This window comes from Enterobacter sp. 01-M-02-SI-ECC, from assembly GCF_047530595.1.
Lineage (GTDB): Bacteria > Pseudomonadota > Gammaproteobacteria > Enterobacterales > Enterobacteriaceae > Enterobacter > Enterobacter cloacae_M.
In genome coordinates, this window is the sequence record NZ_JBLKCZ010000001.1 from 419,668 (window position 1) to 476,593 (window position 56,926).

General features: G+C 55.0%; 58 protein-coding genes (2 of these 58 running past the window's edge). 36 read left to right on the forward strand and 22 right to left on the reverse strand.

Going from position 1 to position 56,926, the window contains the following annotated elements:
• The 19 genes from ACMWLG_RS02060 to ACMWLG_RS02150 all read left to right on the forward strand — a co-directional run.
• On the forward strand, nt 1-440 hold the final stretch of the coding sequence (locus ACMWLG_RS02060) for a beta-ketoacyl-ACP synthase III (RefSeq protein ID WP_414762942.1). 514 nt of this gene lie to the left of the window's left edge; only the last 440 of its 954 coding nucleotides appear in the window; its start codon lies off the left edge, out of view; the stop codon is at nt 438-440.
• 15 nt (nt 441-455) lie between these two features.
• Entirely contained in the window at nt 456-1,385 is a 930-nt protein-coding gene (gene fabD / locus ACMWLG_RS02065; protein ID WP_045401883.1) for an ACP S-malonyltransferase, read from the forward strand.
• Between the two features lie 12 nt (nt 1,386-1,397).
• The gene (gene fabG, locus ACMWLG_RS02070; RefSeq protein WP_008500795.1) at nt 1,398-2,132 is read left to right on the forward strand and encodes a 3-oxoacyl-ACP reductase FabG; all 735 of its coding nucleotides are present in this window, start codon (nt 1,398-1,400) and stop codon (nt 2,130-2,132) included.
• Nucleotides 2,133-2,286: 154 nt separating this feature from the next.
• A complete protein-coding gene (gene acpP / locus ACMWLG_RS02075; protein WP_003857954.1) occupies nt 2,287-2,523 on the forward strand; it encodes an acyl carrier protein in 237 nt (78 codons plus the stop codon).
• A gap of 93 nt (nt 2,524-2,616) precedes the next feature.
• Nucleotides 2,617-3,858: a beta-ketoacyl-ACP synthase II gene (fabF, locus tag ACMWLG_RS02080; RefSeq protein ID WP_023311152.1), complete on the forward strand. Its 1,242-nt coding sequence runs from the start codon at nt 2,617-2,619 to the stop codon at nt 3,856-3,858.
• Nucleotides 3,859-3,978: 120 nt separating this feature from the next.
• Nucleotides 3,979-4,788 carry an aminodeoxychorismate lyase gene (gene pabC / locus ACMWLG_RS02085; RefSeq protein ID WP_045401885.1) on the forward strand — a complete coding sequence of 270 codons (810 nt, stop codon included), beginning with the start codon at nt 3,979-3,981 and terminating at the stop codon, nt 4,786-4,788.
• 2 nt (nt 4,789-4,790) lie between these two features.
• The gene (gene yceG / locus ACMWLG_RS02090; RefSeq protein ID WP_045357060.1) at nt 4,791-5,813 is read left to right on the forward strand and encodes a cell division protein YceG; all 1,023 of its coding nucleotides are present in this window, start codon (nt 4,791-4,793) and stop codon (nt 5,811-5,813) included.
• Nucleotides 5,803-6,444, forward strand: coding sequence for a dTMP kinase (tmk, locus tag ACMWLG_RS02095; protein ID WP_045401887.1), 642 nt, complete (start codon nt 5,803-5,805; stop codon nt 6,442-6,444). The genes yceG and tmk overlap by 11 nt, the downstream gene beginning before the upstream one ends.
• Nucleotides 6,441-7,445 (forward strand): DNA polymerase III subunit delta', encoded by a 1,005-nt coding sequence (gene holB, locus ACMWLG_RS02100; protein WP_023311156.1) that lies wholly within the window; start codon nt 6,441-6,443, stop codon nt 7,443-7,445. Before tmk ends, holB begins: the two co-directional genes overlap by 4 nt.
• A 10-nt stretch (nt 7,446-7,455) precedes the next feature.
• Entirely contained in the window at nt 7,456-8,250 is a 795-nt protein-coding gene (locus ACMWLG_RS02105; protein ID WP_045401890.1) for a metal-dependent hydrolase, read from the forward strand.
• Between the two features lie 297 nt (nt 8,251-8,547).
• Nucleotides 8,548-9,981: a PTS glucose transporter subunit IIBC gene (ptsG, locus tag ACMWLG_RS02110; protein WP_023311158.1), complete on the forward strand. Its 1,434-nt coding sequence runs from the start codon at nt 8,548-8,550 to the stop codon at nt 9,979-9,981.
• A gap of 247 nt (nt 9,982-10,228) precedes the next feature.
• Nucleotides 10,229-10,588 (forward strand): purine nucleoside phosphoramidase, encoded by a 360-nt coding sequence (hinT, locus tag ACMWLG_RS02115; protein ID WP_006809243.1) that lies wholly within the window; start codon nt 10,229-10,231, stop codon nt 10,586-10,588.
• A gap of 1 nt (nt 10,589) precedes the next feature.
• On the forward strand, nt 10,590-10,964 hold the full coding sequence (locus ACMWLG_RS02120) for a YcfL family protein (RefSeq protein WP_023311159.1): 375 nt from the start codon (nt 10,590-10,592) through the stop codon (nt 10,962-10,964).
• A gap of 10 nt (nt 10,965-10,974) precedes the next feature.
• Nucleotides 10,975-11,622, forward strand: a complete 648-nt coding sequence (gene lpoB, locus ACMWLG_RS02125) for a penicillin-binding protein activator LpoB (protein WP_023311160.1) — start codon at nt 10,975-10,977, stop codon at nt 11,620-11,622.
• Nucleotides 11,603-12,427: a thiamine kinase gene (thiK, locus tag ACMWLG_RS02130; protein WP_045401893.1), complete on the forward strand. Its 825-nt coding sequence runs from the start codon at nt 11,603-11,605 to the stop codon at nt 12,425-12,427. Before lpoB ends, thiK begins: the two co-directional genes overlap by 20 nt.
• Nucleotides 12,428-12,438: 11 nt before the next feature.
• Nucleotides 12,439-13,464 carry a beta-N-acetylhexosaminidase gene (gene nagZ, locus ACMWLG_RS02135; protein ID WP_023311162.1) on the forward strand — a complete coding sequence of 342 codons (1,026 nt, stop codon included), beginning with the start codon at nt 12,439-12,441 and terminating at the stop codon, nt 13,462-13,464.
• A 34-nt stretch (nt 13,465-13,498) separates the two neighbouring features.
• The gene (gene ycfP, locus ACMWLG_RS02140) at nt 13,499-14,041 is read left to right on the forward strand and encodes an alpha/beta hydrolase YcfP (RefSeq protein ID WP_008500781.1); all 543 of its coding nucleotides are present in this window, start codon (nt 13,499-13,501) and stop codon (nt 14,039-14,041) included.
• Nucleotides 14,042-14,279: 238 nt separating this feature from the next.
• A complete protein-coding gene (locus ACMWLG_RS02145; RefSeq protein ID WP_023311163.1) occupies nt 14,280-15,584 on the forward strand; it encodes an NAD(P)/FAD-dependent oxidoreductase in 1,305 nt (434 codons plus the stop codon).
• Between the two features lie 193 nt (nt 15,585-15,777).
• A complete protein-coding gene (locus tag ACMWLG_RS02150) occupies nt 15,778-16,317 on the forward strand; it encodes a glycine zipper 2TM domain-containing protein (RefSeq protein ID WP_045401896.1) in 540 nt (179 codons plus the stop codon).
• A 59-nt stretch (nt 16,318-16,376) separates the two neighbouring features.
• Here the strand turns inward: ACMWLG_RS02150 and ACMWLG_RS02155 are convergent, their stop codons facing one another.
• A complete protein-coding gene (locus tag ACMWLG_RS02155) occupies nt 16,377-17,012 on the reverse strand; it encodes a TetR/AcrR family transcriptional regulator (RefSeq protein ID WP_023311164.1) in 636 nt (211 codons plus the stop codon).
• 244 nt (nt 17,013-17,256) lie between these two features.
• Between ACMWLG_RS02155 and bhsA the strand changes: the two genes are divergently transcribed.
• A complete protein-coding gene (gene bhsA / locus ACMWLG_RS02160) occupies nt 17,257-17,514 on the forward strand; it encodes a multiple stress resistance protein BhsA (protein ID WP_023616599.1) in 258 nt (85 codons plus the stop codon).
• A gap of 75 nt (nt 17,515-17,589) precedes the next feature.
• Here the strand turns inward: bhsA and ldtC are convergent, their stop codons facing one another.
• The 3 genes from ldtC to ACMWLG_RS02175 all read right to left on the reverse strand — a co-directional run bounded on the left by ldtC (nt 17,590) and on the right by ACMWLG_RS02175 (nt 23,807).
• Nucleotides 17,590-18,555 (reverse strand): L,D-transpeptidase LdtC, encoded by a 966-nt coding sequence (gene ldtC / locus ACMWLG_RS02165; RefSeq protein WP_045401899.1) that lies wholly within the window; start codon nt 18,553-18,555, stop codon nt 17,590-17,592.
• A 582-nt stretch (nt 18,556-19,137) separates the two neighbouring features.
• Entirely contained in the window at nt 19,138-22,584 is a 3,447-nt protein-coding gene (mfd, locus tag ACMWLG_RS02170; RefSeq protein ID WP_023311167.1) for a transcription-repair coupling factor, read from the reverse strand.
• Between the two features lie 149 nt (nt 22,585-22,733).
• A complete protein-coding gene (locus ACMWLG_RS02175) occupies nt 22,734-23,807 on the reverse strand; it encodes an acyltransferase family protein (RefSeq protein WP_045401905.1) in 1,074 nt (357 codons plus the stop codon).
• Between the two features lie 256 nt (nt 23,808-24,063).
• Between ACMWLG_RS02175 and lolC the strand changes: the two genes are divergently transcribed.
• Genes lolC through cobB form a run of 5 tightly spaced genes read left to right on the forward strand, consistent with a single transcriptional unit; the run spans nt 24,064 to nt 29,002 of the window.
• Entirely contained in the window at nt 24,064-25,263 is a 1,200-nt protein-coding gene (gene lolC, locus ACMWLG_RS02180) for a lipoprotein-releasing ABC transporter permease subunit LolC (RefSeq protein WP_032657987.1), read from the forward strand.
• Nucleotides 25,256-25,957 (forward strand): lipoprotein-releasing ABC transporter ATP-binding protein LolD, encoded by a 702-nt coding sequence (gene lolD, locus ACMWLG_RS02185; protein WP_045401908.1) that lies wholly within the window; start codon nt 25,256-25,258, stop codon nt 25,955-25,957. The genes lolC and lolD overlap by 8 nt, the downstream gene beginning before the upstream one ends.
• Nucleotides 25,957-27,201, forward strand: coding sequence for a lipoprotein-releasing ABC transporter permease subunit LolE (gene lolE, locus ACMWLG_RS02190; protein ID WP_045401911.1), 1,245 nt, complete (start codon nt 25,957-25,959; stop codon nt 27,199-27,201). Before lolD ends, lolE begins: the two co-directional genes overlap by 1 nt.
• Before the next feature lie 53 nt (nt 27,202-27,254).
• Nucleotides 27,255-28,166, forward strand: a complete 912-nt coding sequence (gene nagK, locus ACMWLG_RS02195) for an N-acetylglucosamine kinase (RefSeq protein ID WP_045401914.1) — start codon at nt 27,255-27,257, stop codon at nt 28,164-28,166.
• A 14-nt stretch (nt 28,167-28,180) separates the two neighbouring features.
• Nucleotides 28,181-29,002, forward strand: a complete 822-nt coding sequence (gene cobB / locus ACMWLG_RS02200) for a Sir2 family NAD+-dependent deacetylase (protein WP_045401918.1) — start codon at nt 28,181-28,183, stop codon at nt 29,000-29,002.
• Nucleotides 29,003-29,047: 45 nt separating this feature from the next.
• Here cobB and ACMWLG_RS02205 read toward each other — a convergent pair whose 3' ends face one another.
• Nucleotides 29,048-30,979 carry a methyl-accepting chemotaxis protein gene (locus ACMWLG_RS02205; RefSeq protein ID WP_045401921.1) on the reverse strand — a complete coding sequence of 644 codons (1,932 nt, stop codon included), beginning with the start codon at nt 30,977-30,979 and terminating at the stop codon, nt 29,048-29,050.
• Nucleotides 30,980-31,215: 236 nt separating this feature from the next.
• Between ACMWLG_RS02205 and ACMWLG_RS02210 the strand changes: the two genes are divergently transcribed.
• Complete coding sequence (locus ACMWLG_RS02210; RefSeq protein WP_045620266.1) at nt 31,216-32,445, forward strand: EAL and HDOD domain-containing protein; 1,230 nt, start codon at nt 31,216-31,218, stop codon at nt 32,443-32,445.
• 45 nt (nt 32,446-32,490) lie between these two features.
• On the opposite strand, the gene potD is transcribed toward ACMWLG_RS02210, so the two are convergent.
• From potD to potA, 4 genes are read right to left on the reverse strand one after another with little or no spacing between them, the layout of a single operon-like run.
• Nucleotides 32,491-33,525, reverse strand: coding sequence for a spermidine/putrescine ABC transporter substrate-binding protein PotD (potD, locus tag ACMWLG_RS02215; protein WP_023311175.1), 1,035 nt, complete (start codon nt 33,523-33,525; stop codon nt 32,491-32,493).
• Nucleotides 33,522-34,313 carry a spermidine/putrescine ABC transporter permease PotC gene (gene potC / locus ACMWLG_RS02220; protein WP_023311176.1) on the reverse strand — a complete coding sequence of 264 codons (792 nt, stop codon included), beginning with the start codon at nt 34,311-34,313 and terminating at the stop codon, nt 33,522-33,524. Before potC ends, potD begins: the two co-directional genes overlap by 4 nt.
• On the reverse strand, nt 34,310-35,167 hold the full coding sequence (potB, locus tag ACMWLG_RS02225) for a spermidine/putrescine ABC transporter permease PotB (RefSeq protein WP_045401925.1): 858 nt from the start codon (nt 35,165-35,167) through the stop codon (nt 34,310-34,312). The genes potC and potB overlap by 4 nt, the downstream gene beginning before the upstream one ends.
• Nucleotides 35,151-36,299 (reverse strand): spermidine/putrescine ABC transporter ATP-binding protein PotA, encoded by a 1,149-nt coding sequence (gene potA, locus ACMWLG_RS02230; protein ID WP_171843732.1) that lies wholly within the window; start codon nt 36,297-36,299, stop codon nt 35,151-35,153. Before potA ends, potB begins: the two co-directional genes overlap by 17 nt.
• Before the next feature lie 237 nt (nt 36,300-36,536).
• Between potA and pepT the strand changes: the two genes are divergently transcribed.
• On the forward strand, nt 36,537-37,760 hold the full coding sequence (gene pepT, locus ACMWLG_RS02235) for a peptidase T (RefSeq protein WP_045401589.1): 1,224 nt from the start codon (nt 36,537-36,539) through the stop codon (nt 37,758-37,760).
• Nucleotides 37,761-37,849: 89 nt separating this feature from the next.
• Here the strand turns inward: pepT and ACMWLG_RS02240 are convergent, their stop codons facing one another.
• The 8 genes from ACMWLG_RS02240 to rluE form a co-directional block, all read right to left on the reverse strand.
• On the reverse strand, nt 37,850-38,971 hold the full coding sequence (locus ACMWLG_RS02240) for a cupin domain-containing protein (RefSeq protein ID WP_045401586.1): 1,122 nt from the start codon (nt 38,969-38,971) through the stop codon (nt 37,850-37,852).
• A gap of 92 nt (nt 38,972-39,063) precedes the next feature.
• Nucleotides 39,064-40,527 carry a two-component system sensor histidine kinase PhoQ gene (gene phoQ, locus ACMWLG_RS02245; RefSeq protein WP_045401583.1) on the reverse strand — a complete coding sequence of 488 codons (1,464 nt, stop codon included), beginning with the start codon at nt 40,525-40,527 and terminating at the stop codon, nt 39,064-39,066.
• Entirely contained in the window at nt 40,528-41,199 is a 672-nt protein-coding gene (phoP, locus tag ACMWLG_RS02250) for a two-component system response regulator PhoP (protein ID WP_028019015.1), read from the reverse strand.
• A 123-nt stretch (nt 41,200-41,322) separates the two neighbouring features.
• Nucleotides 41,323-42,693 carry an adenylosuccinate lyase gene (gene purB, locus ACMWLG_RS02255; protein ID WP_008500757.1) on the reverse strand — a complete coding sequence of 457 codons (1,371 nt, stop codon included), beginning with the start codon at nt 42,691-42,693 and terminating at the stop codon, nt 41,323-41,325.
• Between the two features lie 19 nt (nt 42,694-42,712).
• Entirely contained in the window at nt 42,713-43,342 is a 630-nt protein-coding gene (hflD, locus tag ACMWLG_RS02260) for a high frequency lysogenization protein HflD (RefSeq protein WP_023311236.1), read from the reverse strand.
• Nucleotides 43,343-43,368: 26 nt separating this feature from the next.
• The gene (gene mnmA / locus ACMWLG_RS02265) at nt 43,369-44,481 is read right to left on the reverse strand and encodes a tRNA 2-thiouridine(34) synthase MnmA (RefSeq protein ID WP_045401579.1); all 1,113 of its coding nucleotides are present in this window, start codon (nt 44,479-44,481) and stop codon (nt 43,369-43,371) included.
• 40 nt (nt 44,482-44,521) lie between these two features.
• Nucleotides 44,522-44,995, reverse strand: a complete 474-nt coding sequence (locus tag ACMWLG_RS02270; protein WP_045358066.1) for an NUDIX hydrolase — start codon at nt 44,993-44,995, stop codon at nt 44,522-44,524.
• Nucleotides 44,996-45,004: 9 nt separating this feature from the next.
• On the reverse strand, nt 45,005-45,658 hold the full coding sequence (rluE, locus tag ACMWLG_RS02275; protein WP_414762943.1) for a 23S rRNA pseudouridine(2457) synthase RluE: 654 nt from the start codon (nt 45,656-45,658) through the stop codon (nt 45,005-45,007).
• Between the two features lie 117 nt (nt 45,659-45,775).
• On the opposite strand from rluE, the gene icd reads away from it, so the two are divergent.
• From icd to ACMWLG_RS02290, 3 genes are all read left to right on the forward strand, one after another.
• Nucleotides 45,776-47,026: an NADP-dependent isocitrate dehydrogenase gene (icd, locus tag ACMWLG_RS02280; RefSeq protein ID WP_008500752.1), complete on the forward strand. Its 1,251-nt coding sequence runs from the start codon at nt 45,776-45,778 to the stop codon at nt 47,024-47,026.
• Between the two features lie 77 nt (nt 47,027-47,103).
• Nucleotides 47,104-47,451 (forward strand): DUF1304 domain-containing protein, encoded by a 348-nt coding sequence (locus ACMWLG_RS02285; protein WP_045401576.1) that lies wholly within the window; start codon nt 47,104-47,106, stop codon nt 47,449-47,451.
• Between the two features lie 74 nt (nt 47,452-47,525).
• On the forward strand, nt 47,526-47,771 hold the full coding sequence (locus tag ACMWLG_RS02290) for a YmjA family protein (protein ID WP_045401572.1): 246 nt from the start codon (nt 47,526-47,528) through the stop codon (nt 47,769-47,771).
• Nucleotides 47,772-48,061: 290 nt separating this feature from the next.
• On the opposite strand, the gene ACMWLG_RS02295 is transcribed toward ACMWLG_RS02290, so the two are convergent.
• Nucleotides 48,062-49,561: an EAL domain-containing protein gene (locus ACMWLG_RS02295; protein WP_414762944.1), complete on the reverse strand. Its 1,500-nt coding sequence runs from the start codon at nt 49,559-49,561 to the stop codon at nt 48,062-48,064.
• Nucleotides 49,562-49,766: 205 nt separating this feature from the next.
• Here ACMWLG_RS02295 and ACMWLG_RS02300 point away from each other — a divergent pair, with 205 nt between their 5' ends.
• The 3 genes from ACMWLG_RS02300 (at nt 49,767) to ACMWLG_RS02310 (ending at nt 53,448) form a co-directional block, all read left to right on the forward strand.
• Nucleotides 49,767-51,317, forward strand: a complete 1,551-nt coding sequence (locus ACMWLG_RS02300; protein WP_196238656.1) for a cyclic diguanylate phosphodiesterase — start codon at nt 49,767-49,769, stop codon at nt 51,315-51,317.
• Nucleotides 51,318-51,430: 113 nt separating this feature from the next.
• The gene (locus ACMWLG_RS02305; protein ID WP_373873235.1) at nt 51,431-52,915 is read left to right on the forward strand and encodes a diguanylate cyclase; all 1,485 of its coding nucleotides are present in this window, start codon (nt 51,431-51,433) and stop codon (nt 52,913-52,915) included.
• Nucleotides 52,916-53,199: 284 nt separating this feature from the next.
• On the forward strand, nt 53,200-53,448 hold the full coding sequence (locus ACMWLG_RS02310) for a GlsB/YeaQ/YmgE family stress response membrane protein (RefSeq protein WP_006174788.1): 249 nt from the start codon (nt 53,200-53,202) through the stop codon (nt 53,446-53,448).
• A 130-nt stretch (nt 53,449-53,578) separates the two neighbouring features.
• Here the strand turns inward: ACMWLG_RS02310 and ACMWLG_RS02315 are convergent, their stop codons facing one another.
• Entirely contained in the window at nt 53,579-53,677 is a 99-nt protein-coding gene (locus ACMWLG_RS02315; RefSeq protein ID WP_029739841.1) for a YoaK family small membrane protein, read from the reverse strand.
• Between the two features lie 45 nt (nt 53,678-53,722).
• Nucleotides 53,723-54,751: a sensor domain-containing diguanylate cyclase gene (locus ACMWLG_RS02320; RefSeq protein ID WP_045401618.1), complete on the reverse strand. Its 1,029-nt coding sequence runs from the start codon at nt 54,749-54,751 to the stop codon at nt 53,723-53,725.
• A gap of 309 nt (nt 54,752-55,060) precedes the next feature.
• Between ACMWLG_RS02320 and ACMWLG_RS02325 the strand changes: the two genes are divergently transcribed.
• Both ACMWLG_RS02325 and ACMWLG_RS02330 read left to right on the forward strand, forming a co-directional pair.
• A complete protein-coding gene (locus ACMWLG_RS02325) occupies nt 55,061-55,315 on the forward strand; it encodes a DUF333 domain-containing protein (protein WP_045401566.1) in 255 nt (84 codons plus the stop codon).
• 80 nt (nt 55,316-55,395) lie between these two features.
• Nucleotides 55,396-55,701 (forward strand): periplasmic protein, encoded by a 306-nt coding sequence (locus tag ACMWLG_RS02330; protein WP_045401563.1) that lies wholly within the window; start codon nt 55,396-55,398, stop codon nt 55,699-55,701.
• Here the strand turns inward: ACMWLG_RS02330 and ACMWLG_RS02335 are convergent, their stop codons facing one another.
• Entirely contained in the window at nt 55,702-56,046 is a 345-nt protein-coding gene (locus tag ACMWLG_RS02335; protein ID WP_023311248.1) for a DUF488 domain-containing protein, read from the reverse strand.
• A 101-nt stretch (nt 56,047-56,147) separates the two neighbouring features.
• Here ACMWLG_RS02335 and ACMWLG_RS02340 point away from each other — a divergent pair, with 101 nt between their 5' ends.
• Nucleotides 56,148-56,855: a CTP synthase gene (locus ACMWLG_RS02340; RefSeq protein WP_045401561.1), complete on the forward strand. Its 708-nt coding sequence runs from the start codon at nt 56,148-56,150 to the stop codon at nt 56,853-56,855.
• Between the two features lie 32 nt (nt 56,856-56,887).
• Here the strand turns inward: ACMWLG_RS02340 and ACMWLG_RS02345 are convergent, their stop codons facing one another.
• Nucleotides 56,888-56,926, reverse strand: partial view of a CynX/NimT family MFS transporter gene (locus ACMWLG_RS02345; protein ID WP_023311250.1) — the 3' portion only. It continues 1,149 nt past the right edge of the window; 39 of the gene's 1,188 nt are visible here — the last part of the coding sequence; the start codon falls outside the window, past its right edge; the stop codon is at nt 56,888-56,890.

Genomic DNA, 56,926 nt, shown 5'->3' on the forward strand with positions numbered 1-56,926 from the left:
CGGGTATCATCTCTACGCATCTGCATGCTGATGGCAGCTACCGCGAACTGTTGACCCTGCCTAACGCCGATCGCGTTAATCCGGACAACTCGATTTACCTGACTATGGCAGGGAACGAGGTGTTCAAGGTGGCGGTAACCGAGCTTGCACATATCGTTGATGAAACGCTGGAAGCGAATAACCTTGAGCGTACCGCGCTCGACTGGCTGGTGCCGCATCAGGCGAACCTGCGTATCATCAGCGCGACCGCGAAAAAGCTGGGCATGTCGATGGATAACGTTGTCGTGACGCTGGATCGTCACGGCAACACCTCTGCGGCGTCGGTACCGTGCGCATTTGATGAAGCGGTACGCGATGGACGAATCAAACGGGGCCAGCTGGTCTTGCTTGAAGCCTTCGGTGGCGGGTTCACCTGGGGTTCCGCGCTGGTTCGTTTCTAGTATAAGGAATAAAAAATGACGCAATTTGCTTTTGTGTTCCCGGGCCAGGGCTCTCAAACCGTTGGGATGTTGTCTGAAATGGCAGCACACTATCCGGTAATTGAAGAGACTTTCCGTGAAGCTTCTGATGCACTGGGTTATGATTTATGGGCGCTGACCCAGCAGGGTCCGGCCGAAGAACTGAACAAAACCTGGCAGACTCAGCCAGCGCTGCTGACCGCGTCCGTTGCGCTGTGGCGCGTCTGGCAGCAGCAGTGCGGTAAAGCGCCAGCGCTGCTCGCGGGTCATAGCCTGGGTGAATACTCTGCGCTAGTGTGTGCCGGCGTGATCGCGTTTGCTGACGCGGTACGTCTGGTGGAACTGCGCGGTAAATTCATGCAGGAAGCGGTGCCGGAAGGTACGGGCGGCATGTCTGCCATCATCGGTCTGGATGATGCTGCAATTGCAAAAGCGTGTGAAGAATCTGCTGAAGGCCAGGTTGTCTCTCCGGTAAACTTCAACTCGCCGGGCCAGGTGGTTATTGCCGGTCATAAAGAAGCGGTTGAACGCGCGGGTGCGGCCTGTAAAGCAGCGGGTGCTAAGCGTGCGCTGCCACTGCCGGTCAGCGTGCCGTCTCACTGTGCTCTGATGAAGCCTGCCGCCGAGAAGCTGGCGGTTGAGCTGGAAAAAATAACGTTTAACACACCGACGATTTCCGTTGTGAACAACGTCGATGTGAAATGCGAAACCGCACCGGAAGCTATCCGCGACGCGCTGGTTCGCCAGCTCTACAGCCCGGTACAGTGGACCAAAACCGTTGAGTTTATGGCCTCTCAGGGCGTTGAGCACCTGTATGAAGTCGGCCCAGGTAAAGTCCTCACCGGTCTGACAAAACGTATTGTTGACACCCTGACAGCCTCGGCGATTAACGAGCCGGAAGCGATGTCAGCGGCACTCTCGCAATAAAAGAGGAATACCATGAGTTTTGAAGGAAAAATCGCCCTGGTCACTGGCGCAAGCCGCGGTATCGGGCGTGCAATTGCTGAAACACTGGTTGCGCGCGGCGCGAAGGTGATTGGTACAGCAACCAGCGAGAATGGCGCTCAGGCCATCAGCGAGTATCTGGGTGCAAACGGTAAAGGTCTGGTACTGAATGTGACTGAACCTGCATCTATTGAATCTGTTCTGGAAAATATTCGCGCAGAGTTTGGTGAAGTGGATATTCTGGTAAACAATGCCGGGATCACTCGCGATAACCTGTTAATGCGAATGAAAGACGACGAGTGGAACGATATCATCGAAACCAACCTGTCATCTGTATTCCGTCTGTCAAAAGCGGTAATGCGCGCTATGATGAAAAAGCGTCATGGTCGTATTATCACTGTCGGTTCTGTGGTTGGTACCATGGGAAATGCTGGTCAGGCTAACTACGCTGCGGCGAAAGCAGGTCTGATTGGTTTCAGTAAGTCGCTGGCGCGTGAAGTTGCGTCCCGCGGTATTACGGTAAACGTTGTTGCTCCGGGCTTTATTGAAACGGACATGACGCGTGCGCTGACTGATGAGCAGCGTGCGGGTACGCTGGCGGCAGTTCCGGCGGGTCGTCTTGGCGACCCTAAAGAAATCGCCAGTGCGGTTGCATTTTTAGCCTCTGACGAAGCGGGTTACATCACTGGTGAGACCCTCCACGTCAACGGCGGGATGTATATGGTTTAACCACGATGAAAAATATTTGCGTTATTAGGGCGAATGGCCTCAAAATAACGTAAAATCGTGGTACGAACTGCCGGGATTTAGTTGCAAATTTTTCAACATTTTATACACTACGAAAACCATCGCGAAAGCGAGTTTTGATAGGAAATTTAAGAGTATGAGCACTATCGAAGAACGCGTTAAGAAAATTATCGGCGAACAGCTGGGCGTTAAGCAGGAAGAAGTTGTGAACTCCGCTTCCTTCGTTGAAGACCTGGGCGCAGATTCTCTTGACACCGTTGAGCTGGTAATGGCTCTGGAAGAAGAGTTTGATACTGAGATTCCGGACGAGGAAGCTGAGAAGATCACCACCGTTCAGGCTGCCATTGATTACATCAACGGTCACCAGGCGTAAGTGAACATCTCCAGGCGGTCATTCGACCGCCTGAGTTTTATCTTTATTTAGTCCCACGAATCTCTTTTTTTTATCCCTCCCTGGAGGACAAACGTGTCTAAGCGTCGTGTAGTTGTGACCGGACTTGGCATGTTGTCTCCTGTCGGCAATACCGTAGAGTCTACCTGGAAAGCTCTCCTTGCCGGTCAGAGCGGCATCAGCCTAATCGACCATTTCGATACTAGCGCCTATGCAACAAAATTTGCTGGCTTAGTAAAGGATTTTAACTGTGAAGATATCATCTCGCGCAAAGAACAGCGCAAGATGGATGCCTTCATTCAATATGGAATTGTCGCTGGCGTTCAGGCCATGCAGGATTCTGGTCTTGAAATTACGGAAGAGAACGCAACCCGTATCGGCGCCGCTATCGGCTCCGGGATTGGCGGTCTTGGTCTGATCGAGGAAAACCATACATCTCTGATGAATGGCGGCCCGCGTAAGATCAGCCCGTTCTTCGTTCCGTCCACGATTGTTAACATGGTGGCGGGTCACCTGACCATCATGTTCGGCCTGCGTGGGCCAAGCATTTCAATCGCGACTGCCTGTACGTCTGGCGTACATAACATCGGCCAGGCCGCGCGCATTATTGCGTACGGCGATGCAGATGCTATGGTTGCGGGCGGTGCTGAAAAAGCCAGTACCCCACTGGGTGTCGGCGGTTTCGGTGCGGCGCGTGCGCTGTCTACCCGTAATGATAATCCGCAGGCGGCGAGCCGTCCGTGGGATAAAGATCGTGACGGCTTCGTGCTGGGCGACGGGGCGGGCATGATCGTACTGGAAGAGTACGAACACGCGAAAAAACGCGGCGCGAAAATTTATGCTGAAATCGTTGGTTTCGGCATGAGCAGCGATGCTTACCACATGACGTCTCCTCCTGAGAACGGCGCGGGTGCTGCGCTGGCGATGGAAAACGCGATTCGTGATGCGGGTATTACCCCAGCACAAATTGGCTACGTGAACGCGCACGGTACTTCTACACCTGCAGGCGATAAAGCTGAAGCTCAGGCGGTTAAGTCTATCTTCGGCGAATCTGCCAGCCGCGTAATGGTGAGCTCAACCAAGTCCATGACCGGTCACCTGCTGGGTGCGGCGGGTGCGGTAGAGTCAATCTACTCCATCCTTGCGCTGCGCGATCAGGCTGTTCCGCCAACCATCAACCTGGATAACCCGGATGAAGGTTGCGATCTGGACTTCGTTCCTCACGAAGCGCGTCAGGTTAGCGGTATGGAGTACACCCTGTGTAACTCCTTCGGCTTCGGTGGTACCAACGGTTCTCTGATCTTCAAAAAGATCTGATCCTGACGTCCCTGTCGCATTTAAAAAGGTCCGCTTGCCGGGCCTTTTTTATTAAGCCTAATCTTCTTGTCGGCTGCATGACATCCTGCCAGACTAATTGCCCACGCATAAGGAGCCACCATGTTTTTAATCAATGGCCTTGAGCAGGACACGCTGCCTGCCAGCGACAGGGCGATACAGTTCGGTGATGGTTGCTTTACGACGGCGCGCATTCTGGACGGCGATGTCTGCTTGCTGGAGGCGCACATTCGACGCCTGCAGCATGGCTGTGAAAAGCTCATGATCCCCTTTACGCACTGGGACACGCTGCGTCAGGAAATGTGCGAGCTGGGAACCGGGAAGGACAGCGGCGTACTCAAAGTCATCATCAGCCGCGGCAGTGGTGGCCGGGGTTACAGCGCTGCATCGTGCCTCAACCCAACGCGTATCCTCTCCGTTTCTGCTTATCCCGCGCATTATTCTCGCTGGCGAGAAGACGGCGTCACGCTGACGCTGAGCCCTGTACGACTGGGACGAAACCCGATGCTGGCCGGGCTTAAGCATCTCAACCGCCTCGAGCAGGTGCTCATTCGTACTCATCTTGAACAGACGGACGCCGATGAGGCGCTGGTTCTTGACAGCGAAGGGTTCATTACGGAATGCTGTGCGGCTAATTTACTCTGGCGGCAGGGGGAAAAGGTGTTCACTCCGTCGCTGGAATACGCTGGCGTAAATGGGTTAATGCGTCAGTTTTGTCTGCAACAGCTGGCACGCTCTGGCTTTCGCGTTGTCGAAGTTAGCGCAGGAGAAGCGGCGCTACGGACCGCAGATGAAGTCATCATCTGCAATGCGCTGATGCCTGTTGTACCCGTCCGTGCGTATGGCCAACAACGCTGGTCTTCGCGCGAGCTGTTTCAGTTTTTAGCCCCGATATGTGAGCAAACCAGATAGTCATGAAAAAAATGTTGCGCTTTGTCCTTATCCTCATCGTTGCGCTGGGCGTCGCCGGCGGAGCGGGCGTATGGAAAGTTCGCCAGCTGGCGAACAGCAAGATCCTGGTTAAAGACGAAACGATCTTTACCCTGAAAGCGGGAACCGGCCGTCAGGCGCTTGGGGAACAGCTCTATGGCGACAAGATTATCAATCGTCCACGGGTATTCCAGTGGCTATTGCGCGTGGAGCCTGAGCTGTCACATTTCAAAGCTGGTACCTATCGCTTTACGCCGGGAATGACCGTCAGAGAGATGCTGCAGCTGCTGGAAAGCGGTAAAGAAGCCCAGTTCCCACTGCGGTTTGTGGAAGGGATGCGCCTGAGCGATTACCTCAAACAGCTGCGTGACGCGCCGTATATCAAACATACCTTAAAAGACGATAGCTATCAGACGGTGGCAGAAGCGCTGAAGCTTGAACATCCGGAATGGGTGGAAGGCTGGTTCTGGCCAGACACCTGGATGTACACGGCAGGCACGACCGATGTGGCTATCCTAAAGCGGGCGCACAAAAAAATGGTTGCCGCCGTAGATGCCGCCTGGGAAGGGCGGATGGAAGGATTGCCTTACAGCGATCCGAACCAGTTCGTGACCATGGCCTCGATCATCGAGAAAGAGACTGCCGTCGCTGCTGAGCGCGATCGGGTGGCGTCGGTATTTATCAACCGTCTGCGCATCGGCATGCGCCTGCAAACCGATCCTACCGTTATCTACGGCATGGGAGAGAGCTATATGGGCAAGATTTCCAGAAAAGATCTGGAGACGCCAACGGCGTATAATACCTACGTGATAAGCGGTTTGCCGCCAGGCCCGATTGCCACGCCGAGCGAAGCGTCGCTGAAAGCCGCCGCGCATCCGGCTAAAACACCGTATCTCTATTTTGTGGCTGATGGAAAAGGGGGGCATACCTTTAACACCAACCTTGCCAGCCACAATCGCTCTGTTCAGGACTATCTGAAGGCACTTAAGGAAAAAAATGCGCAGTAAATACATTGTCATTGAGGGACTCGAAGGGGCGGGTAAAACCACTGCCCGCAACGTGGTGGTGGATACGCTCAAAGCGCTTGGCGTGGCGGACATGGTATTTACCCGCGAGCCGGGCGGCACGCAGCTGGCTGAAAAGCTGCGCAGCCTGGTACTGGATATCAAATCCGTCGGCGACGAAGTTATCACTGACAAGGCCGAAGTGCTGATGTTCTACGCGGCGCGCGTTCAACTGGTTGAGACGGTGATCAAACCCGCCCTGGCCGAGGGCAAGTGGGTGATCGGCGACCGTCACGATCTGTCGACTCAGGCGTATCAGGGCGGAGGACGCGGCATCGACCAGACAATGCTCGCAACGCTGCGTAATGCCGTATTGGGTGATTTTCGCCCCGACCTGACGCTCTATCTGGATGTGACCCCGGAAGTGGGCCTCAAGCGTGCCCGCGCGCGCGGCGAGCTGGACCGCATTGAACAAGAGTCGTTTGATTTCTTTAACCGCACCCGCGCGCGCTATCTTGAGCTGGCCGCACAGGACAGCTCAATTTGTACCATTGATGCGACGCAGTCCCTGGACGACGTCACGAGCGACATTCAACACACCATTACGCAGTGGGTGCAGGAGCAGCAGGCATGAAATGGTATCCATGGTTGCGCCCACACTTTGAACAGCTGATCGGCAGCTATCAGGCGGGTCGGGGGCATCATGCGTTACTGATTCAGGCATTACCAGGGATGGGTGATGATGCGCTGATTTATGCCATCACCCGTTTTCTGATGTGTCAGCAGCCGGAAGGGCACAAGAGCTGTGGTAAATGCCGTGGCTGCCAGCTCATGCAGGCGGGGACGCATCCAGACTACTACACCCTTGAGCCTGAGAAGGGCAAAAGCGCGCTCGGTATTGATGCCGTGCGTGAAGTCAGTGAAAAATTGTATGAGCACGCGCGACTGGGCGGCGCTAAAGTGGTCTGGCTTAAAGACGCCACCTTGCTTACCGAGGCGGCGGCTAACGCCCTGCTTAAAACCCTGGAAGAGCCGCCGGTTAAAACGTGGTTTTTCCTCTCATGCCGTGACCCGGGACGATTACTGGCGACGTTGCGCAGCCGTTGTCGTCTTCATCACCTGGCGGTACCTCAGGAATCGTGGGCGCTGAGCTGGCTTGAACGAGAGGTGACAACGTCACCAGAGGGTGCGCTGTCCGCCTTGCGCCTGAGCAGCGGCGCGCCCGCAGCGGCGCTGGCACTACTGCAGCCTGACGTCTGGTCAGAGCGAGAAACGCTCTGCCGGGCCCTGGATGCCTCACTGAACAGTCAGGACTGGCTAAGTTTACTGCCTGCGCTTAACAGCGATCGGGCCGTTGAGCGTCTGCACTGGCTGGCCTCCTTGCTGTTGGATGCGCTCAAAATCCAGCAGGGGGCTACGCTTCTGACCAACCCGGACGCGTTGCCGCTGGTGAATACACTGGCGAACCGCCTCTCAGTGAAGATTCTTCACGCGATGCTCCATGACATCTGCCAGAGCCGTGAACAGCTTTTAACCGTGACGGGTCTTAATCGCGAGCTTTTACTGACCGACCAGTTACTGCGTATCGAACATTACCTGCAACCCGGCGTCACACCGCCTGTTTCCCATCTCTGAGAGAGACATTATGTTTTTAGTCGACTCACACTGCCATCTTGATGGCCTGGATTATCAATCCCTGCATAAAAACGTGGATGACGTGCTGGCAAAAGCCGCTGCCCGCGATGTGAAATTCTGTCTTGCGGTGGCGACCACGCTGCCGGGCTACTGCTCCATGCGTGAGCTGGTGGGCGTTCGCGATAACGTGGTGTTCTCCTGCGGCGTGCATCCGTTGAATCAGGACGAGGCGTACGACGTTGAGGATCTGCGCCGACTGGCAGCCGAAGAGGGCGTGGTGGCGATGGGCGAGACCGGGCTGGACTATTTTTACACGCCGGAAACCAAACCGCGCCAGCAGGAGTCCTTCCGCAACCATATTCGCATTGGCCGGGAACTGAACAAGCCGGTTATCGTCCACACCCGCGATGCGCGCGCGGATACCCTGGCTATCCTCCGGGAAGAAAAGGTGACGGATTGCGGTGGCGTACTACACTGTTTCACAGAAGACAGAGAAACGGCGGGGAAGCTGCTTGATTTGGGGTTTTATATCTCGTTTTCGGGGATCGTGACGTTCCGTAACGCTGAGCAGCTGCGTGATGCTGCACGTTATGTTCCGCTCGATCGTATTCTGGTGGAGACGGATTCTCCGTACCTGGCACCGGTACCGCATCGCGGTAAAGAGAACCAGCCCGCTATGACGAGAGATGTGGCTGAGTACATGGCCGTACTGAAGGGCGTCAGCATCGATGAGCTGGCCCGCGTGACGACGGGAAACTTCTCCACGCTGTTCCATATCGACCCCGCCCGCCTGCAATCTGTCTGATACACCTGTTTTTTTTAGGCTCGTAATTAATAAGTAAAACGAGTAAAGTTCACCGCCTCATTTGGGGCGGCGAGTGTGTATTTAGACACATCCGGACATGCTTTTTGTAAATAACTGAAAGTTTTTCGACCGCCTTAAGCTGAAACGTGATAGCCGTCAAACAAACTCAGAGGGAATTATTTTACTCTGTGTAATAAATAAAGGGCGCTTAGATGTCCTGTCCACGGCACGGTACTCCCCCCGGGCCAATGCGTGAAAGCGTAAAAAAAGCACAAATACTCAGGAGCACTCTCAATTATGTTTAAGAATGCATTTGCTAACCTGCAAAAGGTCGGTAAATCGCTGATGCTGCCAGTATCCGTACTGCCTATCGCAGGTATCCTGCTGGGTGTCGGTTCTGCTAACTTCAGCTGGCTGCCAGCCGTAGTGTCCCACGTGATGGCCGAAGCAGGCGGTTCTGTCTTTGCTAACATGCCACTGATCTTCGCGATCGGTGTGGCTCTGGGCTTCACCAATAACGACGGCGTTTCTGCGCTGGCTGCAGTGGTTGCCTACGGCATCATGGTGAAAACCATGGCTGTGGTTGCGCCGCTGGTTCTGCATTTACCGGCAGAAGAGATCGCCGCGAAACACCTGGCGGACACCGGTGTTCTGGGCGGTATCATCTCCGGTGCGATTGCAGCGTATATGTTTAACCGCTTCTATCGCATCAAGCTGCCTGAGTATCTGGGCTTCTTCGCGGGCAAGCGTTTCGTTCCGATCATCTCTGGTCTGGCAGCGATTTTCACTGGCGTGATCCTGTCCTTCATCTGGCCACCAATCGGCTCTGCTATCCAGACCTTCTCTCAGTGGGCTGCTTACCAGAACCCGGTTGTGGCGTTTGGTATCTACGGCTTCATCGAGCGTTGCCTGGTGCCATTCGGTCTGCACCACATCTGGAACGTTCCATTCCAGATGCAGATTGGTGAATTCACCAACGCAGCAGGCCAGGTATTCCACGGCGATATCCCACGTTATATGGCGGGCGACCCAACTGCAGGTAAACTGTCTGGTGGCTTCCTGTTCAAAATGTACGGTCTGCCAGCCGCGGCGATTGCTATCTGGCACTCTGCTAAGCCAGAGAACCGTGCAAAAGTGGGCGGTATCATGATCTCCGCAGCGCTGACCTCGTTCCTGACCGGTATCACCGAGCCGATCGAGTTCTCCTTCATGTTCGTTGCGCCGATCCTGTACGTTATCCACGCGATTCTGGCGGGCCTGGCGTTCCCAATCTGTATCCTGCTGGGTATGCGTGACGGTACGTCCTTCTCTCACGGTCTGATCGACTTCATCGTTCTGTCCGGCAACAGCAGCAAACTGTGGCTGTTCCCAATCGTGGGTGCGTGCTATGCCGTTGTTTACTACACTATCTTCCGCGTGCTGATTAAAGCACTAGACCTGAAAACTCCGGGTCGTGAAGATGCGACAGAAGACAGCAAAGCTGGCGCTACCAGCGAAATGGCTCCGGCACTGGTCGCAGCGTTCGGCGGTAAAGAGAACATCACTAACCTGGACGCGTGCATCACTCGTCTGCGTGTGAGCGTTGCCGACGTCGCGAAAGTAGACCAGCCGGGTCTGAAAAAACTGGGCGCAGCGGGCGTAGTTGTTGCAGGTTCTGGTGTACAGGCAATCTTCGGTACCAAATCCGATAACCTGAAAACCGAAATGGATGAGTACATCCGCAGCAACTAAGTTGTGACCTGGGGAGACTAAGGCAGCCGAATGGCTGCCTTTTTTATTTGTGTCTTAAAAAACGCCACTGAGACGCGAGAGCGGTCACTCTTCAGTCAGCTGATGAACATTCAGGAAAGAAATCGAGGGAGGAGGTTGAAAGGACAGGAGAAACTCGCTCATACTCTTGGATTGTGTCACACACCGATTCCGGGAGTGTGTTTACAGCGGACGCATTGCGCCAGATTAAACAAAAAAGGAAAAGGTCATGGCTGAAGAAACGATTTTCAGTAAAATTATCCGCCGCGAAATTCCGTCAGATATCGTCTATCAGGATGAACTGGTGACGGCTTTCCGGGACATTTCCCCTCAGGCTCCGACGCACATCCTTATCATTCCCAATATTCTGATTCCGACTGTAAACGACGTAAAAACCGAGCATGAAGTGGCGTTAGGTCGTATGCTGACGGTGGCTGCCAAAATCGCTGAACAGGAAGGGATTGCAGAAGACGGTTACCGTCTGATCATGAACTGCAACCGCCATGGTGGCCAGGAAGTTTATCATATTCACATGCATCTGCTGGGTGGACGTCCTCTGGGGCCGATGCTGGCACATAAAGGTCTTTGACATGCTGAAAGGGCGTATTGCAGCGCTGGTAATGGCGATGATGATTGTGGGGTGCAGCTCGCGTCCGGCGATCCCCGTGAATGATGAACAGACGCTGGTCATGGAATCTTCCGTGCTTGCCGCGGGCATCACGGCGCAACAGCCCGCGTTGACTATCAGTGAAATCAACTCATCTGCCTCCTCTACGCTCTTTAATGAAAGACATGAACCAGTGACGGTCCACTACCGTTTTTTCTGGTATGACGTAAGAGGTCTTGAAATGCATCCGCTGGAGGCGCCGCGCAGCGTCACCATTCCGGCCAGGTCGTCGGTAACGCTCTATGGCAGCGCCAACTATCTGGGTGCGCATAAGGTGAGACTTTATCTTTATCTCTGAGGGGTGAACCTTGATTAAAAATTTGAGCCGCTATGCGCTCGTGACAGCTTTCGCTCTGTTTCTCGCAGGGTGTGTGACCCGAACTGAACAGCCTGCGCCTGTGGAAGAGGCTAAACCGGGTACTGAACAGCCGACGCCGCCAACGCAGCAGCAGCCAACCGTGCCGTCTGTACCGTCTATTCCGGCGCAGCCAGGCCCGATTGAGCATCCGGACCAGACGTCACAGCCCACGCCGCGCGTGCGCCATTACGACTGGAACGGGGCAATGCAGCCGATGGTAGGCAAAATGCTGCAGGCGCAGGGCGTGACGGCGGGCAGCGTGTTGCTGGTCGACAGCGTCAACAACCGTACCAACGGTTCGCTGAACGCGGGTGAAGCCACGGAAACCCTGCGCAATGCTCTGGCTAACAACGGCAAGTTTACGCTGGTCTCGGCTCAGCAGCTCGCCGTCGCCAAACAGCAGCTGGGCCTGTCGCCGCAGGATAGCCTCGGCACCCGCAGCAAGGCGATCGGCATTGCCCGTAACGTTGGTGCACAGTATGTGCTGTACTCTAACGCCACCGGTAACGTGAACACCCCAGCCCTGCAGATGCAGCTGATGCTGGTTCAGACAGGCGAAATTATCTGGTCAGGTAAAGGTGCGGTTACGCAACAATGACAGCACGCGTGAAGAGATTCTGACGCGCTATTTTCCTCAGTACCGCCTTATCGCGCCGCAGGCCCATTCCGGGCTTGGCGGCGCGAGTTGCATTATAGAGCAGGGCGAACGACGTCTGGTCTTGCGGCAAAATCACGACCCCTCTGCTCCTGCCTCTCATTTTCGTCGTCAGTTTCGTGCCCTGAGACGTCTTCCGGCGGATCTCGTACCTGCCCCTCGTTTTTTCAGACAGGGCTGGATGGCCGTGGACTATCTGGAAGGTGAAGTTAAAAGCGCGCTGCCGGACACGCCGGAGCTTGCGGCGATGCTGTATCATCTGCACCGGCAGCCACGCCTGGGGTGGCGAACGACGTTATTCCCTCTACTGGAACATTACTGGCAGCAAGCCCTGCCAGACAGACGTACTCCAGTGTGGCTGGCACATCTCAAGCGGCTGCGTAAAACGGGCGAGCCGCAGCCTATTCGGCTCGCGCCGTTGCATATGGATGTTCATGCCGGGAATATTGTTCATACGCCAGCGGGCATCAGGCTTATCGACTGGGAGTATGCGGGAGATGGCGATGTGGCGCTGGAGCTGGCGGCAGTCTGGACAGAGAGTGAAGCCGCGCGGCAGATGCTCATCAGGGGCTACGCCCGGATGGCACATATTGACCCCGACGCGCTGAGGCGTCAGGTCAAACGCTGGCGGCCCTGGGTCGTCATGTTAATGGCTGGCTGGTTTGAAATGCGCTATCGGCAGTCCAGAGAGAAACAATTTATTGCGCTGGCAGACGATGCCTGGCGTCAGTTACAAACTAAAGGATAAGAGAGGTGGATGTGGGTCCAGTCATGTTGGATGTAGAAGGGTTTGAGCTGGATGCGGAGGAGCGTGAAATTCTGGCGCATCCGCTGGTGGGTGGACTGATCCTGTTTACCCGCAACTATCACGATCCGGCGCAGCTGCGTGAGCTGGTGCGTCAGATCCGCGCCGCATCGCGCAATCATCTGGTGGTGGCCGTCGATCAGGAAGGCGGACGCGTGCAGCGTTTTCGCGACGGTTTTACCCGTCTCCCGGCAGCCCAGTCATTTGCCGCGCTGCTCGGCACAGAAGAGGGTGGAAAACTGGCGCAGGAGGCCGGCTGGCTGATGGCCAGCGAAATGATTGCCATGGATATCGACATCAGCTTTGCCCCGGTGCTGGATGTAGGGCATATCAGCGCTGCCATTGGCGAGCGCTCATACCATGAAGACCCGCGTATTGCGCTGGCAATGGCGACCCGGTTCATCGACGGCATGCACGATGCCGGGATGAAAACCACCGGGAAACACTTCCCGGGTCACGGGGCGGTGACGGCGGATTCTCACAAAGAGACCCCGCGCGATCCTCGCCCGGAAGCGGAGATTCGCGCCAAAGATATGTCGGTTTTCCAGTCGCTTATCACCGATAACAAGCTGGATGCCATTATGCCCGCGCACGTGATTTACAGCGACGTCGACCCGCGTCCTGCCAGCGGTTCTCCGCACTGGCTGAAAACCGTTCTGCGCCAGGAACTGGGCTTCAACGGCGTGATTTTCTCTGACGATTTGTCGATGGAAGGGGCCGCGATCATGGGCAGCTACGCTGAACGCGGTCAGGCATCTCTGGATGCAGGTTGCGATATGATCCTGGTCTGCAATAATCGTAAAGGTGCCGTTAGCGTGCTGGATAACCTGTCGCCGATCAATGCAGAGCGTGTTACACAATTGTATCATAAAGGTTCATTTAGCCGTCAGGAGCTGATGGATTCGGCGCGCTGGAAGACGGTCAACGCCCGGCTTGAAGACCTGAATGAGCGCTGGCAGGCACATAAAGCCAGCCTGTAAACCCTCCCGGAAGGCGTAGCGTGGTGAGAAGACGATGATCATCTATTTACACGGTTTTGACTCAAACAGTCCTGGTAATCATGAGAAGGTGCTGCAGCTGCAGTTTATCGATCCGGATGTACGCTTGATCAGCTACAGCACGCGCCATCCGAAGCATGATATGCAGCATCTGCTCAAAGAGGTGGACAAGATGTTGCAGCTCAACGTCGACGATCGCCCGTTAATCTGCGGCGTGGGGCTGGGCGGCTACTGGGCAGAGCGGATTGGCTTCCTGTGCGACATTCGCCAGGTGGTGTTCAATCCTAATCTGTTCCCGAACGAGAACATGGAAGGCAAAATTGACCGCCCGGAAGAGTATGTCGATATTGCGACCAAGTGCGTCAGCAACTTCCGTGAGAAAAACCGCGACCGCTGCCTGGTGATCCTTTCGCGTAATGATGAAGCGCTCAACAGCCATCGTGCAGCAGAGCTCCTGCATCATTACTATGAGATCGTCTGGGACGAAGAACAGACCCACAAGTTCAAAAACATTTCTCCGCATCTGCAGCGTATCAAAGCGTTTAAAACGCTGGGTTAATCAATTACCCGCATGCATCAAAGCCCGGCCGCGAAAGCGTACCGGGCTTTCTTTTTGACCAGAATTGTCTACTTTTAAGCCATCAAAACTTGATGCATATCAATTTTGGTATGACCAATGCGCCTGACGTGGTATTCTCAATGCACCTGAATGGTTTCAGTGCTGTAACCTATTGTTAATTAAGGGTTATTTTTATAACTTTTAATTAACAATTGGTTAATAATTTGAGGGGGTCACGTTGACTACGCCATTGAAAAAGATAGTGATTGTAGGCGGTGGTGCTGGCGGGCTGGAGCTGGCTACACAGCTGGGCAAGAAGCTGGGTCGCGGTAAAAAAGCCAAAATTACGCTGGTGGATCGTAACCACAGCCACCTGTGGAAACCGCTGCTGCACGAAGTGGCGACCGGTTCTCTGGATGAGGGCGTGGACGCGCTCAGCTATCTGGCGCACGCGCGCAACCATCATTTCCAGTTCCAGCTGGGCTCGGTGGTGGACATCAACCGTGAAAGCAAAACCATCACCCTGGCAGAGCTGCGCGATGATAAAGGGGATCTGCTGGTTCCCGAGCGTAAACTGGCGTACGACACGCTGGTCATGGCGCTGGGCAGTACCTCCAACGACTTCAACACGCCGGGGGTGAAAGAGCACTGTATCTTCCTCGATAACCCGCACCAGGCGCGTCGTTTCCATCAGGAAATGCTGAACCTGTTCCTGAAGTACACCAGCAATATGGGTGCGAACGGTAAGGTGAATATCGCTATTGTCGGCGGCGGCGCGACGGGCGTTGAGCTGTCAGCGGAGCTGCACAATGCGGTGAAACAGCTGCACAGCTACGGTTATAAAGGGTTAACTAACGAAGCGCTGAACGTCACGCTGGTTGAAGCCGGTGAACGCATCCTGCCTGCGCTACCTCCGCGTATTTCCGGTGCGGCGCACAATGAGCTCACCAAATTGGGCGTGCGGGTGCTGACGCAGACCATGGTGACCAGCGCCGACGAAGGCGGCCTGCATACCAAAGACGGCGAGTATATCAAAGCGGATCTGATGGTCTGGGCGGCAGGTATCAAAGCGCCTGACTTTATGAAAGAGATCGGCGGTCTGGAAACCAACCGCATTAACCAGCTGGTAACCGAGCCAACGCTGCAAACCACGCGTGACCCTGAAATCTTTGCCATCGGTGACTGTGCCTCCTGTGCGCGTCCTGAAGGTGGATTCGTGCCGCCGCGCGCGCAGGCCGCTCACCAGATGGCAAGCCTGGTGCTGCACAACATTCTGGCGCAGTACAAAGGCAAGCCAATGAAAGCCTATGTCTACAAAGACCACGGTTCACTGGTGTCGCTGTCAAACTTCTCTACCGTCGGCAGCCTGATGGGCAACCTGATGCGCGGCTCAATGATGGTAGAAGGGCGCATTGCCCGCTTCGTGTATATCTCCCTGTACCGCATGCACCAGATTGCGCTGCACGGCTACTTCAAAACCGGGCTGATGATGCTGGTGGGCAGAATCAACCGCGTGATCCGTCCGCGTCTGAAACTGCACTAATCTTTCACTCCCTCCGGGCCCTCCGGAGGGAGTTTTTAGCATTTCATGCTGTAGATCACAGTTTGACTGCTTAAGAGTTCTCCTAAATACAATATATCTCCTCTTAACGCTCCTTTTTTGATCCTTTATCTTATTGGCGAAGCCGTGCCTCCATTGCAAAATTGTTACCAATAGCAACAAAGGAGGAAGTCCCGTGAATAAATCAATGTTGGCGGGTATAGGGATTGGCGTCGCGGCTGCGTTAGGTGTGGCTGCCGTTGCCAGTCTCAACGTATTAGATCGCGGCCCGCAGTATGCACAGGTGGTTTCTGCTACACCGATTAAAGAAACCGTAAAAACCCCTCGTCAGGAGTGCCGCAACGTTTCCGTGACGCACCGTCGTCCGGTGCAGGATGAAAACCGCATTGCCGGTTCTGTTCTGGGTGCGGTAGCGGGTGGCGTAATTGGTCACCAGTTCGGCGGCGGCCGGGGTAAAGACGTAGCGACCGTGGTCGGCGCGCTGGGTGGCGGCTATGCCGGTAACCAGGTGCAGGGCGCGATGCAGGATAATGATACCTACACCACGACTCAGCAACGCTGCAAAACCGTCTATGATAAGTCGGAAAAAATGCTGGGCTATGACGTGACGTACAAAATTGGCGATCAGCAGGGCAAAATCCGCATGGATAGAGACCCGGGCACGCAAATTCCACTGGATGGAAACGGCCAGCTGGTTCTGAATAACAAAGTGTAAAAAAGATGTTCTCTGAATTTAGCTCCTCATGCGCTCAGGCTGAGGAGCTTTTTTTTGCTTTAGATTTTGAGTAGCTCAGGCCACAGCCGCAGCGTGGTTTCGCTAATATTCTGCAGTTTTTCCAGCGTGGCCCCTTCACGGGCGCTGATCGACATCCCCTGCAAAATACAGCTCAGGTATTGTGCCAGCAGCTGAGGGTTGCATTGCGCGGGGAGTTCACCGCGCTGCTGGCGCTGAGCCAGAAAGGCGCTGAGGGTCTCCTCCTGCATCGCATGCCGCGATTTCACCGTATTGGCAATCTCTTTGGAGGACGCCGCAAGGGTGGCAGAAGTGTTAATCATAAAGCAGCCCGCAGGCGTCTCTTTACTGGTAAAGCAGGTCGCGACGGCGGTGAAATAGTCGCGAAGCGCCTGTTCAACGCTTTTCTCTTCGCAGAACAGCTGGGCTTCATGTTTCGCCGCAAAACGCGAAATGTATCTGTCCAGCACCGCCCTGAACAGTCCCTCTTTATTGGTAAATTCGGCATACAGCGTCGGCGCTTTGGCTCCGGTGGCTTCTACCAGATCGGAAAGCGAGGTTGCTTCATACCCATGTTGCCAGAAGAGAGTCATGGCCTTATCAAGCGCTGCATCCCTGTCAAACACTTTTGGTCGGCCACGGCTTTTCTTCGCACAACTCGTGACATCGGTTGTCATTTGCCGTTGGTCCTCTGTTGGTTTGGTGAATGACCATTATAAAAATAAACGCAACCCACCACCAGTGCAGAATGCTTAAAAATAAATTAATCATATATGTATGAAAAATAACAATTTTAAAATTAAGTTAATGGTCGTTATAAAATTATGTTGAGGCGTGACCTGGATCACGTTTATGATTTACCTATCGATCGTTAACTAAATGATTAACGACCTCCAAATTCATCTGCTAAAGGTAAACATCATGAAAAACGTAAAAACCCTCATCGCTGCTGCTGTTCTGAGTTCACTCTCTTTCGCAAGCTTTGCTGCTGTACAAGTGCAATCCACCCCTGCTGACCAGCATAAAGTCGGGACAATCTCCGCGTCTGCCGGTACTAACCTGGGTTCACTGGAAGATCAGCTGGCACAAAAAGCGCAAGAGATGGGTGCTAAATCTTACCGCATCACCTCTGTGACCGGTCCTAACACCCTGCACGGCACTGCGGTCATCTACAAATAAGCCGGGCATAAACCCTCATTTATGCCACTGCAATAAAAAACGCCCTGCTCAGCAGGGCGTTTTTTTATTTCTGATTTACATCGACTGCTGGTCGACGTCGTGATGCCGGGTGACATCGGTCGGCATGCCTGACCGGGCTTCCATCGCGCGCTCCATCACCACGCTGTTGGTATTCGCATTCGTTTTAAAGCTTACCATCGCGGCATTCAGGTTAATGGGCAGCGTCTGCGGATCGTCGCCAATGTTTTTCGATAACGGCTGATGAATCTCAACCAGCCGCACGCCGCCGGGCTCCTCTGAAACCTTAATCGGCGTATTGATAATATTCACTTTGGTTCCAGGCGTAACGACGTTAAACAGCGTTTTGATATCGTCATCGCGCAGACGAATACAGCCGGAGCTGACGCGCATGCCGATGCCAAAGTCTGCATTCGTTCCGTGCAGCAGGTAGACGCCGCCGTATGCCGCGAGGCGTATCGCGTGATGCCCCATCGGGTTATCCGGACCAGCCGGCACCACGGCAGGAAGATCGATCCCCTGGGCCTTATAGCGGGCACGAATGTTGGCCGTCGGGGTCCAGGTTGGATTCGCGCGTTTATCCGAGACGGTGGTGACCATCGTCGGCGTCAGGGTGTCGCCGCCCAGCTGACCAATACCGATAGGGTAGACGGTGACTTCATTTTTACCCGGCGGATAATAGTACAGACGCAGTTCGGCCAGGTTTATCACCATCCCCTCGCGCGGGGCGTCCGGCAGGATAGTCTGTAACGGGATGGTCAGTACGCTGCCCGCGCGCGGGACGTACGGATCGACGCCGGGGTTCGCCTGCAGCAGGGCCAGAAAACCGACGTTATATTTTTTGGCAATCGCTTCCAGCGAACCACCATTGTTTTCAACCACATGAAAGCGGTTTTCGCCCACGACATTGCTGCCGGGAGGGGGAAGGGGCCAGGTGTTTGCCCGAGCGGGAAGCGCAACCGCGACGGTGGCTGCCAGCGCAAACAGGGTCATCCAGCGAGTAAAACGCGAAGAGGTCATCATTACCATAGTCCATACAAATGATAAGGTTATTGTTTTATAAAGCGTTAATGATAATTATGGCGAATGGGTGTGTCGGGAAGATCGGGTGAAGTGCAAAGAGTTTGTAAATTGTCCCCCCGTAGCGCCGGGCTAACAGGGGAAGGGATCCCCATAAAATAATGCCTGCACAGACGGCTCCCTCTCCCTTGAGGGAGAGGGCTGGGGTGTGGGGGAACATACGACTCTGGTGGTCATTCCGTTCACTTTATGTTCCTTAGTACTCTGTAACGACATGACCTGTGAACGTGCCAGGGTGGCTCAGTCGCCACCACCCTGGCGACCCGGGCTCCCGGCGGTAAATCGCCGCTTCGCGGTACCCTCGGCTTATTCCTTCCGGCTTTTCGGGGACGGGCGGAGGTAACATCCCTGTAAAGCCCGCCCTCTCGGCGCATCCCTGCGCCTCGCCCCGGCCTGCAGGAAACGCCTCAGCGATTTACAGCCGGACCAGGGTGTCGCTGTAAGCTATTCATTTTCCGGAAGCAACTTTTATCCCTTCTGGTTAATAAACTACATGAAATTCCTCAGTTAAGAGGGGAATGGAGGTCAGGCGATCGCGTTCTCTTCCAGCTGGCGCATAAAGTTACGCACCCAGTCCATACGGGTTTTGCGCTCCGTCAGTTCCTGGGTAAATTTCAGACGGGTTGGACCATCCAGACGGAAATGCTGCGGCTGTTTTTGCAGCAGGCCGATCAGCCACATCGGGTTGACGTGATTCTTCTCGGCGAATTCAATCACGCCGCCTTTTTCATTGCCTTCGAGCTTGCGGATCCCCAGCTTTTGCGCCTGCTGGCGCAGCCTCGCGATATCCAGCAAATTTCTCGCCGGATCGGGCAGCAGGCCAAAGCGGTCAATCAGCTCCACCTTAATCTCTTCCAGCTCGTTCTCCTTCTTCGCGCTGGCGATGCGCTTGTAGAACGACAGTCGGGTATTCACGTCCGGAATAAAATCGTCCGGCAGCAGGGAAGGCATACGCAGCTCGACCTCGGTCTGCTGGCTGGTGAGATCTTCCAGCGACGGCTCGCGTCCGGCCTTCAGGGCATCAACCGCGTTTTCCAGCAGCTCCATATAGAGCGAGAAGCCGATGGTTTCCATGGAGCCGCTCTGGTCTTCACCCAGCAGCTCGCCGGCACCGCGGATCTCGAGGTCGTGCGTGGCCAGCGCAAAGCCTGCGCCGAGGTCTTCCAGCGAGGCGATGGCTTCCAGACGCTTTTGCGCGTCGGTGGTCATCGCTTTCGGATGCGGCGTCAGCAGCCAGGCGTAGGCCTGATGGTGCGAACGCCCGACGCGGCCGCGCAGCTGGTGAAGCTGCGCCAGGCCAAAGTGATCCGCACGCTCAATGATGATGGTGTTTGCCGTCGGAATGTCGATCCCGGTTTCAATGATGGTGGTACACACCAGCACGTTAAAGCGCTGGTGGTGGAAGTCGTTCATTACTCGTTCCAGCTCGCGCTCGCGCATCTGCCCGTGACCGATAGCGATGCGCGCTTCCGGCACCAGCTCCGCCAGCCTGTCCGCCGCTTTCTGGATGTTTTCCACGTCATTATAGAGATAGTAGACCTGACCCCCGCGCAGCACCTCACGCAGAATAGCCTCCCGTACCACCAGATTATCGTACTCGCGAACGAAGGTTTTCACCGCCAGACGGCGCGCCGGCGGCGTGGCGATAATCGACAGATCGCGCATGCCGCTCATCGCCATGTTGAGTGTTCGCGGGATTGGCGTTGCGGTCAGGGTCAGGATATCGACGTCGGCGCGCATCGCTTTGATGCGCTCTTTATGACGCACCCCGAAGCGGTGCTCTTCGTCGACGATCAGTAGCCCCAGATCTTTCCACTTCACATCGCTTTGCAGCAGCTTGTGGGTGCCGATCAGAATATCGATTTTGCCTTCGCTTGCCTGTTCGAGGATCTGCGTCTGTTCTTTGGTACTGCGAAAACGCGAGAGCATCTCGATACGTACCGGCCAGTTGGCGAAACGGTCGCGGAAGTTGTCGAAGTGCTGCTGAGCGAGCAGGGTGGTCGGCACCAGCACCGCCACCTGCTTGTTGTTTTCCACCGCAAGGAAGGCGGCGCGCATCGCCACTTCGGTTTTACCGAAGCCGACGTCGCCGCAGACTAAGCGGTCCATAGCCAGCGGCTGGCACATGTCGCTCAGCACGGCGTTGATGGCCTGGGCCTGATCCGGCGTGGTTTCAAACGGGAAGCTGTCGCAGAACAGCTGGTACTGTTCTTTATCATGCTTAAAGGCGAAGCCCTGTTTAGCCGCGCGCTGGGCGTAGATATCCAGCAGCTCGGCCGCCACGTCGCGCACTTTTTCCGCCGCCTTCTGGCGCGCGCGCGCCCAGGCGTCGCCGCCCAGCTTGTGCAGCGGCGCATTCTCTTCGGCGCCGCCCGCGTAGCGGCTGATCAGATGCAGGGAGGAGACCGGGACATACAGTTTGGCGTCGTTAGCATAGGTGAGCATCAGGTATTCCCCTTTTATGCCGCCCGCTTCCAGCGTGGTCATCCCCTGATAGCGCCCAACGCCGTGCTCCAGGTGAACAATCGGCTGGCCCGGGTGCAGCTCGGCAAGGTTACGGATCAGCGTGTCCGGGTTGATGGTCCGACGGCTGTCCTGACGGCGGCGCGCGACGCGCTCACCCAGCAGGTCGCTTTCGCAAATCAGCGCCAGGTTGTTGAGCGTGTCGATGAACCCGTGCTCGGCGGCGCCAATCATCAGATAACGACCGTTTCCGGTCGCTTCGCTCAGGCGCAGGATGCGCTTCGGCGCCACCTTAATGCGTCCCAGCAGTTCACCTAACGCTTCACGGCGGCCTTCACTCTCAACGGAGAACACCACCGGGCCGGTGAAGGACTCCAGGAACTTGCGCAGATTATCCAGCGGGGATTTCTGCTGCGCCTGAACGGCCAGGTCCGGCAGCGTCCGGAAGGCGAGGTTGGTATTGGCGGCCTTATCGGCAAGCGAATCGGTTTTCAGCTGCATGCGCGGCCAGCGCTTCAGCTCGGCGTTGAGCTCGTCAGTGCGCAGCCACAGCGCTTCCGGCGGCAGCAGTGGACGCATTGGGTCAACGCCACGGTTTTCAAAACGGGCGCGGGTTTCGCTCTCAAAGCGGCTGGCGCTGGCGTCGATATCCCCGGTGTTGACAATCAGCGTATTCGCCGGGAAGTAGCTGAACAGGGCAGGCAGCGGCTCGTTGAAGAACAGCGGCTGCCAGTATTCGATCCCGGCAGGAAGCGTGCCTTTACTGACCTGCTGATAAATATGTTCCGCGTCGCGCTTCACCTCGAACTTATCGCGCCACTGGCTGCGGAACAGTTCAATAGCGGTTTTGTCCGTGGGGAACTCATGCGCGGGCAGTAAATTGATGGACTCCACTTCTTCCAGCGTGCGCTGCGTGTCGGCGTCGAATACGCGCAGGCTGTCGATTTCATCATCAAAGAAATCCAGACGATACGGCTGGTCGCTGCCCATCGGGTAAAGGTCGAGCAGCGCGCCGCGGGTGGCGTATTCCCCGTGCTCCATCACCTGGTCGACGTGGCGATAGCCGGCACCGTCAAGCTGCGCGCGCAGGGCGTCACGGGACAGGCGCTGGCCTTTTTTCATCACCAGCGCGTGACCGTGCAGATAGCTGTGCGGACAGACGCGCTGCATCAGGGTGTTCACCGGCACAATCAGCACGCCGCGCTGCATGGTCGGCAGCTGATAGAGCGTCGACAGGCGCGAGGAGATGATCTCCTGATGCGGAGAGAAGCTGTCATACGGCAGCGTCTCCCAGTCGGCCAGGCTGAACACCAGGCTATCGGTGAACTGGCGAATTTCATCGTGCAGGCGCAGGGCGTTTTGCATATCCGGGGCAACCAGAATCACCGGGCCTGGATGACGCTCGGCGATTTCCGCCACCAGCGTGGCGCACGCCGCGCCCGTGAGTTCACCCAGCTGGCGCTGGTCGCCCGCTTTGACAGGCAAGGAATAACGATAGTGTTCAGGCATGGCTATGTCAGAGTCTCTTATGGATATACCAACAGTATTGGGGCATATCACTGATACGCAATGTCTTTATTATCCTCGATCGTTTTACATAAGCAAATCGTAACCGCACGGCAGGGCTAAACGCCCCCAAAACGGGGGCGGAGAGGGCATTAACGCGTTGAAGGTGACAGGGTCAGCGTAGACGGAGGAGAGAAGAAAACGTCCCCAAAAAGCGCGGTGGAGATCTTACGCACCCCGAGCCCGGCAAGGGTACAGATAAACAGGCTGGCAAACGGATAGACCAGCACCAGGGTGAGCTCTGCCCAGACCGGCCACGAGGCAGCATTCATTTCGCCAATCAGGAACAGGCTAAAGGCCTCAATCAGGATGCGGTGGGTGGTATAAATCGCAATGGTATTTGAGCCAATCACGTTCAGCAGATTGTTCGGGTGAACGGCATAGCGCTGCTCAAGGCTGTAGAACAGCTTCATGATCAGCACAATCGACAGCAATGAGAGCAGCAGCGGAACGTTAGCAAACCACAGCACCACGGAGACGGCGGCGAAAGCCCCGGTTGCCAGCCAGATGCGGCGCAGGTTGACGCTTTTCATCCACGCCATCAGCTCTGCGCCATACCACGCCCCGAGGCTGTAGTAGATCATGTTGCGTACCACGCTGTTCATTCCCCACCACGGCAGCGGCAGGAAGTTAATCGCGATGCTTGCCAGCGCCAGCAGTCCCAGTACCGACAGCTTCCAGCGGCTCAGCAGTTTACACAGCGTGAAGTAGACCACCAGAGCATACAGATACCACAAACTGGTGCTGGCGGTGATCATCCCCAGCACAAAGCCTGAGAACGAGTCGGCGTAGGCCGCGTTCGACGAGGTGGCAAGCTCACGCTCGGGCGCCAGCCAGGCGTTCAGGTGGGTCAACGCCTGCCATTGCAGGACGCCCCACAGCGCCAGGACCCAGACAATGCTCCAGATCCGTTTATCGAGACTGGTTCGCCAGTCCACTTCGTCAATATAACGACGGATCAGGTAGCCGGAGATAAAGAAGAAGACCGGCATACGAAACGGTGCGAGATAGAGGTTAAAATAGACCCAGCATTTGGCGAGAAGGCCGGAGAGCGGGTGTTGTAGCCCGATCAGATGCGGATAAAACGTGATAACCGAATGATAGATAACCACCAGGCAGATACACAGCCCTTTTATCTGGTTAATCCATAATGCTTTTTGCTTCATTGTTCGCCACTACCTTATTGCCATAAACGAACGAGCAATTGTTGTAAAACGACACCAGGATGTAATGGGTAACAGTCTGTATCAGGAGGTTTTTCGGAAAAGGTGGAGGTTGCGAGGTGAGTATTCATACAATAGCACCCTGATTTATCTGAATTTTTCGGAAAAATGATTACCAAAGCTTACTGTTTCAGTCATTTACGCTTAACGGATTCGCTTATATACTCGTGGGTCTGCTATCAGCAAACAGACGGATTTCATGTATCAACCTGTCGCACTCTTCATAGGCTTACGCTACATGCGTGGGCGCGCCGCGGACCGCTTCGGTCGCTTTGTCTCCTGGCTTTCGACTATTGGCATTACGCTTGGCGTGATGGCACTGGTGACGGTGCTTTCCGTCATGAATGGCTTCGAACGCGAGCTGCAAAACAATATCCTGGGGCTGATGCCGCAGGCCGTTCTTTCATCATCCAACGGTTCGGTTAACCCGCAACAGCTGCCGGAAAGCGCGGCGAAGTTACAGGGCGTCACGCGCGTAGCGCCGTTGACCACCGGCGACGTGGTGCTGCAAAGCGCCCGCAGCGTGGCGGTCGGCGTGATGCTGGGTATTGACCCGGCGCAAAACGATCCGCTGACGCCGTATCTGGTTAACGTGAAGCAGTCCGATCTGGAAGCCGGAAAATACAACGTGATTCTGGGTGAACAGCTTGCCGGCCAGCTTGGCGTCAACCGTGGCGATCAGCTGCGCGTGATGGTCCCTTCTGCCAGCCAGTTTACGCCGATGGGGCGCCTGCCAAGCCAGCGCCTGTTCAACGTGATTGGTACCTTTGCCGCCAACAGCGAAGTCGATGGCTACCAGATGCTGGTGAACATTCAGGACGCTTCACGCCTGATGCGCTACCCGGCAGGGAATATTACCGGCTGGCGCCTGTGGCTCGATGCGCCGCTGAAGGTCGATACCCTCAGCCAGCAAAAACTGCCGGACGGCACTAAATGGCAGGACTGGCGCGAGCGTAAAGGCGAACTGTTCCAGGCCGTGCGGATGGAAAAAAACATGATGGGGCTGCTGCTGAGCCTGATCGTGGCCGTGGCCGCATTTAACATCATTACCTCGCTGGGCCTGATGGTGATGGAGAAGCAGGGCGAAGTCGCCATTCTGCAAACCCAGGGGCTCACGCCGCGCCAGATCATGGCGGTGTTTATGGTGCAGGGGGCCAGCGCAGGCATCATCGGCGCGCTGCTCGGCGCCGTGCTGGGGGCCTTGCTTGCCAGCCAGCTTAATAACTTAATGCCGATCATCGGCGCCCTGCTCGACGGCGCGGCGCTGCCGGTGGCTATCGAGCCGCTGCAGGTGGTCGGTATTGCGCTGGCCGCGATGGCCATTGCGCTGCTTTCTACGCTTTATCCTTCCTGGCGCGCTGCCGCCACTCAACCCGCTGAGGCTTTACGTTATGAATAAGATCCTGTTGCAATGCGACAACCTGTCCAAACGCTATCAGGAAGGCACTGTGCAAACCGACGTGCTGCACAATGTGAGTTTTAGCGTGGGCGAAGGCGAGATGATGGCGATTGTTGGCAGCTCCGGCTCGGGCAAAAGTACGCTGCTGCATCTGCTGGGCGGGCTGGATACGCCAACCGAGGGCGACGTGATTTTCTCCGGCCAGCCGATGAGCAAAATGTCCTCCGCGGCGAAGGCCGAGCTGCGCAACCGCGAGCTGGGCTTTATCTACCAGTTCCACCACCTGCTGCCGGATTTCACGGCGCTGGAAAACGTGGCGATGCCGCTGCTGATTGGTAAAAAGAAACCGGCAGAAATTAACGCCCGCGCCAGCGACATGCTGAAAGCGGTAGGCCTGGGCCATCGCGGTAACCATCGTCCCTCTGAGCTTTCCGGCGGCGAGCGCCAGCGCGTGGCGATTGCCCGCGCGCTGGTCAACAACCCGCGCCTGGTGCTGGCGGATGAGCCTACCGGTAACCTGGATGCCCGCAATGCGGACAGTATTTTCCAGCTTCTGGGCGAGCTGAACGCCTCGCAGGGCACCGCGTTTCTGGTCGTAACCCACGATCTGCAGCTGGCAAAACGCCTGGGGCGTCAGCTTGAGATGCGCGACGGCCATCTGAACGCGGAACTGACCCTGATGGGAGCAGAGTAATGGCGTCACCGTTATCCTTACTCATCGGTTTACGTTTTAGCCGCGGCCGCCGTCGCGGCGGCATGGTGTCGCTGATCTCCGTCATCTCGACCATCGGTATTGCGCTCGGTGTGGCGGTGCTGATTGTCGGCCTGAGCGCCATGAACGGCTTTGAGCGCGAGCTGAATAACCGCATTCTGGCGGTGGTGCCGCACGGGGAGATCGAGCCGGTTAACCAGCCGTGGACGAACTGGAGCGATGCGCTCGCCAAAGTCGAAAAAGTGCCGGGCATTGCCGCGGCCGCGCCCTATATTAACTTTACCGGGCTGGTGGAGAGCGGGGTCAACCTGCGCGCCATACAGGTGAAAGGGGTCAACCCCGTCCAGGAAGCGCGCCTCAGCGCGCTGCCAAACTATGTGCAGAACGGCGCGTGGGCCAACTTTAAGGCTGGCGAGCAGCAGATCATCATGGGTAAAGGCGTGGCCGATGCCCTGAAGGTGAAGCAGGGCGACTGGGTGTCAATAATGATCCCGAACGCCAGCGCCGACCACAAGCTGCAGCAGCCTAAGCGCGTGCGCCTGCACGTCACCGGTATTCTTCAGCTGAGCGGTCAGCTTGACCATAGTTTTGCGATGGTGCCGATGGAGGATGCGCGCCAGTATCTCGACATGGCTGACAGCGTGACGGGCATTGCCATCAAGGTGAACGACGTCTTTAACGCCAACAAGCTGGTTCGCGACGCGGGCAGCGTGACCAATAACTATGTCTACATCAAGAGCTGGATCGGCACTTACGGATATATGTACCGTGATATCCAGATGATCCGCGCCATCATGTATCTGGCGATGGTGCTGGTGATTGGTGTGGCGTGCTTTAATATCGTCTCCACGCTGGTGATGGCGGTCAAGGACAAGAGCGGTGACATCGCCGTGCTGCGTACGCTGGGGGCGAAAGACGGTCTTATTCGCGCCATCTTCGTCTGGTACGGTTTGCTGGCGGGGCTGTTCGGCAGCCTGTGCGGCGTGGTGATTGGCGTGGTGGTTTCCCTGCAGCTGACCCCGATTATCAACGGGATCGAAAAGCTTATCGGCCACCAGTTCCTGTCGGGTGATATCTACTTTATTGACTTCCTGCCGTCTGAACTGCACTGGCTGGACGTTTTTTATGTGCTGGTTACAGCACTTTTACTGAGTCTGCTGGCAAGCTGGTATCCGGCGCGTCGTGCAAGCCGAATTGATCCGGCGAGGGTATTAAGTGGCCAGTAATTACGTCATGATCTAGCGGCTTTCGGGCCGCCAGGTTAAAGGAGGAATGCGTTATGTATTACGGATTTGATATTGGCGGCACCAAGATTGCGCTCGGCGCGTTTGATAAAGACCTCAAACTGCAGTGGGAAACCCGCGTTCCCACGCCGCGCGAAAGCTACGACGAATTTTTAACCGCGATTGCCGCGCTGGTGGCGCAGGCCGATGAACGCTTTGGCGTCAAAGGCAGCGTCGGCATCGGCATTCCCGGTATGCCCGAAACCGACGACGGCACGCTGTATGCCGCCAACGTGCCTGCCGCCAGCGGTAAACCGCTCCGCGACGATCTCTCTGCTCTCCTTGAACGCGACGTGCGTTTAGACAATGATGCTAACTGCTTTGCGCTCTCCGAAGCCTGGGACGATGAATTCCGTGAGTATCCGCTGGTGATGGGGCTGATCCTCGGTACCGGCGTCGGCGGGGGGATTGTGATCAACGGTAAGCCCATCACCGGGCGCAGCTACATCACCGGCGAGTTTGGCCATATTCGTCTGCCGGTGGACGCGCTGGAAGTGGTGGGGCGCGATTTCCCGCTGACCCGCTGCGGCTGCGGCCAGCACGGCTGCATCGAGAACTACCTTTCCGGCCGCGGGTTTGCATGGCTTTACGAACACTTCTATCATCAGAAACTTGAGGCCCCTCAAATCATTACCCTGTGGGAGCAAGGGGATGCGCAGGCGCGTGAGCACGTCGAGCGCTATCTGGATCTGCTGGCGGTGTGTCTGGGAAATATTCTCACCATCGTCGACCCGGATCTGCTGGTGATCGGGGGAGGGCTGTCAAACTTTACCGCGATTACGGAACGGTTGTCCGGGCGTTTGCCCCGACACTTATTGCCGGTTGCCCGCGTGCCGCGTATCGAACGCGCGCGACACGGGGATGCAGGAGGCATGCGCGGAGCCGCATTCCTTCATCTCACCGATTAGTTTACGAGGTTTCTATGCTGTCGCGTCGCCAGGGTCGACTCAGCCGTTTTCGCAAAAACAAACGCCGCTTGCGTGAGCGCTTGCGCCAGCGGATCTTTTTCAGAGACAGAATGATGCCAGAAGCGATGGATAAACCCAGAGTGGTGGTGCTGACCGGGGCGGGGATCTCCGCCGAGTCAGGAATTCGAACCTTCCGCGCGGCGGACGGGCTGTGGGAAGAGCACCGCGTGGAGGATGTGGCCACGCCGGAAGGCTTTGCCCGCGATCCGGATCTCGTCCAGGCGTTTTACAACGCCCGCCGCCGTCAGCTTCAGCAGCCTGAAGTCGCGCCGAATGCGGCGCATATGGCGCTGGCGAAGCTGGAAGAGGCGCTCGGCGATCGTTTTCTGCTGGTAACGCAGAATATCGACAACCTGCACGAGCGGGCCGGTAATAAGAACATCATCCACATGCACGGCGAGCTGCTCAAGGTTCGCTGCGCCTGGAGCGGTCAGGTGCTGGACTGGCAAGAGGACGTGCTGCCTGAGGATAAGTGCCACTGCTGCCAGTTCCCGTCGCGCCTGCGTCCGCACGTGGTCTGGTTCGGCGAAATGCCGCTGGGAATGGATGATATCTACAGCGCGCTTGCGATGGCCGACGTATTTATCGCCATCGGCACATCCGGTCATGTTTACCCGGCGGCGGGGTTTGTCCACGAAGCGCGACTGCACGGCGCGCATACGGTAGAACTCAATCTTGAGCCAAGCCAGGTGGGCAGCGAGTTTGAAGAGAAACACTACGGTCTGGCAAGCACGGTCGTCCCGGCGTTTGTCGACAAGCTGCTGAAAGGGCTGTAACGGCAATCGCGTGAAAAGGCACCCGTCCAGCGGGTGCCTTTTTATTTATGAATGGAAGAACGCCAGCGTCTTCTCGAGCGATTTAGCCTGCTCATCCAGCGAGAGCGCCGCCGCAGAGATCTGCTGAACCAGAGAGGCGTTCTGCTGGGTCGTGCTGTCCATCTGGTTAACGGCGGTGCTGACCTGGCTTATCCCGCGATTTTGCTCGTCCAGCGCCTGAACGATATCGTTGATGACCAGATGCACATGCGACACCGCTTCAATCACCTGTTTCATCATCACCCCGGTTTCATTGACCAGCTCAACGCCTTTGCTCACGCGCCCTGAGGACTCGGCAATCAGCTGAGAGATCTCTTTTGCCGCGTTAGCGCTTCGCTGGGCAAGATTGCGCACTTCCCCTGCGACGACCGCGAAGCCGCGCCCCTGTTCGCCAGCCCGTGCCGCTTCAACGGCAGCATTCAGCGCCAGGATATTGGTCTGGAAGGCGATGCCATCGACAATGCTGTTAATCTCGCCGATCTTACGCGCGCTCTCATCAATCTCCCCAATCACCACGACCACGTCGTTTACCAGCGTTTCGCCATGCCCGGCGAGGCTTGCGGCGCGATCGGTCAGCGTGGTCGCCTTGTGGGCGTTGTCGGCGTTATTCTTCACCGTGACCGAAATCTCTTCCATGCTGGCTGCCGTTTCAACAATCGCAGCCGCCTGTTCCTCGGTTCGCGAGGCGAGGTCAAGGTTGCCCGCCGAAATTTCGCTGGTGCCGCCGTGCACGGAGTGGCTGGCTTCGCTGATATTGTCGACGATGCGCTTGAGCTGCATCTGCATGGTGTGCAGGGCATAAAAAATGCTGTGGGTATCTCCGGAACGAACCGGGATGGTGTTGTTCAGATCTCCCCGGGCAACGGCCAGGGCGATCCCGGCGGCCTCCGAAGGTTCGCCCCCAACCGGACGGTCAACTTTACGGGTGAAGATCTGTGCCATGACCAGGCTAACCGCCACGATGCTTAACACCATCATGATGATGGCTTTCAGTAAAAATGAGCGCGCTTCGGCCATCACTTCGCTGACCGGCGTGATAATGGCGAGTTTCCACGGCGTCTGGCTGTTACCGACGGCGATGTCCTGCCAGGTGATGAACACGTCCTCCTTCAGCAGCGGATCGTTTACCCGGGTGACGTCATGACCGGCAATCTGACCGGCGTAAGGCTTGCCCGCCGCGCGTTTGTCCGGGCTGGACACCACGTTATTAGCTGCGGAGAGGAGCAGGGCGTAGCCTGTGCCGTTCCACGGTTTAATCGCGCCGATCGTCGATTGCAGCGTGGCGAGGGAGAAGTCAGAGGTGACCGAACCCAGAAACTGACCGTCGCGCATGATGGGGGCGGCAATCGAGGTGAGCATCACGTCCACGCCGTTGTAGGGATAGATATAGGGCTCGATGATCACATCTTTATGGCGTTGTTTCGGCAGCAGATAATAATCGCCGCTGCCGGGCGTTTCGATGTCCGTCAGCAGGTGTAATGCCGGTTTGCCGGTGGCGTCCCGGTCGACGTAGCGGGCGTAGCGCCCGGCAGGATCTTCACCGCTCTGACCGGCCCAGACGGCATCTTTATCGTCGAACGCGTTAGACTCAAAGGCCATCGACATGGAGAGAAACTGTGGGTGAGCCGAAAGGTAGTGGATGAGCAGCTGGTTCAGGCTCTGGCGTTCGGTCACGCTCGCCTCGCGCAGCGCCAGGGCGCTGTTGCCCATGTCCCGGGCGGCAGTCAGGGCAGAATCCAGCTGTTTGCTGACCTGCAACGCTTGCACCTCGGCAATCTGGCGGATATGTTTTTTGGCCAGAACCTCCTGCTGCGCCATCCACTGCCACATCATAAACCCGATCGTTGCCGTAAAGCCCACCGTTACGGTGAGGAAAATGGACAACAGCATCAACGTCTTGACGCTTATTTTTTTTCTTCGGACCATGGCGTCTTTCATTCTCATCTCCCGTAATATCGTGCATGTCGGGCAGGCACATATTCCTTATCGGATATTTTCTCCTCTTTCTGTAGAGCGTCAGGAATATTTAATTTAAATTTTGTTTCGTAAATCCAGTTAATTAGTGTGGATGCTTTTATTTTGTGCATTCAATCAAAATAGTGCTCGATAAAGCTCGTTATCGTCGTGTAGAAAGAGGATGCTAATAAATATAAAGTTGTAGAGGAGGATGGGATATGTACGGATTTATTGCGCGACAACCCATTTTTAACCCTGAGATGAAGACGGTGGCCTACGAGCTGCTGTTCAGAGATGGGATGACAAACCGTTTTCCGGATGTGTCGGCAGAATATGCCACCTCCAGGATGATCTCAGATCAGTTTTTATGCGTGCCGTCCCAGCGCATCGCCGGGGCACATACGTCGTTTATTAATTTCCCGTCGCGAATGGTCATAGACCGCAGTGGAGAAGCGCTGGATAAAGAAAGCGTGGTCATTGAGATCCTGGAAGATGCTGTGCCGGGAGCGGAGCTATTGCAGGCTGTCAGGGAGATGAGTGCGGATGGTTATCAGTTTGCGCTTGATGATTTCACGCTTGCGCCAGAATGGGATGTTTTTTTACCCTATATTTCAATACTGAAGTTTGACGTCAGGAATTATACCTTAGCGCAAATTAAACAGTATCTGAAAGAGCGTAAACATTTAACCAGGCATATTAAATATCTCGCTGAAAAAATTGAGACTAAAGAGGAATTCAGCGAATACAGGGAAGAGGGATTCTCGCTGTTTCAGGGCTATTTTTTCTGCCGTCCGGAGGTCATTAAATATAAACGGCTATCGCAAAATCAGCTGGCGATTTTTCGGCTGCAAATGGAGGTCGGACGCAATAAACCCGATTTTCGGATCGTCGAGTCGTTGATTAAAACCGATCTCACGCTGTCCTATAAGATTATGCGCTACATGAAGCACACCGCATTTAAACATATCGGTGCCTGTAATTTCAGCAAGTTAACCCTGAGCGAAGTCCTCAGATACCTCGGGGAAAACCAGCTGAGACGGTTTGTTGCGGTCGTGGTCCTCGCCAGTGCGGGCAATGACACCGTCAGCGAGCTTTACCCGCTGAGCATGATGCGCGGCAAGTTCTGCGAACTGATCGCCGAGACGATGAACGAACCGACGCTGGCTGAAAATGCCTTCATGTGCGGCCTGTTTTCTCTGCTCGATACCCTCCTTGAGCTGCCGATGGCCGAGTTGATGAAGCAAATTGCGGTCCCGCAGAGCGTGAGCAATGCCCTGTGCCACCAGGAGGGACGGTTAGCCGATATGGTGAGCCTGTGCCGATACTATGAACAGCAGCAGTGGGACGAAGCGACCCGGGTTCGTCAGGCGCTGGGTCTGTCGGATGAGGATGTGGTTGAGGCGATGAGAAAGGCGACAATCTGGGCAGGGGAGAATGCGGTCAGTTAATCCTCCTCACGCCGTACGGGCGGCGTGAGGAAGAACGCGATACCGTTACCGGCCCGCTTTTAATTTCTGGTAATACTCTTCGTAGAGGCGGCTGGCGTCACCGACATCGTTCTGCCATTCACCTTTGCTGATGGTTTCGGCATCCGGATAGAGCGATTTATCGTTAGCTACCTCAGGCTTCAGCAGCTTGCGTGCGGCGAGGTTTGGCGTCGGGTAGCCAATCGTCTCGGCAACCTGTTTCGCTACGTCCGGGCGCAGCAGGAAGTTAATCAGCTTGTGCGCCCCTTCAGCGTTTTTCGCGTTGGCGGGGATCGCAAGGCTGTCCATCCAGAAGATCCCGCCTTCTTTCGGCCAGACCACCTCAAGCGGCGTACCGGCCTGGCGGGCGACATACGCGGAGCCGTTCCACACCATCCCCAGGTTCACTTCGCCTTCCATATACGGATTTGCCGGGTTATCAGAGTTGAACGCCGCCACGTTAGGCATTAGCTTTTTCAGCTCGTTATACGCCGCTTCAATCTCTTTCGGATCCGTCGTGTTGCCCGAGTAGCCCAGCTTGCGCAGCGCGACCTGGAACACTTCACGCGCGTCGTCGGTTAACAGCAGGCTACCCTTGTACTCTGGTTTCCAGAGATCGGCCCAGCTTGTCACCGTTTTTGGATCGACGGCCTCGCTGTTCACGCCGATCGCGGTTGCCCCCCAGATATACGGAATGGAGTAGTCGTTATTCGGATCGAACGGCTTGTTGAGCATCTCAGGATCGAGGTTTGCAAAATTGGTTAGCTTCGTTTTGTCGATCTTCTGGATCATGCCCTCTTTGCGCATTTTGTCGACAAAGTAGGTGGAAGGCACGACCAGATCGTACGCGCCGTCTTTGTAGGTTTTCAGCTTGGCGTACATGGTTTCATTCGACTCGTAGGTCGAGTAGATAACCTTGATGCCCGTTTCCTTTGTGAACTGTTCCAGCAGGCCCGGCGGCACGTACTCGGTCCAGTTGTAGAAGTAGAGCGTTTTGCTGTCATCAGCGTGCGCGGCACCCATGCCAAGCACCAGCGCCGCAGCGGCGAGCATTTTTTTCATTTCATTGTCCCCTGAGATTTTGTTTTATCACGAGCAATAACCTGGCTGGCAATCACCAGAACCAGCGAAAACACCAGCAGAATGGTCGCCAGCGCGTTCACCTCCGGTGAGACGCCGACTTTCACCATTGAATAGATCTTCAACGGCAGAATTTCATAGCTCGGACCGGTGACGAAGGAGGACACGACCACGTCATCCATCGACAGGGTGAAGCTAAGTAGCCATCCGGCCGCCACGGCGGGCATCGCCAGAGGCAGGATGATTTTGCGCAGGATGATCATCTCGCTGGCACCCAGATCTTTCGCCGCCTCCAGCATGCGCACGTCGAACCCTTTCAGGCGCGCGAAAACGGTCACCACCACAAACGGCAGGCAGAAGGTGATGTGCGAGAACAGCAGCGACCAGAAGCCAAGCTGTACGCCCAGCAGCATAAACAGCACCAGCAGCGAAATGGCCATCACGATGTCCGGCGACATCATCACCACAAACAGCATGCCGCTGACGAACGGTTTGCCGCGAAAGCGATAGCGGTAGAGCGCCACGGCGGTGAGCGAGCCAATCAGCGTCGCGAAGGTGGCGGAGAAGATCGCCATCGTCAGCGAGTGCTGCGCGGCCTGCAGCAGGCTATCGTTGTTCATCAGCAGGCTGTACCAGTTGGTGGTAAAGCCCTGCCAGTTAATCCCGAAGCGTGAGCTGTTAAACGAGTTCACGATCAAAATAACGATCGGGATATACAGGTAAGCGTAAATGGCGGTCATAAAACCGCCGCGAAGCAGTCGACCGATCATTCGAGTTCCACCTTTTTATTCAGCAAGCGTGAGGCGCGCCAGTAGACCAGCAGCATCAGCCCCATGACCACCGTCAGCGTAATGCTGGTCGCGGACCCGAACGGCCAGTCGCGGATGTTCAGGAACTGACTCTTGATCACATTCCCAATCAGCAGGTTTTTCGCGCCACCCATCAGGTCAGAAACGTAGAACAGACCCATGGCCGGAAGCATGACCAGCAAACAGCCCGCGATAATACCGGGCATAGTCAGCGGGATGATAATGCGGATAAAGGTCTGGAGCTTGTTGGCACCCAGATCTCTTGCCGCTTCCAGCAGCGGTTTATCCAGCTTCTCTATGCTGGAGTAGAGCGGCATTACCATAAACGGCAGCAGGATATAGACCAGGCCGATAATGACCGCGCTCGGGGTAAACATGATGCGGATCGGCGTATCAATCACCCCCAGCCACAGTAGAAACTCATTGAGGTAGCCTTTGGTGCTGAGGAAGATTTTCAGCCCGTAGATGCGGATTAACGAGTTGGTCCAGAATGGAACAATCAGTAAAAACAGCAGCAGGGGCCGCACCTTTTGCGGCAGGCCCGCGAGGAACCATGCGAAGGGATACCCGAGCACCAGGCAGGCAACGGTGGCAATTAGCGCCATATTGAGCGAGTGCAGCAGCACGTCAAAATAGAGCGGATCGAGCAGGCGCGCGTAGTTATCCAGCGTAAAGACTAGCGAAACGAAGTTTGCGTCGTCGCGGGTCAGGAAGCTGGTGGCGATGATCATCAGGTTGGGTAAAAAGACAAACAACACAAGCCAACCGACGATCGTGGCAATCACCACATTCTGGAACTTACTTGTGTTCTTCATCAGCCAGCACAACCTCCCAGCTTTCTACCCAGTTGACAACCATTTTCTGGTCGAGCGAGTGGTCGAAGTCAGGGTCGTCCTCGTTAAAGAACTCGCTGACCATCACCATTTTGCCGTTCTCCAGCTCGACGACAGACTCCAGGGTCATCCCTTTGTAGTTGCGCTCGCGGATATAGCCGATTAACCCTTCGGCCTCGGTATTGCCGTGGATTTCATCGACGCGCAGATCTTCCGGGCGCAGCAGAACGTTGAGCTTTTGTCCCTTCTCGACGGGGAAATTCACCGTGATATTGCATTCGCGTCCTTCGACGCTGGCGAGTACGCGCTGAGCGTCCAGACGTTCAATCACCGTGGCATCGAAGATATTGATCTCGCCAATGAAGCTGGCGACAAACAGGTTCTTCGGCTCTTCGTAGATTTCGCGCGGCGTGCCGTCCTGCTCGATTTTGCCGTCGCGCATCACCACGATGCGGTCTGACATGGTCAGGGCTTCTTCCTGATCGTGGGTGACGAAGACAAAGGTAATGCCGAGTTTGCGCTGCAGGGCTTTGAGCTCGTTCTGCATCTGTTTGCGCAGCTTGTAATCCAGCGCGGAGAGGGATTCATCCAGCAGAAGCAGACGCGGCTTGTTGACCACGGCGCGGGCGATGGCCACGCGCTGCTGCTGGCCGCCGGAAAGCTGATGGGGTTTACGCTGGGCAAACGTCTCAAGCTGCACCATGCGCAGGGCGTCGGTGACGCGCGGTTCAATCTCGTTCGCCGGCGTTTTTTGCATCCGCAGGCCAAACGCCACGTTTTCAAACACGGTCATGTGCGGGAACAGGGCGTAGCTCTGAAAGACGGTATTGACGTGGCGATCTTCGGCGGGAACCCGGGTGATGTCCTGGTTCTCAAGATGGATATGGCCGTTATCGACGCTTTCCAGCCCGGCGATAAGGCGCAGAACGGTTGTTTTGCCGCAGCCCGAGGGGCCAAGCAGCGTCAGAAACTCACCGTCATTGATGGTCAGAGTGAGGTCGGAAATAACGTCTTTACCATCAAAACTTTTACGAATTCGTTCCAGTTGCACCAGCGGTGAACGTGAACGGGATTGTGTATTCAATTTTTGCGCTGTCCCATATAGACGCCTCAGGCAGCAGACTGAAGCGGGGTTTGTGTGTAACCACCTTGGTGACTCGTAATGAGGGCGGACATTCTACGGCAATCCCCGGTAATCGCCAATCCTTGTCACTGATCCATAAGCTACATTTACTAACGCATAACGATATAAACGGAAAATATTCTCGTTTGCGGGATAAAAGTGACCTGACGCAATATTTGCGTTTTGATGCTTATTGATAATGTTGTCACAAAAAGTGAGGGTGACTGCATGGATAAATTACTTGAGCGTTTTTTACAGTACGTTTCGCTGGATACCCAATCTAAACCGGGTGTTCGCCAGGTGCCGAGCACCGAAGGTCAGTGGAAGTTATTAAACCTGCTGAAAGAGCAGCTTGACGCCATGGGGCTGGTCAACGTCACGTTAAGCGAGAAAGGCACTGTGATGGGAACGCTGCCGGCGAATGTCCCGGGTGACATTCCGGCGATTGGCTTTATCTCCCATGTCGACACCTCTCCTGATTTTAGCGGTAAAAATGTGAACCCGCAGATTGTGGAAAATTACCGCGGCGGCGACATTGCGCTGGGCATTGGCGACGAAGTGCTCTCGCCCGTGATGTTCCCGGTGCTGCATCAGCTGCTGGGCCAGACGCTGATCACCACCGACGGGAAAACCCTGCTGGGGGCGGATGACAAAGCGGGGATCGCGGAAATCATGACGGCGCTGGCGGTGCTGAAGGGCAAAGATATTCCGCACGGCGACATCCGCGTGGCCTTTACGCCGGATGAAGAGGTCGGCAAGGGCGCGAAGCATTTCGACGTGGAAGCCTTTAACGCGCAGTGGGCCTATACCGTTGACGGCGGCGGCGTCGGTGAACTGGAGTATGAAAACTTCAATGCTGCGTCTGTCACCATCAAGATTGTCGGCAACAACGTTCATCCCGGCTCGGCGAAAGGCGTCATGGTGAACGCGCTGTCGCTGGCGTCGCGAATTCATGCGGAAGTCCCGGCGGAAGAGAGCCCTGAACAGACCGAAGGGTATGAAGGTTTCTATCACCTGACCAGCATCAAAGGCACCGTGGACAGCGCGCAGATGCACTACATCATCCGCGATTTCGACCGCAAAGCCTTTGAGGCGCGCAAGCGTAAGATGATGGAGATCGCCAGGAAGGTGGGCAAAGGGTTACACCCTGATTGCTATATTGAGCTGATCATTGAAGACAGCTATTACAACATGCGCGAGAAGGTGATGGCGCATCCGCATATTCTCGATATCGCCCAGCAGGCGATGCGCGACTGCGATATTGAACCGCAGCTGAAGCCGATTCGCGGCGGCACCGACGGTTCTCAGCTGTCGTTTATGGGGCTGCCGTGCCCGAACCTGTTTACCGGTGGCTACAACTACCATGGCAAGCATGAGTTTGTGACGCTGGAAGGGATGGAAAAAGCGGTGAAGGTGATAGTACGGATAGCGGAGTTGACCGCGAAGCGGTAAGAAAAAGCCCGGTGGCGCTACGCTTACCGAGCCTACGATCGGAATGTAGGCCGGGTAAGGCGAAGCCGCCACCCGGCAAATATCACGACTCAGTCCTCAAAGAACCAATAACCGCTGTTGACCAGCGCGGCCAGCATCGCGAGGAAGGAAGGATCTTCCAGCGCATCGCCAAAGGTGTCGGCAGTGAGCACCAGATGGCTGGCAATGGCTTCCAGCGCCGGGCGGTGCGGAGAGTCCAGCTTCTCGCCGTTGACGAACACCTCTTCACCAATGCGCAGCACGCGCAACCCGCCCAGACGTACCAGCTTGTCACCCTGCTGGAGCGCATCATAAATCTCGTCAGCCTGATAAGGCGGCTCCGGTGGCGCAACGTCCAGCTCATGACGAGACTGGCTGATAAACTCACCAAACCACTGTTTGAAGTGCTCCGGCTCGTTAATCAAATCCAGCATCATGCCGCGCAGCTTATCGAGTTCTTCTGGCAGAATATCCGCCGGATGCTCGCGCGCAGGCACATCAGGATCGCTGTAACGATAGCTGCCCAGCTCGCGCTGCAGAACATAGTCGGCAAATCCGCTGATCATCTCGCGGCCGCTCGGCGCGCGGAACCCCACGGAGTAGTTGAGTGAGTTTTCCAGGGAGTAGCCTTCGTGAGGGAATCCCGGCGGGATGTAGAGAATATCACCCGGCTCCAGCTCTTCGTCGATAATCCCTTCAAACGGGTCAACCTGCAGCAGGTCCGGGTGCGGGCAGTGCTGCTTCATCGGCACTTTTTCGCCCACGCGCCAGCGGCGGCGGCCCGTACCCTGAATGATAAACACGTCGTACTGGTCAAGATGTGGACCTACGCCGCCGCCCGGCACGGAGAAGGAGATCATCAGATCGTCCATGCGCCAGTCGGGCAGGGCGCGGAACGGGCGCATTAATGCGGCAGTGGGCTCATGCCAGTGGTTGACCGCCTGTACCAGCAGCGACCAGTTGTTTTCACCGAGGTGATCGTAGCTTTCGAAAGGTCCGTGGCTAACCTGCCATTTCCCGTCCTGGTGGCTGACCAGACGGCTGTCGACTTCGTTTTCCATGGCCAGACCTGCCAGCTCGTCAGGCGAGATAGGGTCGACAAAATTGCTGAATCCGCGTTTCAGAACCACCGGGCGTTTTTGCCAGTAACGTTCAATAAACTCGGGCCAGTTAAGCGTTAAGTGATAATCCATAATTTTTTTATTCCGCAGGCTCTTACTGACTCGGATTATAACGGAAGCTCAGTCCCCCGGCTGCGAGATCCTCGCATTTTTCACATAACGGGTTAACTATCGTTCAATGTGGGCTGCTGGCGACCAAAAATAACCTCCATTCTGGCGCCGCCCAGCAGGCTTTCACTGGTTTCTATTTTCCCGTCGTACTGGTCGACAATCTCACGGGCGACGGCCAATCCTACGCCCTGGCCAGGACGTAGCGTATCGGCGCGCTGACCGCGATCGAACACCACGTCACGCTTATTGCGCGGGATGCCCGGACCATCATCCTCAACGATAATATGCAGTTCGGTTTCCGTCTGACGCGCAGACACTTCCACGAACTCCAGGCAGTATTTGCAGGCGTTATCCAGCAGGTTACCCATCACTTCCATGAAGTCATTTTTTTCACCCACAAAGCTTATCTCTGGCGAGATATCGAGGCTGATGTTCACCCCTTTACGCTGATACACCTTGTTGAGGGCGGACGTGAGGTTATCCAGAAGCGGGGCTACCGGGTGCAGCTCGCGGCTCAGAAGCGCGCTGCCGGAACGCATGCTGGCGCGGTGCAGGTAATAGCCAATTTGCTGGGAAATACGGCTGATCTGCTCCAGCATCACCGGCTCGGCATCATCGACGCTCAGCTTCGAACTGCGCATTGAACGCAGTGTACTTTGCATGACGGCCAGCGGAGTTTTCAGGCTGTGGGTCAGGTCGGTAAGGGTGGTACGGTATTTATCGTAGCGTTCGCGTTCACTTTTAAGCAGGCGGTTGAGGTTACGCACCAGGCTGGTGAGCTCACGGGTGGTTTCCGGGTTCAGCTTCTCGCGATGATGTTCTTCCAGCTCACGAACCTCTTTCGCCAGTGATTCAATGGGGCGCAAGCTCCACCACGCCGCCACCCACAGCAGTGGGATCACCAGCAGGAGATTCGCAGCCAGAACGTAGATGAACCAGCTCCAGACCATATAAGAACGCTTCAGCTCGACCGGAATGGTGTCGATCACCACGATGGTCAGCTGCGGCATGTTCAGCGTCGCCGGATAGAGGTTAATCGCGACGGAGTGCGTCATCTCCGTCTCGGCGTTGTCGGCGCGGATCTCGTTCAGCTTTTGCTGCAGGGAGCGATCTTCATGGATCAGCGAGCTGGTGGTGTTGAGATCGGCTTCAATTTCGTGAAATCCGTTGGTTTTGAGCCATTCCGGGCGAATGCTTTTGACCAGCCAGGGAATATCACGCTGCGCCCACAGTAATTTCCCCTTTTCGTTATAAATCAGGGCCAGCGTTGGACTCTGCTGGTTGAGGTTTTCCGGCATTTCGACGGTGATTCGGTTGTTTTCCCACTTCGCCAGGGTATAAAACAGATTGCTTTCGCCACGCAGCAGCCGAAAGGTGGTTTTATCAAAGCTGACGCTGTAGCCCACCAGGGCGACCATGCCGTAGGAGAGCGACAGCACCAGCACGACGGCGGCTGTTGCCAGTAAGAAACGAACCCGCAGCGAGAGGGGCAGTATGTGGCGTAAAATCCCTCTCATTTAGCGTAATTCGAACAGGTAGCCCTGGCCACGGACGGTGGTAATCACATCCTGCGGATACTGCGCCTGAATTTTCTTACGCAAACGCCCCATCAGCACGTCAATGGTATGGCTCTCGCGCAGTTCAGCATCAGGGTAAAGCTGGAGCATTAAGGAATCTTTGCTCACCACTTTGCCATTGTTACGGATCAGCGTTTCCATGATGGTGTATTCGAAGGCGGTGAGCTTAATCACTTCATCATTGATCGCTAATTCCCGGCGGGAGAGATCGACCTGGAAAGGCGGGATGGAAATAACCTGTGAAGCCAGCCCGCTGTTGCGGCGTAACAGCGCCTGCATGCGCGCCGCCACCTCTTCAATATGAAACGGCTTGGTGACGTAATCGTCTGCACCCGCGCTGAGCACTTCAACCTTATCCTGCCAGCCTTCACGGGCGGTCAGAACCAGAACCGGCAGGGAGACATCGTGGCTGCGCCAGCGGCGAATTAGCGACAGACCGTCTTCGTCAGGCAACCCTAAATCGACAATGGCGATATCCGGCAGGTGTTCATTGAGATAATAATCGGCTTCTTTTGCGTCTTCAGCATCGTCCACCTGATGTCCCATCTCCTGAAGCTGAACCTTCAGGTGATGACGTAGCAATGCGTTATCCTCAACAACCAGTACGCGCATCATCTCTTCTCCCTAAATAATTGGTATGAATAGTTTAACGCTGATTATGTTGTTTTGGGGATAAACATTGAGTAAACCGGGGAAAAGCATCCCCCTTTTCGGGCGAAAAGGGGGAGAGGGGCGTTACTTCAGCTCGTCAACCATGGTGATGGCGCGGCCAATGTAGTTCGCCGGGGTCATCGCCTTCAGGCGCGTTTTCTCTTCTTCCGGCAGCGCCAGACCGTCGATAAACTGCTTCATGCCTTCGGCGTCAACGCGTTTGCCGCGGGTCAGCTCTTTCAGCTTCTCATACGGTTTTTCGATACCGTAACGGCGCATCACGGTCTGGATTGGCTCCGCCAGAACTTCCCAGTTGTGATCCAGCTCGTCCAGCAGACGGTCACGGTTCACTTCCAGCTTGCTCACTCCTTTCAGGGTGGACTGATACGCGATCAGCGCATAGCCAATGCCCACGCCCAGGTTACGCAGTACGGTGGAGTCGGTCAGGTCGCGCTGCCAGCGGGATACCGGCAGTTTGCTCGCCATATGCTGCAGCACGGCGTTCGCCAGGCCCAGGTTGCCTTCTGAGTTTTCGAAGTCGATTGGGTTCACTTTGTGCGGCATGGTGGAAGAGCCGATTTCACCGGCGATGGTTTTCTGCTTGAAGTGGTTCAGGGCGATGTAGCCCCACACGTCACGATCGAAGTCGATCAGGATGGTGTTGAAGCGGGCGATGCAGTCAAACAGTTCGGCGATATAGTCGTGCGGCTCAATCTGCGTGGTGTACGGGTTCCACTGAATGCCCAGAGAGGTCACGAACTCTTCGCTGAACTGGTGCCAGTCCACTTCCGGATAAGCGGCGATGTGGGCGTTATAGTTACCGACCGCGCCGTTGATTTTGCCGAGGATCTCAACCTGCTCCAGCTGACGATACTGGCGCTCCATGCGGTACGCGACGTTCGCCATCTCTTTACCCATCGTGGATGGGGTGGCTGGCTGGCCGTGGGTACGGGAGAGCAGCGGAATGTCGCGGTATTCCACGGACAGCGCTTTTACCGCGTCGATGATTTTACGCCAGTAAGGCAGCACCACCTCTTTACGCGCGGTGGAGAGCATCAGCGCGTGAGAGAGGTTGTTGATGTCTTCAGAGGTACAGGCGAAGTGAATGAACTCAGACACGGCGTGCAGCGCAGGGACGCTTTCCACTTTCTCTTTCAGGAAGTACTCAACCGCTTTCACGTCGTGGTTGGTGGTGCGTTCGATGGTTTTAATGCGCGCGGCGTCTTGTTCGCTAAACTCGGCAACGATTTTATCAAGGTAATCGTTTGCCTTTTCGTCAAAAGCAGGAACTTCCTTGATTGCTGCCTGGGCGGCCAGCTTTTGCAGCCAGCGTACTTCAACCTGAACACGGAACTTCAGCAAACCATATTCGCTGAAGATCCCGCGCAGCGCGCTGACTTTATCGCCGTAGCGTCCATCGACAGGGGATACGGCGGTCAGTGAGGATAATTCCATAATTCGCAACTCCGGGAGGTTAACAATGAGCAAGAATTTGTTTTGCCTGAGTGGTCAGGCGATTACGAGAAAACATTAACTGCAGGCGGCCACCGCCCACCTGGTGCCACAGCACGGCGGCGCGGATACCTGCCAGCAGGGACGCGCGCACTTTCGCCTGTACCTGCGGACTTTGCAGCACGGCAGGAGATCCGGTGACCTGAATACGCGGGCCCAGCGGGCTGATGACGTCAACATAAATGCCGGCCATAGCGCTCAGCAGCGTTTCCGACTGCAGGTCAAAATGGTCGAGCTGACGCTGCAGCCCGGCAATGCGATCGCCCAGCGTATTCATTGCGCCTTTTGCGGCGTTCAGCTTACGTTCCAGCACCATCAGGCTCAACGTGTAGCGGGTCAGCTCCGCGTTTAATCCCTGACGGCTGCTGGCGTTAAGCACGCCCAGCAGAGTTTCAAGACCGAGACGAAGATTGGTTTCACTGCCGCCGAACACGCCCAGGGTCGAGCCGGGGTTGAGATCGATAACGCTGTTCAGCGAAACGTGCAGGGCGTCAGCGTCGCAATGACCCTGATGCGCCAGCTGTTGCACCAGACGGGCTGACTGGCAAATTCCCGCCAGCGCCAGGGTGATGTCATAGTAGTTCTTCGCCACACGGTCTCCTTTATGTGTGAATCGTATTAAACAGCAGGCAGCGGCAGGCGCTGTTCAATGATCCCGCCGCCCAGACAGATTTCGCCGCTGTAGAAGACAGCAGACTGACCCGGGGTGACGGCCGCGACCGACTCGTCGAAACGCACGTCAATGCGATCGTCATCGAGCGCGGTAATGGTGCAAGGAATATCGGTCTGACGGTAGCGGGTTTTCACCGTGCAGCGCAGCGTGCCTTTCAGCGGCTCACGAGCGACCCAGTGCAGCTGCTGCGCGATAAGGCCAACGGACATCAGACGCGGATGATCGTGTCCCTGGGCAACAACCAGAATATTGTTTTCGACGTCTTTGTCGACAACATACCATGGATCTTCGCTACCTTCTTTGGTCCCGCCAATACCCAGGCCTTTACGCTGGCCGAGCGTGTGGTACATCAGCCCCTGATGCTGGCCAATCTCTTCCCCGTCGACGGTGACAATTTTACCCGGCTGTGCAGGCAGGTAACGTCCCAGGAAATCGCGGAATTTGCGCTCGCCGATGAAGCAGATGCCGGTAGAGTCTTTTTTCTTCGCGGTGATCAGATCCAGCTCTTCGGCGATTTTACGTACCTGCGGCTTTTCCAGCTCGCCGACCGGGAACAGGCTCTGGGCGATTTGCTCGTGGCTCAGCGTATAGAGGAAATAGCTTTGATCTTTGTTGCCGTCCAGACCGCGCAGCAGCTGGCTTTTGCCATTCACGTCTGCACGGCGCACGTAGTGACCGGTCGCAATATAGTCTGCGCCCAAATCTTCTGCGGCAAATTCCAGGAAGGCCTTAAATTTGATCTCTTTGTTGCACAGAATATCCGGGTTCGGCGTGCGGCCCGCTTTGTACTCTTCGAGGAAGAGTTCAAAAACGTTATCCCAGTATTCTGCGGCAAAGTTAACGGTGTGCAGCTCAATGCCGAGCTTATCGCATACGGCCTGCGCGTCGGCGAGATCCGCTGCGGCGGTGCAGTATTCCTCGCCATCATCTTCCTCCCAGTTCTTCATGAACAGGCCCTCCACCTTATAGCCCTGTTGCTGTAACAGGTAGGCGGAAACGGAGGAATCGACACCGCCGGACATGCCGACGATCACTTTTTTCTGGCTGTTATCTGACATGGAATACTCACGACATTGAACTTCAAGGCGGCGTATTCTATCACGCCCCCCCACCATTGGCACCCTCTGTAAACGGCCAGTTAAATGCGCCGATAACATCCAGCGGCAGGCGTGCGCCTGACTGCCAGCAGCGAATGCTTTCCGCAACCAGCGGCGAGCGCAGGTTTGGCGCGTTCAGGATCTCGTCGGCAGTGACCCACAGACAGCGGTCGATATCGTCATCCTGCGGCTCTGTGGCGCACGTTTCGCTAAGCTCAACGGCGAATAAAAAGCGCAGGAAGGGCGTGTGGTCAGGTGCGATCCACTGATGCATGCGGATGAGGTGCTGAGGCTCAGCGTGAATGCCGGTCTCTTCCCACAGCTCGCGTTTCGCTGCCTGCAGCAGGGTCTCATTGGCTTCAAGGTGTCCGGCAGGCTGGTTCCACAGCGCTTTGCCGTTAATGCTCTCTTCGACAACAAGGAATTTACCCCGGGCGTGGACCACGCAGGCAACCGTGACATGAGGTTTAAACATAGTGACTCCTTAAGGGGTAACGTCGCGCCATTCGCCGTTTGCCAGCGTTTCCAGGGTGTAGCTGCCCATGGCGTAGCGAATCAGACGCAGGGTAGGGAAGCCGACGTGTGCGGTCATGCGCCGAACCTGGCGGTTGCGGCCTTCATAAAGGGTTATTTTGAGCCAGCTTGTTGGAATGGATTTGCGTTCGCGAATCGGCGGGTTGCGCGGCCACAGCCACTCCGGTTCATTCACGCGTTCAATACCCGCCGGCAGGGTTGGGCCGTCGTTCAACGTCACGCCGCTGTGTAGCGCTGCCAGCGTCGCGTCATCCGGCTCGCCTTCCACCTGGACGAAGTAAATTTTGCCGGTGCGTTTGCCCGGCTGCGTGAGCTTCGCCTGCAACGCGCCGTCGTTGGTTAAGACCAGAAGGCCTTCGCTGTCGCGGTCCAGGCGCCCGGCCGCGTAGACGCCCTGAACAGGGATATAATCCTTCAGCGTGCTGCGTCCGGCTTCATCGGTAAACTGAGGCAAAACATCGTAGGGTTTATTGAACAAAATAACCCGCTTCGGCTGGGTTTCCTGCGGTCTTCTGGCGGCTTGTCGCGAGCTGAATCGCTCAACCCGGTGTTTTGTAAAAGAAGTTTTCTTCATGGTATTTTCAGGCGTTATCAATTGCCGCATTATAGCCTAATAACGAAGACCTTTCATGGCGCAGGACAATCAGGTACTATCGAAGGGCTCATTACAATTTATTAACATAAGATCAGTAACAACCAGAAGCGCTCGAAGGAGAGGTTAATGGAAAGCAAAGTAGTTGTTCCGGCGGAAGGTAAAAAGATCACCCTGCAAAACGGCAAGATTAACGTTCCTCACAATCCGATTATCCCGTTCATCGAAGGTGACGGTATCGGTGTAGACGTTACCCCGGCGATGCTGAAAGTGGTTGATGCCGCTGTTGAGAAAGCCTACAAAGGCGAGCGTAAAATTTCCTGGATGGAAATTTACACCGGTGAGAAATCTACTCAAGTTTATGGCCAGGACGTCTGGCTGCCAGCAGAAACGCTGGATCTGATCCGCGACTACCGCGTTGCTATTAAAGGCCCACTGACGACGCCAGTTGGCGGCGGTATCCGTTCCCTGAACGTGGCACTGCGTCAGGAGCTGGACCTGTACGTGTGTCTGCGCCCGGTTCGTTACTATCAGGGCACCCCAAGCCCGGTTAAGCACCCTGAACTGACCGATATGGTTATCTTCCGCGAAAACTCAGAAGACATCTACGCGGGTATCGAATGGAAAGCGGACTCTGCTGACGCAGAAAAAGTGATTAAATTCCTGCGCGAAGAGATGGGCGTGAAGAAAATTCGCTTCCCTGAGCATTGCGGTATCGGCATCAAGCCATGCTCTGAAGAGGGTACTAAACGTCTGGTGCGTGCGGCTATCGAATACGCGATCACCAACGACCGTGACTCTGTGACCCTGGTTCACAAAGGCAACATCATGAAGTTCACCGAAGGCGCGTTCAAAGACTGGGGTTACCAGTTGGCGAAAGAAGAGTTCGGCGGTGAGCTGATCGACGGTGGCCCATGGCAGAAAATTAAGAACCCGAACACCGGCAAAGAGATCATCATTAAAGATGTGATCGCCGATGCGTTCCTGCAGCAGATCCTGCTGCGTCCTGCAGAATACGACGTGATTGCCTGTATGAACCTGAACGGTGACTACATCTCTGACGCCCTGGCAGCACAGGTTGGCGGTATCGGTATCGCCCCTGGCGCGAACATCGGTGACGAGTGCGCTCTGTTCGAAGCGACCCACGGCACTGCACCAAAATACGCGGGTCAGGACAAAGTGAACCCAGGCTCTATCATCCTGTCCGCAGAGATGATGCTGCGTCATATGGAATGGTTCGAAGCCGCAGACCTGATCGTCAAAGGTATGGAAGGCGCGATCAACGCGAAAACCGTAACTTACGATTTCGAACGTCTGATGGAAGGCGCTAAGCTGCTGAAATGCTCAGAGTTTGGCGACGCGATTATCGCGAACATGTAATCCAGATTCTGGGTTAAACAAGAGCGGGGGCCTGAGGGTTCCCGTTTTTTTTGCCTCTGCCTGCGGGAGACAACACGATGTTAGCCACCGTCCTTATCGCTGTCGTTGCATTCATCCATCTCTACATTCTTATGCTGGAAATGTTCCTGTGGGATACGAAAACAGGGCACAAGGCCTTTAATCTGCGTCCTGATTTTGCGCGCGAGACCCGCGTGCTGGCCGCAAACCAAGGGTTGTATAACGGTTTTCTGGCTGCCGGTCTGCTCTGGAGCCTCTGGCTCGGCGAAAAGGGTATTCAGGTGGCCATCTTCTTCCTGACCTGCGTATTGATCGCCGGGCTCTTTGGCGCAGCCACCGCCAGCCGAAAAATTTTGTATGTCCAGGCCGCGCCCGCTCTCGCAGCGCTGCTTGCGTTACTCATCTGAAGCAATGCTTTGGTTGAGATTAGGCGTCCGATATACTGATGGCTTTACCCGTAAAGATTAGCGACGAGACAGTTATGAACAACGATATCCCACTGAAATATTATGACATTGCCGATGAGTACGCGACGGAAGCCGCAGAGCCCGTCGCTGACTCAGAGCGCGACGCGCTGGCACATTATTTCCAGCTGCTGCTCACCCGTTTATCGAATAATGAGGAGATTAGCGAGGAAGCCCAGCAGGAGATGGCCGCTGAGGCCGGGATCCGTGCGGGTCGCATCGATGATATTGCGAACTTCCTCAATCAGTGGGGAAATGAATAGTCTGCTTCAAAAGCCGTTATGCTGATGCTTTGCGATACAGCTTAGCATCACGCTATCGGACCACATGCATTTTTTCCGCAGAATATGCGACGCGGGGGCGTCTATAAACAGCGCGAAAATAACGGTCAGACAAAAGAGTACCACTGGTAATAGTAAGGATAATTTCACGTTTTTAACCAAAATATGAGTGTGCTTCAGGGTAATCTACCGTCTGAATGTGACGACTATATGTTTTTGCGTAAAAAATAGAAATGCCCGACTGGAAAAAAACGGACGCGCAAGGCTTCGGATTACGGTGCGACCCCGGTGAGTCGCTTCGCCAGCTCGCTTCGGGTGAGTGCTTTTGAAAAATACCATCCCTGAATCAGCGCATCGGGATATCTGCTTGCATTAAAGCGATATTGAATTTCATTTTCCACGCCCTCGAAAACAAGCGTTTTATTCAATCTTGCAAGGGCATCGCTGAAGATTACAAAGATGTTTTGCTTATAATGCTCGCTGATGCCGTCCACCAGCGACTTATCGATTTTGATTTCATCATATTCAAGCAGCGAAAGGCGGGCGAGGTTCGAGTTCTGCACGCCAAAATCATCTATTGATATTTTTACGCCGAGCGATTTCAGCTCCTGACAGAATCCCTCGAGGATATCTGCCGTGGAAACGGCTTTTTCGGAGAGTTCGACCTTCATCAGGGAAAGGGGAAGGTGATTGGCAAAACACGCACGGCGCAAAATGGTAATGAACTGTCCATCTTCAATTTCCTTGTGCCCAACGTTTATTGAGACTATCAGCTGGTGTTTTATCGCCAGAGGGGCAATTTCGGAAAGGGATTTTTCGATAATATTACTGTAATATTTTTTATACAGACCGATCTTCTTAATTAATGGGATAAACAGCTCCGGAGAGACGTCCCCGTGCTTTTGATCGCGCCATCTCGACAGAACTTCGACGCCCACGATTTTTTGATCGTGAATGCGAATAATGGGCTGATAGTTAACGCTGATGGTATTCGTGATGACGGCTTTTATCAGCGTACGTTCCAGAGAAAAACGGTCTTCATAGATACGGAAGATAAATAACGTTATCGCAATCCAGATAAAACAGAGAATGACTGCGAGAAGCGCAAAGATAAACGGAGGCAACGAGGCCAGCCCGGCGTCGTGATGCTTCACGATGACGCACAGGTCCCAGAAGGTGCTGCACTGTGTCAGAGTCAGGGTAAACAACGTCGAATGCAGCCAGCTCTGCTGATTTAGCTCCGTGGCGGCCGAAAAAAAGACTCTGCCGAAGTCTTTGGTGGTAGCACTGAGCGAATAGCTTGCGGTAACCGGGGTGAATTTATCGTAAGCATAGCGGGAGGTGAAGATAATAATATTATTATAAATTGCCGCATTGCCCGTGAAAAAGTCTTTTCTCGAAAACTGGGCCAGGAGAAAGCCCCTCGGCGTTTTATGCAGTTCTGCAGGAAGTGCAACGGGCGTCGCGAGTTTTCCCCAAAAAGCGGTACAGACAATTTTTCCCTTCTCAATATAGCCGATATCGGCAAAATAAAGATTATTAAGCTTAATTTGTCTGTAGCGATCGAGGCTGGTTTTATCACATCCCTGCGTCGTGATGCTTTTGAGACCCAGCGCCACGCTTTGGGACACGTCTTCTGAATAATGTAAAAGGGTACGGGATATTTCACGCTGTTTGCTCTTCTGCTGACCGATGATTACAACATTGACCGCATAAAGAGACAGGAAAACCAGAAGCGTTGAAGCAATAGCAACGGCAATGAGCTTTTTCATTTTCCAGTTATCCAGTCCGCTCCCTGATTTCACAAATCTTAACACAGCCAGGGCAAGGAACAAGCCTGATAGTCACGTCATGTGAGTAAATGCCGGCAGGTGAACTCATACGAAAGTATCAGTTTTTTAAGACAATTCTCATCTAAGCTATTTTCATTGTTATAAGCAATACCGGGTTAGCACAGGCTCTTCAACCAGAACATCCATGCTTGATTTTTCTATTAAGGAAAACATCGTGCGCAACGTGATGATCCCTATTCTTAGCGCTCTGTTTCTTTTTCTGAGCGGCATTTTGATTATTAACTGGCAGCTATGGCAGATGGCGAAGCTGAGTAATAGTCATACCGCCACGGCCAGCACCCAAAAAATAGAAAACATTCTGGCTGAAGCAGTCAGTGCGGCCAGCACGGCGAAGCGCGTTGCGGCCCAAGGGTGTACCAGTAGCGGGCAGCTGGCGCTGGGGACAGAGGCAGCGCTAAAACCGCATCTGCGCGCCATCATGATCGAGCAGCAGGGTAAGATCATCTGTACTTCCCTTCCCGGGAATGGCGTGTTGATTATTCATCCTGAGACGTTACCTGCCGAAAAATTGATGCTGTTACCGGGCAGTCGACTGGTGAACGGCATTCCGGTGCTTGTCTTTCAGATGCCCATCGTGGGAGGGCGCGTCATCGTCAGCATCAGTGACGCGCATTTACAGGACGTCATTGCAAGCGCATCGAACAGCATGGATCTGGGGCTGGTTGTCGGCGATAGCATGCTTGTTCGCAACGGTGCAGTGAGGGGCTGGAAAGCGGCCTCCTGGGCGGGGGCGCTTACGGCATCAACGCAATTTCCCTTGAGCCTCGCCTGGCAACCTCCTGCCTTTTTCAGCCTGACGCGGCTTTTGCAACAGGGATGGAGCCTGATACTGCTTATTCTTGCGCTATCGGTGGCGGTGGGTATTTTGATCCGCCGATACAAGGGGAAAAGTACCTCATTTGAAGACGACTTACGTAAGGCCATTTTGCAGGGGGAGATCGTGCCTTATTACCAGCCGATCGTGAACGGCGATACCGGCGGGTTATACGGCGTTGAGGTCCTGGCAAGATGGAAGCATCCAAAGTCAGGCTTTATCCCGCCGGATGTCTTTATTCCGATTGCCGAACGTAGCGGGTTGATTATACCGCTGACCAAAGGGTTAATGGCAAAAGTGGTGACCCAGCTTAAGCCGCTTTTGCCTAAGCTACCGGACGGGTTTCATATCGGGGTAAACATCAGCGCCAGGCATATTAATGCGCCTTCATTCATCGGTGACTGCCGCGTTTTCGGGAACGGGTTTCAGGGTAAAGAGGCCAAACTGGTTCTCGAAGTGACCGAGCGTGAACCGCTGGTTGATAATCCTCACCTCGTGGAAAATCTCAACATGCTGCATAACGCCGGTTTTGTTATTGCCCTGGATGATTTTGGTACGGGTTATTCCGGGTTGTCATGCCTTAATGCGCTGGCCATTGATTATATTAAAATTGATAAAAGCTTTGTGAACCGGGTTTCAGAGGAAAAGGACTCAACGATCCTGCTGGACTGCGTCATTGACCTGGCGAAAAAACTCTCTTTACGCATTGTTGCTGAAGGCGTAGAAACAAAAGAGCAACTGGAGTATCTCAACCGTAATGAGATAACCCTGTTACAGGGATATTATTTTGGTAAGCCCGTCTCCTATATCGATTTTATTAAAGTCATTTTATCTAAACCCAGGGAGACCGTTAGTTTGTAAAACGAAATAAAGACGAGCTTCTGTTGCATGCTTAAGTGCAATTCATTTTCCTCTTATCCCGAGCTTTGTTACAGTGACAAGAGTTGTCAGCCAGGGATGTCAGGCGTGATAAGGTGGAAAAGCTCGTGCATGTGAAAAATACTTTTTACACAACAACCATTACCGTCATCATTGTCTCATTGATCATCTCGCTGTCGCTTGCCGTCCAAATTGCCACGTCCAGACAGCAGTCAATTCAGCAAATTAATACCAGCGTTGCTAACCTGAGCCATACCCTTGATGTCTACACCGAGGGGATCATGCGCCAAAGCGAAATGTTAATTACTACCGTTTCCGACATAATCGAAATTTATGGCATGACGCCGCAACAGGCGACCAATATTCAGCGGATGATAAATAATCAGGATAATCTTCTTACCCAGATTAATAATGTGGTTGTTTACGACGCTCAGGGCGATATCTTTACCGCGTTGCACGAAACTTTTACAGGCCCACGCAAAGGATCGGACAGGTCATTTTTTATCTATCACAAGGAAAATAAAAATCAGCAGATTTTTATTGGTGAGCCCGTGGTAAGCAGAACCAATGGCAAATGGGTCATTACCATTAGTCGTCGCCTTGAAACCCACACCGGGACATTTAACGGTGTTGTGGTGGTGACGCTGGGTATCGAGAATTTTCTCGCGCTTTACGGGCAGATTAATATTGGTCACCTGGGCGTCATTGGCTTAACGACACAATCCGGCGTGCTGCTGGTCCGGTATCCCTTTAAAAATACCTATATTGGCACGATTGTTTCTGATTCACCGCTCTTCAGGAAATATCTCAAGGTACAAAATACGGGGATAGCCAGCTCCATCTCGCGGTTTGATAAAATCGAACGCATTTACGCCTATGAAAAAAACCGACGCTACGGGCTGGTGACCACCGTGGCCGTCAGCATTGATGAAGCCCTCGCACCGTGGCGCAAGCAGGCCATTCAGCTGGCGCTGCTCATTTTCGTTTTCACTGCGATACTTATCGTCGCGTCGTACTTCCTGTATTCCGACTTATCCAGAAAAACCAGAGATAATAAGGCGCTGAAGATTATCGCTTCCGAGGATGCGTTGACCGGGCTGTACAATCGTCGCATCTTTGATGAACGAATCCTCTCTGAAATCGCGACGTGTGCCGCACATGACGCAGCGATTTCGATACTGATTGTGGACGTGGACTACTTCAAAAAATACAACGATAACTACGGCCATCCGGAAGGGGACCGTTGTCTGGCGCTGCTGGGAAACAGTCTCAGGGAGAGCCTTACCCGTGATAATCAGATTGTGGCGCGCTACGGCGGAGAGGAGTTTGCGATGATATTACCTGATACGGATATCCAGGAGGCGCTTCGACTGGCGCAGACGATCATTCGCAACGTGTTTTCCCTGCAAATCGCGCATGCTTTTAGCCCCCTTCGACGGGTGACGGTAAGCGTCGGGATTTCCACCGCGCGTGCGGTCGACATCGCGGGCAGCCAGCAGAATATCATTATTGCCGCTGACCAGGCGCTCTACCAGGCAAAACGCGCAGGACGTAACCGGTACGCGTTTGTTGGGGTATGAACAGAAAAAAAGCCCACTCAGGAGTGGGCAAAAAATACTGGAAGCAATGTGAGCAATGTCGTACTGAATACCTGAGTGTTACGCTCAACCATTCAGTGTTGAGAAAGATAATCTTTCTCAACAAAAGATGCAACCCCACAGTTTATGCGGCAGGCTCTTTTTGTTGGTGAATAATTGCGCACTCTCTCATTGTGATGCCTGTCACAAATTTCCTTTCTGAAATCCTGTGCTATTCTTTTTTGTGTCGTTGATTTAATGACAAAAACCATACAGAGAGGAAAGTTATGGGAATTTTATCCTGGATTATCTTTGGGCTTATTGCGGGTATTCTGGCGAAGTGGATTATGCCGGGCAAAGATGGCGGTGGTTTTATCGTCACCGTAATACTGGGTATTATCGGCGCGGTAGTCGGCGGCTGGATCAGTACGCTGTTCGGTTTTGGCAAAGTCGATGGCTTTAACTTCGGCAGCTTTGCCGTCGCGGTCATCGGTGCGCTGGTTGTTCTGTTTATCTACAGAAAAATCAAAAGCTAAGGCTTAAAAGCGTTAAAAAAGGCTGCCAGATGGCGGCCTTTTTTACGTGGCGGGTTTACCACCAGCCAAGCTGCGCGCCGGCAAACGCCGCGATGGCTACGATCAGCATAATGAGGGTCGTTTTTCTCATTTATGCCCCAGGCGCCGCGTAACCACCGACAAAAAACCATGCTAAAAAAATCACCGCCGTTATAAAAATAACGACCGGGAAGAGGATCCCTATTCTCATATCATCACCTGTTTCGGTTTTTGTAACGCCGTAGAGTGTACGGGGTTAATCCATAGTGAGAAAGCGTGTTTTGCTTTTTCCTTTCTTATCCTGATACATCGCGACATCCGCGTCGCGTAATGCGCTGTCCGGATCGGTTACCCCAGGGTCTACTTCGATAACGCCGACGCTGGCTCCGGGGTAAATGAGGTTGACGCTACCCAGCCAGTATTCACCGGCAATACAGGCGCTGAGGCGCGTTTTAAGCAGCGTGACCTGCGCGTTATCTCCTTCACTGTGGGATGTGCTCAACGACGCCACCAGAAATTCATCCCCGCCCAGACGACCGATAATATCGTCCTGCTGTTTCTCTTCGGTCAAACGCTTGCCCACTTCTATCAGGAACTGGTCGCCAGCCTCGTGGCCGTAACGATCGTTAATCAGCTTGAAATCATCCAGATCGATGAACGCGATGACGGTGTTACGCTTAAGGTGCCGCGCCAGGGAAAACAGCGTGGTCAGATCTTCAAAAATGGCGCGACGGTTAGGTAAACCGGTAAGGGCATCCGTATAGGAGTGCGCGATGAGGGCCGCATTGGCTTCGCGAAGCTGGGTCACCAGCGACTCTTTCTGAATGGACTGGGCAATCAGCCCGGCGAAGAGCTTCAGCACCTGTTCAGCGCGCTCGCTCAGCGGCTTTCTGGCCGTGCTGGTGGCGCAGAGCGTTCCGTAAAGTGAACCATCGGCAAGATGGACAGGAATACTCATGTAGGTGGTAATGCCGAGCGCTTTTGCGGCTTCACACTCGGGCCAACGTTCAGGCACGTCATTGCTGAACATCGTGTCACTATCCAGCGCGCGTTTGCACAGCGTCTCATCCCATGGGACGCTCAGCCCCTCCGGGATCGTCATCTGTTTGCTGTTGCGGGCGTAGAGGATGTGCTGCAGCCGCGCCTCGATATCCACCTTCGTCAGGTAGGTCGACTCCATGTCGGTGACAATTTCCAGCATCTCCAGCAGCTGGCGAACGAGACCTTCAAGGGATTGTTCAGTGGCGAGGGTTTCTGAAACACGGGCAAGGATAATATCCGACATGACGTAGAATGACTCCCAGGCAGAAGACGTCTGCAACTGCATGTTATGCTGAGTTTTTAGGCTTCAGGCATAGTAAAACATGAATACAGAAAATTTAATATATGCAGGAAGCGGGGAGCAGGCGCGAAAAAAAGCCCCGTTGTTGAGACCGGGGCAAAGACATCTTGATTACGGAATGATGTTCTCTGGTCATATCGAGAACATGCCACACTATAATGCTGAAAAGTGCAGTTAAAATGGAGAAATCATGGAGAACGCGGCGATGACCCGTTACCGTTAGGGTGTAATGATGTCAAAAGGATCAATGAGATGAGATTTCTGCTTCTGACGCTGGCGCTTCCCCTGGCCGCCTGCACCGCAAAAACCACGCCACCCGATGCGCCGAAACCGCCGCACGTTATCGGTATGGCGAACCCGGCCTCCGTCTACTGCCTGGAGAAAGGCGGGGAACAGATCCCGGTTCAAAGCCCGCAGGGCGTTCGCACCGAGTGCAAATTACCGGGCGGGGAAGTGATCGATGAATGGACGCTCTATCGTCGCGATCGTCCGCAATCCACCAGGTGACAGACGGATACTGCCTGCGATACACTTCTCTTTAGGATTAATCTTAGCCAGTTTCTGGCGTTCGTTTCCGCGAGAGAAGTATGTTTCAGCTAAAACCGGGCAGCATGGCGATGATCGTGGGTGCCCGCACGGCGTCAGGCCGTCGCAATATTGGTAAATCTGTTGAACTGTTTGGCCTTTGCCAGCCTGGCCTGCGTTTCGTTAACCCGGTCAACGGCGTGATGACGCAATTACCCGCTACCGCAGATCGCGCACTTTGGCTGGTGACGGGTGATGTCTACGCCTTCGATAACCAGCACGGCTTTGCGTTTGTCCGCGCCGAACATCTGATGCCGCTCACCCCGGATGAAGCGCCGCAAATTCTGGATGAACTGACGATCGGCTGATCACAGATGGCGCAGCCAGTCGGCTAATACCAGGGCGTGATTTTGCTTCGTGTCTTTGGCAGCGTAGAGCAGGGTGACGGTTTGCCTGTTCGCCAGCGTCGCAAGACGCATTCCCTCGTCAGCATGCTGCGCCAGCTCTTCCCTATAGGCCTTACTGAAGGCGGCGAAATCAATGGTTTCGCTATGAAAGGCCTTGCGTAATTCATTCGAGGGCGTGAGCGCTTTACACCATTCATCATACGCGAGGTCCGTCTTTTTAACCCCGCGCGGCCACAGTTTGTCCACCAGCACCCGATAGCCGTCGTCCGGGCCTGCCTGCTCGTATACGCGTTTGCATTGAATCATAATTCCACCCTCCCAATTTAAGGTATTGTGATAATTGCAGAAGATCGGTAGTCTGAGGTTCCTTATGTTATCTGATAATACTCTGGCATAAGGAACCTTTCATGGAACACCTCCCGGTTAAAACGACGCTGCGCATTGCGCTGGTTGGCGATTACAATTCCAGTGTTATTGCGCATCAGGCGATCCCGCTGGCCATTGACGACGCCGCCGCAGTCCTTGACCTCACCGCCGATTACGACTGGCTTGCTACCACTGAGCTGACAAGCCCTGAAGATCTGGTGGGCTACGATGCCATCTGGCTGGTGCCTGCCAGCCCCTATAAAAACACCGAGGCGGCCTTTATCGCCGCGCGCTACGCCCGTGAAAACGGCGTACCGTTCCTTGGCACCTGCGGCGGATTCCAGCACGCGCTGATTGAGTATGCCCGAAACGTGCTGGGCTGGGCCGATGCGGCACATGCCGAGACGGATACCGAAGGCACGATGGTGATTGCGCCGCTGACCTGCTCGCTGGTGGAAAAAACCGATGCGATTGAGCTGCGCAAAAATACGCTGATCGCAAAAGCGTACGGCAAGCCGGAAATTGAAGAGGGGTATCACTGTAACTATGGCGTGTCGCCGGCGTTTGCACAGGCGCTGGAAAGCGGTGATATGCACGTTACGGGCTGGGACGAACAGGGGGAAATTCGCGCCGCAGAGCTGGTTACGCACCCGTTCTTCGTGATCACCTTATTCCAGCATGAGCGTAGTGCGCTGGAGGGACGCCCGGTCGTGCTGGTGCAGGCAATGCTGCGTGCGGCGCGCGGGTAAGAAAAGGCAGACCCAATGGTCTGCCACAGTCTTTAACGGGGCGCGATCTCCCGGTCTCGCCCGGCGAGCAC

Bases quoted from the DNA above. Each gene is read 5' to 3' on its own strand.
- fabD (WP_045401883.1), top strand. From the start codon at position 456: ATGACGCAATTTGCTTTTGTGTTCCCGGGCCAGGGCTCTCAAACCGTT.
- fabG (WP_008500795.1), top strand. From the start codon at position 1,398: ATGAGTTTTGAAGGAAAAATCGCCCTGGTCACTGGCGCAAGCCGCGGT.
- acpP (WP_003857954.1), top strand. From the start codon at position 2,287: ATGAGCACTATCGAAGAACGCGTTAAGAAAATTATCGGCGAACAGCTG.
- pabC (WP_045401885.1), top strand. From the start codon at position 3,979: ATGTTTTTAATCAATGGCCTTGAGCAGGACACGCTGCCTGCCAGCGAC.
- yceG (WP_045357060.1), top strand. From the start codon at position 4,791: ATGAAAAAAATGTTGCGCTTTGTCCTTATCCTCATCGTTGCGCTGGGC.
- tmk (WP_045401887.1), top strand. From the start codon at position 5,803: ATGCGCAGTAAATACATTGTCATTGAGGGACTCGAAGGGGCGGGTAAA.
- holB (WP_023311156.1), top strand. From the start codon at position 6,441: ATGAAATGGTATCCATGGTTGCGCCCACACTTTGAACAGCTGATCGGC.
- ACMWLG_RS02105 (WP_045401890.1), top strand. From the start codon at position 7,456: ATGTTTTTAGTCGACTCACACTGCCATCTTGATGGCCTGGATTATCAA.
- ptsG (WP_023311158.1), top strand. From the start codon at position 8,548: ATGTTTAAGAATGCATTTGCTAACCTGCAAAAGGTCGGTAAATCGCTG.
- hinT (WP_006809243.1), top strand. From the start codon at position 10,229: ATGGCTGAAGAAACGATTTTCAGTAAAATTATCCGCCGCGAAATTCCG.
- ACMWLG_RS02120 (WP_023311159.1), top strand. From the start codon at position 10,590: ATGCTGAAAGGGCGTATTGCAGCGCTGGTAATGGCGATGATGATTGTG.
- ycfP (WP_008500781.1), top strand. From the start codon at position 13,499: ATGATCATCTATTTACACGGTTTTGACTCAAACAGTCCTGGTAATCAT.
- ACMWLG_RS02155 (WP_023311164.1), bottom strand. From the start codon at position 17,012: ATGACAACCGATGTCACGAGTTGTGCGAAGAAAAGCCGTGGCCGACCA.
- bhsA (WP_023616599.1), top strand. From the start codon at position 17,257: ATGAAAAACGTAAAAACCCTCATCGCTGCTGCTGTTCTGAGTTCACTC.
- ldtC (WP_045401899.1), bottom strand. From the start codon at position 18,555: ATGATGACCTCTTCGCGTTTTACTCGCTGGATGACCCTGTTTGCGCTG.
- mfd (WP_023311167.1), bottom strand. From the start codon at position 22,584: ATGCCTGAACACTATCGTTATTCCTTGCCTGTCAAAGCGGGCGACCAG.
- ACMWLG_RS02175 (WP_045401905.1), bottom strand. From the start codon at position 23,807: ATGAAGCAAAAAGCATTATGGATTAACCAGATAAAAGGGCTGTGTATC.
- lolC (WP_032657987.1), top strand. From the start codon at position 24,064: ATGTATCAACCTGTCGCACTCTTCATAGGCTTACGCTACATGCGTGGG.
- lolD (WP_045401908.1), top strand. From the start codon at position 25,256: ATGAATAAGATCCTGTTGCAATGCGACAACCTGTCCAAACGCTATCAG.
- lolE (WP_045401911.1), top strand. From the start codon at position 25,957: ATGGCGTCACCGTTATCCTTACTCATCGGTTTACGTTTTAGCCGCGGC.
- nagK (WP_045401914.1), top strand. From the start codon at position 27,255: ATGTATTACGGATTTGATATTGGCGGCACCAAGATTGCGCTCGGCGCG.
- cobB (WP_045401918.1), top strand. From the start codon at position 28,181: ATGCTGTCGCGTCGCCAGGGTCGACTCAGCCGTTTTCGCAAAAACAAA.
- ACMWLG_RS02205 (WP_045401921.1), bottom strand. From the start codon at position 30,979: ATGAAAGACGCCATGGTCCGAAGAAAAAAAATAAGCGTCAAGACGTTG.
- ACMWLG_RS02210 (WP_045620266.1), top strand. From the start codon at position 31,216: ATGTACGGATTTATTGCGCGACAACCCATTTTTAACCCTGAGATGAAG.
- potD (WP_023311175.1), bottom strand. From the start codon at position 33,525: ATGAAAAAAATGCTCGCCGCTGCGGCGCTGGTGCTTGGCATGGGTGCC.
- potC (WP_023311176.1), bottom strand. From the start codon at position 34,313: ATGATCGGTCGACTGCTTCGCGGCGGTTTTATGACCGCCATTTACGCT.
- potB (WP_045401925.1), bottom strand. From the start codon at position 35,167: ATGAAGAACACAAGTAAGTTCCAGAATGTGGTGATTGCCACGATCGTC.
- pepT (WP_045401589.1), top strand. From the start codon at position 36,537: ATGGATAAATTACTTGAGCGTTTTTTACAGTACGTTTCGCTGGATACC.
- ACMWLG_RS02240 (WP_045401586.1), bottom strand. From the start codon at position 38,971: ATGGATTATCACTTAACGCTTAACTGGCCCGAGTTTATTGAACGTTAC.
- phoQ (WP_045401583.1), bottom strand. From the start codon at position 40,527: ATGAGAGGGATTTTACGCCACATACTGCCCCTCTCGCTGCGGGTTCGT.
- phoP (WP_028019015.1), bottom strand. From the start codon at position 41,199: ATGCGCGTACTGGTTGTTGAGGATAACGCATTGCTACGTCATCACCTG.
- purB (WP_008500757.1), bottom strand. From the start codon at position 42,693: ATGGAATTATCCTCACTGACCGCCGTATCCCCTGTCGATGGACGCTAC.
- mnmA (WP_045401579.1), bottom strand. From the start codon at position 44,481: ATGTCAGATAACAGCCAGAAAAAAGTGATCGTCGGCATGTCCGGCGGT.
- ACMWLG_RS02270 (WP_045358066.1), bottom strand. From the start codon at position 44,995: ATGTTTAAACCTCATGTCACGGTTGCCTGCGTGGTCCACGCCCGGGGT.
- rluE (WP_414762943.1), bottom strand. From the start codon at position 45,658: ATGCGGCAATTGATAACGCCTGAAAATACCATGAAGAAAACTTCTTTT.
- icd (WP_008500752.1), top strand. From the start codon at position 45,776: ATGGAAAGCAAAGTAGTTGTTCCGGCGGAAGGTAAAAAGATCACCCTG.
- ACMWLG_RS02285 (WP_045401576.1), top strand. From the start codon at position 47,104: ATGTTAGCCACCGTCCTTATCGCTGTCGTTGCATTCATCCATCTCTAC.
- ACMWLG_RS02290 (WP_045401572.1), top strand. From the start codon at position 47,526: ATGAACAACGATATCCCACTGAAATATTATGACATTGCCGATGAGTAC.
- ACMWLG_RS02295 (WP_414762944.1), bottom strand. From the start codon at position 49,561: ATGAAAAAGCTCATTGCCGTTGCTATTGCTTCAACGCTTCTGGTTTTC.
- ACMWLG_RS02300 (WP_196238656.1), top strand. From the start codon at position 49,767: ATGCTTGATTTTTCTATTAAGGAAAACATCGTGCGCAACGTGATGATC.
- ACMWLG_RS02310 (WP_006174788.1), top strand. From the start codon at position 53,200: ATGGGAATTTTATCCTGGATTATCTTTGGGCTTATTGCGGGTATTCTG.
- ACMWLG_RS02315 (WP_029739841.1), bottom strand. From the start codon at position 53,677: ATGAGAATAGGGATCCTCTTCCCGGTCGTTATTTTTATAACGGCGGTG.
- ACMWLG_RS02320 (WP_045401618.1), bottom strand. From the start codon at position 54,751: ATGTCGGATATTATCCTTGCCCGTGTTTCAGAAACCCTCGCCACTGAA.
- ACMWLG_RS02325 (WP_045401566.1), top strand. From the start codon at position 55,061: ATGAGATTTCTGCTTCTGACGCTGGCGCTTCCCCTGGCCGCCTGCACC.
- ACMWLG_RS02330 (WP_045401563.1), top strand. From the start codon at position 55,396: ATGTTTCAGCTAAAACCGGGCAGCATGGCGATGATCGTGGGTGCCCGC.
- ACMWLG_RS02335 (WP_023311248.1), bottom strand. From the start codon at position 56,046: ATGATTCAATGCAAACGCGTATACGAGCAGGCAGGCCCGGACGACGGC.
- ACMWLG_RS02340 (WP_045401561.1), top strand. From the start codon at position 56,148: ATGGAACACCTCCCGGTTAAAACGACGCTGCGCATTGCGCTGGTTGGC.